Source organism: Curtobacterium uvaldense, from assembly GCF_028307415.1.
In the GTDB taxonomy this organism is placed as follows: Bacteria; Actinomycetota; Actinomycetes; order Actinomycetales; family Microbacteriaceae; genus Curtobacterium.
In genome coordinates this window covers 57,672-115,342 of record NZ_JAQMHU010000009.1, presented here as the reverse complement: position 1 = coordinate 115,342, position 57,671 = coordinate 57,672, and the positions used below count along the sequence as shown (strand labels likewise).

49 protein-coding genes (2 of these 49 cut by a window edge) are annotated in these 57,671 nt (G+C 73.5%); 14 read left to right on the top strand and 35 right to left on the bottom strand.

The features are described 5' to 3' along the window. The 7 genes from mfd to PIJ49_RS07540 all read right to left on the bottom strand — a co-directional run. A protein-coding gene (mfd, locus tag PIJ49_RS07570; protein ID WP_271826229.1) for a transcription-repair coupling factor crosses the window boundary here: on the bottom strand, positions 1–2,119 show its 5' portion. It extends 1,493 nt beyond the left edge of the window; only the first 2,119 of its 3,612 coding nucleotides appear in the window; it begins with the start codon at positions 2,117–2,119; its stop codon lies beyond the left edge, outside the window. 61 nt (positions 2,120–2,180) lie between these two features. Further along, a complete protein-coding gene (locus PIJ49_RS07565; RefSeq protein WP_271826228.1) occupies positions 2,181–4,697 on the bottom strand; it encodes a hypothetical protein in 2,517 nt (838 codons plus the stop codon). A gap of 160 nt (positions 4,698–4,857) precedes the next feature. After that, complete coding sequence (gene pth, locus PIJ49_RS07560) at positions 4,858–5,442, bottom strand: aminoacyl-tRNA hydrolase (RefSeq protein WP_058742290.1); 585 nt, start codon at positions 5,440–5,442, stop codon at positions 4,858–4,860. 32 nt (positions 5,443–5,474) lie between these two features. Beyond that, positions 5,475–6,107 (bottom strand): 50S ribosomal protein L25/general stress protein Ctc, encoded by a 633-nt coding sequence (locus PIJ49_RS07555; RefSeq protein ID WP_066652537.1) that lies wholly within the window; start codon positions 6,105–6,107, stop codon positions 5,475–5,477. 335 nt (positions 6,108–6,442) lie between these two features. Beyond that, positions 6,443–7,405 carry a hypothetical protein gene (locus PIJ49_RS07550; RefSeq protein WP_271826227.1) on the bottom strand — a complete coding sequence of 321 codons (963 nt, stop codon included), beginning with the start codon at positions 7,403–7,405 and terminating at the stop codon, positions 6,443–6,445. A 10-nt stretch (positions 7,406–7,415) separates the two neighbouring features. Further along, positions 7,416–8,072 carry a response regulator transcription factor gene (locus tag PIJ49_RS07545; protein WP_081984677.1) on the bottom strand — a complete coding sequence of 219 codons (657 nt, stop codon included), beginning with the start codon at positions 8,070–8,072 and terminating at the stop codon, positions 7,416–7,418. Beyond that, the gene (locus PIJ49_RS07540; protein ID WP_271826226.1) at positions 8,069–9,271 is read right to left on the bottom strand and encodes a sensor histidine kinase; all 1,203 of its coding nucleotides are present in this window, start codon (positions 9,269–9,271) and stop codon (positions 8,069–8,071) included. The genes PIJ49_RS07545 and PIJ49_RS07540 overlap by 4 nt, the downstream gene beginning before the upstream one ends. Before the next feature lie 116 nt (positions 9,272–9,387). Between PIJ49_RS07540 and PIJ49_RS07535 the strand changes: the two genes are divergently transcribed. Beyond that, positions 9,388–9,999, top strand: coding sequence for a hypothetical protein (locus PIJ49_RS07535; RefSeq protein ID WP_271826225.1), 612 nt, complete (start codon positions 9,388–9,390; stop codon positions 9,997–9,999). 13 nt (positions 10,000–10,012) lie between these two features. Here PIJ49_RS07535 and PIJ49_RS07530 read toward each other — a convergent pair whose 3' ends face one another. From PIJ49_RS07530 to PIJ49_RS07490, 9 genes are all read right to left on the bottom strand, one after another. Continuing rightward, positions 10,013–10,927: a transposase gene (locus PIJ49_RS07530; protein ID WP_271826224.1), complete on the bottom strand. Its 915-nt coding sequence runs from the start codon at positions 10,925–10,927 to the stop codon at positions 10,013–10,015. Between the two features lie 214 nt (positions 10,928–11,141). Then, positions 11,142–12,497, bottom strand: a complete 1,356-nt coding sequence (gene manD, locus PIJ49_RS07525) for a D-mannonate dehydratase ManD (RefSeq protein WP_245171582.1) — start codon at positions 12,495–12,497, stop codon at positions 11,142–11,144. Next, positions 12,494–13,774: a mannitol dehydrogenase family protein gene (locus PIJ49_RS07520; protein ID WP_066652516.1), complete on the bottom strand. Its 1,281-nt coding sequence runs from the start codon at positions 13,772–13,774 to the stop codon at positions 12,494–12,496. The genes manD and PIJ49_RS07520 overlap by 4 nt, the downstream gene beginning before the upstream one ends. After that, a complete protein-coding gene (locus tag PIJ49_RS07515; protein WP_271826223.1) occupies positions 13,771–14,643 on the bottom strand; it encodes a sugar phosphate isomerase/epimerase family protein in 873 nt (290 codons plus the stop codon). The genes PIJ49_RS07520 and PIJ49_RS07515 overlap by 4 nt, the downstream gene beginning before the upstream one ends. Then, the gene (locus PIJ49_RS07510) at positions 14,640–15,824 is read right to left on the bottom strand and encodes a Gfo/Idh/MocA family protein (protein WP_271826222.1); all 1,185 of its coding nucleotides are present in this window, start codon (positions 15,822–15,824) and stop codon (positions 14,640–14,642) included. The genes PIJ49_RS07515 and PIJ49_RS07510 overlap by 4 nt, the downstream gene beginning before the upstream one ends. Next, on the bottom strand, positions 15,821–16,657 hold the full coding sequence (locus tag PIJ49_RS07505) for a sugar phosphate isomerase/epimerase family protein (protein WP_209683783.1): 837 nt from the start codon (positions 16,655–16,657) through the stop codon (positions 15,821–15,823). The genes PIJ49_RS07510 and PIJ49_RS07505 overlap by 4 nt, the downstream gene beginning before the upstream one ends. A gap of 125 nt (positions 16,658–16,782) precedes the next feature. After that, positions 16,783–17,730 (bottom strand): carbohydrate ABC transporter permease, encoded by a 948-nt coding sequence (locus PIJ49_RS07500; protein WP_066652496.1) that lies wholly within the window; start codon positions 17,728–17,730, stop codon positions 16,783–16,785. Beyond that, a complete protein-coding gene (locus PIJ49_RS07495) occupies positions 17,727–18,740 on the bottom strand; it encodes a carbohydrate ABC transporter permease (protein WP_066652494.1) in 1,014 nt (337 codons plus the stop codon). The genes PIJ49_RS07500 and PIJ49_RS07495 overlap by 4 nt, the downstream gene beginning before the upstream one ends. Continuing rightward, the gene (locus tag PIJ49_RS07490) at positions 18,740–20,092 is read right to left on the bottom strand and encodes an ABC transporter substrate-binding protein (RefSeq protein ID WP_209683786.1); all 1,353 of its coding nucleotides are present in this window, start codon (positions 20,090–20,092) and stop codon (positions 18,740–18,742) included. The genes PIJ49_RS07495 and PIJ49_RS07490 overlap by 1 nt, the downstream gene beginning before the upstream one ends. A 143-nt stretch (positions 20,093–20,235) precedes the next feature. Between PIJ49_RS07490 and PIJ49_RS07485 the strand changes: the two genes are divergently transcribed. The 4 genes from PIJ49_RS07485 to PIJ49_RS07470 all read left to right on the top strand — a co-directional run bounded on the left by PIJ49_RS07485 (position 20,236) and on the right by PIJ49_RS07470 (position 27,332). Further along, the gene (locus PIJ49_RS07485) at positions 20,236–21,276 is read left to right on the top strand and encodes a LacI family DNA-binding transcriptional regulator (protein WP_066652489.1); all 1,041 of its coding nucleotides are present in this window, start codon (positions 20,236–20,238) and stop codon (positions 21,274–21,276) included. Positions 21,277–21,423: 147 nt separating this feature from the next. Then, complete coding sequence (gene uxaC, locus PIJ49_RS07480; protein WP_251155411.1) at positions 21,424–22,863, top strand: glucuronate isomerase; 1,440 nt, start codon at positions 21,424–21,426, stop codon at positions 22,861–22,863. A gap of 229 nt (positions 22,864–23,092) precedes the next feature. Beyond that, positions 23,093–26,503: an SdrD B-like domain-containing protein gene (locus tag PIJ49_RS07475; protein ID WP_271826221.1), complete on the top strand. Its 3,411-nt coding sequence runs from the start codon at positions 23,093–23,095 to the stop codon at positions 26,501–26,503. Positions 26,504–26,708: 205 nt separating this feature from the next. Continuing rightward, positions 26,709–27,332, top strand: a complete 624-nt coding sequence (locus PIJ49_RS07470) for a class I SAM-dependent methyltransferase (protein WP_271826220.1) — start codon at positions 26,709–26,711, stop codon at positions 27,330–27,332. On the opposite strand, the gene PIJ49_RS07465 is transcribed toward PIJ49_RS07470, so the two are convergent. Together PIJ49_RS07465 and PIJ49_RS07460 are read right to left on the bottom strand one after the other, a co-directional pair. After that, positions 27,333–28,016 (bottom strand): response regulator transcription factor, encoded by a 684-nt coding sequence (locus PIJ49_RS07465; protein WP_235426495.1) that lies wholly within the window; start codon positions 28,014–28,016, stop codon positions 27,333–27,335. Further along, positions 28,013–29,437, bottom strand: coding sequence for a sensor histidine kinase (locus PIJ49_RS07460; protein WP_271826219.1), 1,425 nt, complete (start codon positions 29,435–29,437; stop codon positions 28,013–28,015). Before PIJ49_RS07460 ends, PIJ49_RS07465 begins: the two co-directional genes overlap by 4 nt. 216 nt (positions 29,438–29,653) lie before the next feature. Here PIJ49_RS07460 and PIJ49_RS07455 point away from each other — a divergent pair, with 216 nt between their 5' ends. Then, positions 29,654–29,899: an SHOCT domain-containing protein gene (locus PIJ49_RS07455; protein WP_209683798.1), complete on the top strand. Its 246-nt coding sequence runs from the start codon at positions 29,654–29,656 to the stop codon at positions 29,897–29,899. Here the strand turns inward: PIJ49_RS07455 and PIJ49_RS07450 are convergent. Next, complete coding sequence (locus PIJ49_RS07450) at positions 29,886–30,425, bottom strand: gluconokinase (protein ID WP_271826218.1); 540 nt, start codon at positions 30,423–30,425, stop codon at positions 29,886–29,888. The genes PIJ49_RS07455 and PIJ49_RS07450 overlap by 14 nt on opposite strands. A gap of 113 nt (positions 30,426–30,538) precedes the next feature. Here PIJ49_RS07450 and gnd point away from each other — a divergent pair, with 113 nt between their 5' ends. Next, on the top strand, positions 30,539–32,011 hold the full coding sequence (gene gnd, locus PIJ49_RS07445; RefSeq protein WP_271826217.1) for an NADP-dependent phosphogluconate dehydrogenase: 1,473 nt from the start codon (positions 30,539–30,541) through the stop codon (positions 32,009–32,011). A 216-nt stretch (positions 32,012–32,227) separates the two neighbouring features. Here gnd and PIJ49_RS07440 read toward each other — a convergent pair whose 3' ends face one another. After that, positions 32,228–32,914, bottom strand: a complete 687-nt coding sequence (locus tag PIJ49_RS07440; protein WP_271826216.1) for a hypothetical protein — start codon at positions 32,912–32,914, stop codon at positions 32,228–32,230. A 144-nt stretch (positions 32,915–33,058) separates the two neighbouring features. Between PIJ49_RS07440 and PIJ49_RS07435 the strand changes: the two genes are divergently transcribed. Continuing rightward, the gene (locus PIJ49_RS07435; protein ID WP_271826215.1) at positions 33,059–34,660 is read left to right on the top strand and encodes a molybdopterin-dependent oxidoreductase; all 1,602 of its coding nucleotides are present in this window, start codon (positions 33,059–33,061) and stop codon (positions 34,658–34,660) included. On the opposite strand, the gene PIJ49_RS07430 is transcribed toward PIJ49_RS07435, so the two are convergent. The 11 genes from PIJ49_RS07430 to PIJ49_RS07380 form a co-directional block, all read right to left on the bottom strand. After that, a complete protein-coding gene (locus PIJ49_RS07430) occupies positions 34,647–35,114 on the bottom strand; it encodes a GNAT family N-acetyltransferase (protein WP_271826214.1) in 468 nt (155 codons plus the stop codon). The two genes, PIJ49_RS07435 and PIJ49_RS07430, sit on opposite strands and share 14 nt — an antisense overlap. 28 nt (positions 35,115–35,142) lie before the next feature. After that, complete coding sequence (locus PIJ49_RS07425) at positions 35,143–35,928, bottom strand: putative protein N(5)-glutamine methyltransferase (protein ID WP_271826213.1); 786 nt, start codon at positions 35,926–35,928, stop codon at positions 35,143–35,145. A gap of 46 nt (positions 35,929–35,974) precedes the next feature. Beyond that, complete coding sequence (locus PIJ49_RS07420) at positions 35,975–36,952, bottom strand: ribose-phosphate diphosphokinase (protein ID WP_066652469.1); 978 nt, start codon at positions 36,950–36,952, stop codon at positions 35,975–35,977. 55 nt (positions 36,953–37,007) lie between these two features. After that, on the bottom strand, positions 37,008–38,435 hold the full coding sequence (gene glmU, locus PIJ49_RS07415) for a bifunctional UDP-N-acetylglucosamine diphosphorylase/glucosamine-1-phosphate N-acetyltransferase GlmU (protein WP_209683812.1): 1,428 nt from the start codon (positions 38,433–38,435) through the stop codon (positions 37,008–37,010). Positions 38,436–38,520: 85 nt separating this feature from the next. Beyond that, on the bottom strand, positions 38,521–39,900 hold the full coding sequence (locus PIJ49_RS07410) for an MFS transporter (protein ID WP_271826212.1): 1,380 nt from the start codon (positions 39,898–39,900) through the stop codon (positions 38,521–38,523). A gap of 167 nt (positions 39,901–40,067) precedes the next feature. Further along, positions 40,068–41,114, bottom strand: coding sequence for an NAD(P)-dependent alcohol dehydrogenase (locus PIJ49_RS07405; RefSeq protein WP_209683818.1), 1,047 nt, complete (start codon positions 41,112–41,114; stop codon positions 40,068–40,070). Next, positions 41,111–42,403, bottom strand: coding sequence for an ROK family transcriptional regulator (locus tag PIJ49_RS07400; RefSeq protein WP_271826211.1), 1,293 nt, complete (start codon positions 42,401–42,403; stop codon positions 41,111–41,113). Before PIJ49_RS07400 ends, PIJ49_RS07405 begins: the two co-directional genes overlap by 4 nt. Before the next feature lie 127 nt (positions 42,404–42,530). After that, the gene (locus tag PIJ49_RS07395) at positions 42,531–43,607 is read right to left on the bottom strand and encodes a sugar phosphate isomerase/epimerase family protein (protein WP_251160537.1); all 1,077 of its coding nucleotides are present in this window, start codon (positions 43,605–43,607) and stop codon (positions 42,531–42,533) included. Positions 43,608–43,689: 82 nt separating this feature from the next. Next, positions 43,690–44,787, bottom strand: a complete 1,098-nt coding sequence (locus PIJ49_RS07390; RefSeq protein ID WP_271826210.1) for a Gfo/Idh/MocA family protein — start codon at positions 44,785–44,787, stop codon at positions 43,690–43,692. Continuing rightward, entirely contained in the window at positions 44,772–45,473 is a 702-nt protein-coding gene (locus PIJ49_RS07385) for a ThuA domain-containing protein (protein WP_209684439.1), read from the bottom strand. The genes PIJ49_RS07390 and PIJ49_RS07385 overlap by 16 nt, the downstream gene beginning before the upstream one ends. An 11-nt stretch (positions 45,474–45,484) precedes the next feature. Then, positions 45,485–46,678 carry a Gfo/Idh/MocA family protein gene (locus PIJ49_RS07380; RefSeq protein ID WP_245171588.1) on the bottom strand — a complete coding sequence of 398 codons (1,194 nt, stop codon included), beginning with the start codon at positions 46,676–46,678 and terminating at the stop codon, positions 45,485–45,487. A gap of 97 nt (positions 46,679–46,775) precedes the next feature. Between PIJ49_RS07380 and xylA the strand changes: the two genes are divergently transcribed. From xylA to PIJ49_RS07360, 4 genes are all read left to right on the top strand, one after another. Next, positions 46,776–47,969 carry a xylose isomerase gene (gene xylA, locus PIJ49_RS07375; RefSeq protein WP_066652452.1) on the top strand — a complete coding sequence of 398 codons (1,194 nt, stop codon included), beginning with the start codon at positions 46,776–46,778 and terminating at the stop codon, positions 47,967–47,969. Beyond that, positions 47,962–49,470, top strand: a complete 1,509-nt coding sequence (locus PIJ49_RS07370; protein ID WP_271826209.1) for a xylulokinase — start codon at positions 47,962–47,964, stop codon at positions 49,468–49,470. The genes xylA and PIJ49_RS07370 overlap by 8 nt, the downstream gene beginning before the upstream one ends. A gap of 118 nt (positions 49,471–49,588) precedes the next feature. Next, a complete protein-coding gene (locus PIJ49_RS07365; RefSeq protein ID WP_271826208.1) occupies positions 49,589–50,578 on the top strand; it encodes an acetylxylan esterase in 990 nt (329 codons plus the stop codon). 136 nt (positions 50,579–50,714) lie between these two features. Further along, a complete protein-coding gene (locus PIJ49_RS07360) occupies positions 50,715–51,722 on the top strand; it encodes a helix-turn-helix domain-containing protein (protein WP_271826207.1) in 1,008 nt (335 codons plus the stop codon). Here PIJ49_RS07360 and PIJ49_RS07355 read toward each other — a convergent pair. Both PIJ49_RS07355 and PIJ49_RS07350 read right to left on the bottom strand, forming a co-directional pair. Further along, complete coding sequence (locus PIJ49_RS07355) at positions 51,680–52,252, bottom strand: TetR/AcrR family transcriptional regulator (RefSeq protein WP_271826206.1); 573 nt, start codon at positions 52,250–52,252, stop codon at positions 51,680–51,682. The two genes, PIJ49_RS07360 and PIJ49_RS07355, sit on opposite strands and share 43 nt — an antisense overlap. Positions 52,253–52,370: 118 nt before the next feature. Then, positions 52,371–52,544, bottom strand: a complete 174-nt coding sequence (locus PIJ49_RS07350) for a hypothetical protein (protein WP_200884131.1) — start codon at positions 52,542–52,544, stop codon at positions 52,371–52,373. Positions 52,545–53,034: 490 nt separating this feature from the next. Here PIJ49_RS07350 and PIJ49_RS07345 point away from each other — a divergent pair, with 490 nt between their 5' ends. Both PIJ49_RS07345 and katG read left to right on the top strand, forming a co-directional pair. Continuing rightward, complete coding sequence (locus PIJ49_RS07345) at positions 53,035–53,499, top strand: DUF2231 domain-containing protein (RefSeq protein ID WP_066652441.1); 465 nt, start codon at positions 53,035–53,037, stop codon at positions 53,497–53,499. Positions 53,500–53,608: 109 nt separating this feature from the next. After that, complete coding sequence (gene katG, locus PIJ49_RS07340) at positions 53,609–56,014, top strand: catalase/peroxidase HPI (protein WP_271826205.1); 2,406 nt, start codon at positions 53,609–53,611, stop codon at positions 56,012–56,014. Between the two features lie 19 nt (positions 56,015–56,033). Here katG and PIJ49_RS07335 read toward each other — a convergent pair whose 3' ends face one another. Next, positions 56,034–57,191, bottom strand: coding sequence for a PP2C family protein-serine/threonine phosphatase (locus PIJ49_RS07335; protein ID WP_271826204.1), 1,158 nt, complete (start codon positions 57,189–57,191; stop codon positions 56,034–56,036). 164 nt (positions 57,192–57,355) lie between these two features. Further along, on the bottom strand, positions 57,356–57,671 hold the 3' end of the coding sequence (locus tag PIJ49_RS07330; RefSeq protein ID WP_271826233.1) for a beta-xylosidase/alpha-l-arabinosidase. 2,078 nt of this gene lie beyond the right edge of the window; 316 of the gene's 2,394 nt are visible here — the last part of the coding sequence; the start codon falls outside the window, past its right edge — the gene reads right to left on this strand; its stop codon occupies positions 57,356–57,358.

Here is a 57,671-nt window from a genome sequence, read left to right as displayed (position 1 = left end):
GCGTCGTCGGGACGAGCACGGCGACCTGCTTGCCGTCCTGCACGGCCTTGAACGCCGCGCGGATCGCGACCTCGGTCTTGCCGTAGCCGACGTCGCCGGAGAGCAGGCGGTCCATCGGGATCGGGCTCTCCATGTCGCGCTTGATCTCGTCGATGGTGGTGAGCTGGTCGGCGGTCTCGGCGAACGGGAAGGCCTCCTCCAGCTCACGCTGCCACGGGGTGTCCGGGCCGAACGCGTGCCCCTTCGAGGCCATGCGCGCCGAGTACAGCTTCACGAGGTCGACGGCGATGTCGCGGACGGCCTTGCGCGCCTTCGACTTCGCTGCGGACCAGTCCGAGCCGCCCATCTTGGACAGGGTGGGGTTCTCGCCGCCGACGTACCGGGAGAGCTGGTCGAGCTGGTCGGTCGGGACGAAGAGCTTGTCGCCCGGGTAGTTCCGCTTCGACGGGGCGTACTCGAGCACGAGGTACTCACGCTGCGTCTTCACGGCGTTGCGACCGCCGGAGCTGACCTCGCGCGAGACGAGCTCGACGAACTTGCCGATGCCGTGGGTGTTGTGCACGACGACGTCGCCCGGCTTCAGCTGCAGCGGGTCGACGACGTTCTTGCGGCGGGCGGCGAGCTTCTTGACGGTGCGGGCGCCCTGCTGGACGCTGCGGCCGTAGAACTCGGCTTCGCTCAGGACGGCGATCCGCGGGTCGGGGGTCGCGAAGCCGGCCTCGACGGTGGCGGTGGTGACGATCGCGACACCCGGCTCGGGCGGCGCGGTGAGGTCCTCGGCACGAGCCGCGACACCCGCGTCCGCGAGCACCTGCACCGCGCGCTCGACGAGCCCCTTGCCCTGCGCCGTCACGACGACGCCCCACCCGTCGTCGACGAGCTGCTTGACGTGCTCGACGGCACCGTCCGCGCTGCCCGCGAAGCTCGGGATCGACTCCGCTCGGACGCGGATGTACTCACCGGCCTCGGCAGCGGCCTCGGCGTCGGTGAGCACGCGCTCGCGGTCACCCTCGTCGAGCCCCGAGTCGAACGGCGTGACCGTCCACCAGGTGCGCTGGCCGCGGGTGTTCTTGAGCTGCTGCACGGACAGGAAGTTGCCCGCGTCGAGGTCGATGGGTGCCTGTGCGCCCGCGACCGCGGCGCTCCACGCGGCCTGCAGGAACTCGGTGTTCGTCTCGGCCAGGCTGTGCGCGCGACCGGCGACCCGCTCGGGCGAGAGGACCGCGATCGTGGCGGTCTCGGGCAGGTAGGTGGTGATCGGCACGAGGTCCTGCACGAGGGCCGGCGCGAGGGACTCCATGCCCTCGACCGGGATCCCCTCGGCGATCTTCGCGAGCATCTGCGACAGGTTCGGGAACTCGTGCAGCATCTCGCGTGCCCGCTGACGCACGTCGTCGCTGAGCAGGAGCTCGCGCGAGGCGGTGAGCTCGACCGAGCCGAGGTCGTCGTCGGTGGTGCGCTGGTCGGCGACCGAGAACGCCTTGATCGCCTCGATCTCGTCGCCGAAGAAGTCGACGCGCACCGGGTGGTCGGCACCGGGCGGGAAGACGTCGAGGATGCCACCGCGCACCGCGAACTCGCCACGGCGGGTGACGAGGTCGACCCGGGCGTAGGCCAGGTCGACGAGCTGCGACGCGATGGCCGCGAGGTCGTTGCCGCGTGAACCCGTCGCGAGTGCGACCGGAGCGAGCGACGTCAGGTTGCCCGCGATGGGCTGCAGTGCGGCGCGGACGCTCGCGACCACGACGATCGTAGGGCGGTCGGCCGGATCGGCGTCCTGCCACGCGGCGAGCTTGCGGAGCGTCGCGATGCGGGTGCCGACCGTCTGGGCGCTCGGGCTGAGGCGCTCGTGCGGCAGGGTCTCCCACGCGGGGAACTCGAGGACCTCGGCGTCGGGGACCGTGCACGTGAAGGCGCCGCGGACCGCCTCGGCCTCGCGCCCGGTGGCGGTGACGACGAAGAGGCACTGGGGACCGTTGCGCTCGGCGAGCAGCGCGCCGAGCAACGGGACCCGCAGGCCGTCGACGACGGAGAAGTCCGCGTCACGCCCGGCAGCGCGGAGGACGCGATCGAACGCGGAGGCGCGCGAGAGCGCAGGGATGATGCCCGAGATCGTCACTCAGACGATGGTACCGGCGGCGTCCGACACCCGGCCCGGCGTGCGCGGGCGGCGAACACGGTCAGCTGCGGCGACGGAGTCGGGACCCGATCAGGACGAGCAGCGCGGCCACGAGCAGCGCGGGCGCGACGGGTGCGGCGCCGGTCCAGGCGAGGGTGGTCGGGCTGCGGTCCGCAGACGTGGAGCCGGCCCGGTCGGGAGGCGCGGCACCGTCCGCCGCGTCGGCACCCGTCACGCCGGTGGTCCCGCCGCGGCCGGGGGCCGCCCCCGGGTCGGCGCTCGGGGTCGGGGCGGTCGGGGTCGGGGCGGTCGGGGTCGGGGCGGTCGGGGTCGGGGCGGTCGGTCCTCCCCCGCCGGTGGAGCCGTCCGGGCCGGGCGACGGGTCGGGGTCGGGTGCGGCCGTCGGTGCGGGGGCGCCGGTCGGACCGGGGGTGGGTCCGGACGAGGCGTCGGGCGCGGGCGACGGTCCGGGCTCCGGGGCGGTGGTCGCCCCCGGCTCGGGCGCCGTGGTGGGTCCGGGCGCGGTGGTCGGCTCGGGCGCGGTGGTCGGCTCCGGCGCGGTCGTCGGTCCGGGCGCCGAGGTCGGCTCCGGCGCGGTCGTCGGTCCGGGCGCCGAGGTCGGCTCCGGCGCGGAGGTCGGTCCGGGCTCCGGCCCCGCGGTCGGCTCGGCCGTCGGGGACGGTGCGGGCGACGGCTCCGCTCCCGTCGAGGGTGTCCCGGTCGGGAGCGGTCCTGCCGTGGCCGGGGCGGAGGGGGTCGGGGGCGCGCTCGCCTCGCCCGTCGGGTCGGGATCCGGCTCGGGTCGGGGGCCCGGGTCGGTCGTCGGCGTCGCACCCGGGGTGCCCGACGGCGACGGGGTCGGCTCCGGGGTGGTCGGTCCGGGCGGCGTCGGGGTGGGGCCCGGCTCGTCGGTCGGCTCCGGGTCCGTCGAGGGACCGGGCTCCGTCGAGGGACCGGGCTGCGGCGTGGCGGTCGGCTCCGCGGTGGGATCGTCGGTCGGGGAGGGCGACGAGGTCGGTGCAGGGGTCACCGTCGGCGTCGCGCTCGGCTCGTCGGAGGGCTCGTCGGTCGGCTCACCCGTGGGGGCGGGGGTGGGCTCGTCGGTCGCCGGCGCCGACGGGTCCGCACCCGGCTCGCTGCTCGGCGTCGGCGTCGGCGCGGGCATCGGCTGGTCGGTCGGATCCGACGTCGGCGCTGCGGTCGGTTCCGACGTCGGCCCGGGGGTGGTCTCCTCCGTCGGGTCGGACGTCGGTGCAGCGGTCGGTTCCGACGTCGGATCGGGGGTGGTCTCCCCCGTCGGGTCGGACGTCGGCGAGGCGGTCGGCTCTGCGGTCGGGTCAGGCGTCGGCGGGTCGGTCGGGTCGGCCGTCGGCGAGACGGTCGGCTCCGCCGTCGGCGGGTCGGTCGGGTCGGCCGTCGGCGAGGGGGTCGAACCGCTGCTCGGGTCACTGCTCGCCGGCGTCGTCGGCTCGCCGGTCGCCGGAGTCGTCGGCTCCGCCGAAGGTCCGGGAGACGGGGCGGTCGTGGGGCCAGCCGTCGGCTCGGGCGTCGGGGTGTCCGACGGCAGGGGCTCCGCCGTCGGTGCGGTCGGGCTCGTGCCCGGGCTCTCCTCGACGCGGCCGGACGACGTCGCGGTGACGATCCGCTGCCGGTTGTAGTCCGCCACGACCAGGCTCCGACCCGGGCCGACGGACACGGCGGTCGGGTTCGCGAGTGCCGATCCGTCGGGCGCCGTCGAGAACGCCGGAGCCCACGCGCCGCCGGCGTACGACCAGACGCGACCGTTCCCGTTGTCCACGACGAAGACGTCCCCGTCGTCGACCGCCACCCCGCGGAGCCGGGTCTGCCCGTCGGCCGGGAACCCGAGCGCGCTGACGACGCCCGACGCGCGGTCGACCTGCCACACCTCGTCGGGTCCGGCGTCCGTGACGGTGAGCGTTCCACCGTCGGCGGAGATCGCGACGCCGCTCGGGTCGGACCACGGACCCGCGACCGCCGTCCACGTCCCGCTGCCGAGCTCGGCCGTCCAGAGCGATCCGCTGCCGGGCACGGCCGCGAAGACCGTCGTCCCCTGCACCGCGAGTTCGGAGACGGCTCGTCCGCTCGGAGGCGGGGCCCACCGGGAGACGACGAGCCCGTCCGGGGAGAGGAGCGTGATCGACCGCCGCCCGGCCTCGGCGACGAGGATGCGGCCGTCGTCGAGGGTGGTCACGGCCGACGGGTTCCACATGTCGCCCGGCGCCGTGCCGAACGGAGCGACCACGCTCCAGGTGCCGTCGAGTCCGCGGCGCAGCAGGCCGTTCCCGGCGAAGTCGGCGACCAGGAGTCGTCCGTCGACGTCGTGGTGCACGTCGTTCGGGGCGGAGAAGCTGCTCGCGACCGGTGGCGCGGACGACTCGGCGCTCGTCGGTGTCCAGGTCTCGGTGGCGGCGACCGCGCCGTCCTGGGTGAGCAGGGAGGCCATGCCGACCGCGATGAGCGCGACCGCGGCCGGGACGACGGCGAGGACCGCACGCACCCCCGTGCCGGAGCGCTGTGCGACGTCTGTCGGTCCTGCCCGGTGTCGTGCTCGCCCCACGTCGCCCCCTCGTCGTCGGGACGGTCGCCCCGACGGCGAACCTACCGACGACCGGGGGACGTGACGGTCCCCCAGTTCGGGGACCCGGCGGGAACCGGACAGCAGCGTGGACGACCCACACCGTGCCTCCCGGCCGGATCCGCGAACTCGACCGGACGCGTCAGGAGGGCGCGTGCACGCGCTGCTGCGCGGCGAGGAGTCCGAGCTCCGCGATCGCCTCGACGGCGTCGGCGCCGTCGGCGAGCAGGTTCGGCAGCGTCTTCTTCTCGGTCGGCGAGAAGTCTCGCAGGACGTAGTCGGCGGGGTCCTGGCGACCCGGGGGACGGCCGATGCCGATCCGCACCCGGGTGAACTCGTTCGTGCCGGTCGCCTTGATGATGTCGCGGAGCCCGTTGTGGCCCCCGTGCCCGCCGCTGCCCTTGAGACGGACGGTGTCGAACGGCAGGTCGAGTTCGTCGTGGACGACGACGAGGTCCGCCGGGGTGGCGCTGTAGAACCCGAGCACGCTCGAGACCGGGCCACCCGAGGTGTTCATGAAGGATCCCGGCTTCGCCAGGACGAGCTTCGGTCCGCCGGGCACCAGGCGCCCCTCGGCGACCTGGTTCGGCGTCTTGTGCTTCTTGAACGTCGCACCCATGCGGGCGGCGAGTTCGTCGAGGACCATCTGGCCGACGTTGTGACGGTTCCCCGCGTAGCCGGGCCCGGGGTTCCCGAGCCCGACCACGACGAGGGTCGTTCCTGTCATCAGCGTCGGCCAGACGTTCCGCGGCGGGTGTGTTACTCGGAGTCGACCGGGGCGGAGCCGCCCTCGGCGCCGGCCTCGGCGCCCGCCTCGGCAGCAGCCTCGTCGGCAGCGTCGTCGTCAGCGGTGCCACGCGGGGTGACGATCTGCACGACGAGCGCCTCGCCGTCGGTCTCGAGCTCGGCGCCGGTCGGCAGCTCGAGCTGCGAGGCCAGCACCTGGGTGCCGTCCTCGAGGCCCTCGACGTCGACGGTCACGTGCTCCGGGATGTCGGTCGCCTCGACGAGGAGCGAGACCGAGGAGAGGTCCTGGACGTGGATCGTGCCGGAGAACGACTCGCCCTCGACGACGACGGGGACGTCGACGGTGACCTTCTCGCCACGGCGCACGACGACGAGGTCGATGTGCTCGATGATCTGGCGCACCGGGTCGCGCTGGACGTCCTTGACGAGGGCGAGCTGGGCCGCGCCCTCGATGTCGAGGTCGACGACCGCGTTGGCGGTACGGACGAGCAGCATCGTCTCGTGGCCCGGGAGGGTGATGTGCTGCGGCTCGGTGCCGTGGCCGTAGACGACCGCGGGGATCTTGTCGGCGGCGCGGAGCTTGCGCGCAGCGCCCTTGCCGAACTTGGTGCGGGTCTCCGCTGCGAGCTTGGTGTAGTCGGCCATGGTGCCTCCTGGTGTCGGGGTCGACGCCGGGGTGCCGGCATCGGGGGGTCTGTGGTGTTGCAACTCGAACGCGTGCACGCGTGAGGAACGCTCCCAGGACTGGGCCGGGTCTCCCTACCGCGTCGATCACGGCCGCGCGCTGCGCGGCCCTCGCCGAAGTCGGTTTGTGAGTCTAGCAGGGGACGTCGGGCGTGTCGCACCGCGGCACCGCCCACCACCGGACGGGAGGCTCGTGGCGGTGCCGCCACGAGCCTCCCGTCCGTCCCTGCGCACGGTCGCGGACCGGTCCCCCCAGGTCCACCTGCCCGCGACCGCGGATCTGTCGCCGGTGCCCGTCAGTCGACGCCCTCCGGTGCCTCCGGCGCCAGTCGCTCGATCGTCCTGGCGACGCGGTCGGCGACCGCGAGCTGGTCCGGCCGGGCGGCTGCCAGCACGGCGGCGTCGGTGGCGGTGACGTGGAGGAGCCGGGACCACTGCGCGTCGTAGAGCGCCTCCCGGTAGCCGGACGACTGCTGGCAGGCCAGGTCGTGCTCGGCGAGGGCGATCTCGGGCTTCGTGACGGGCAGTGCGAGGCCGCTGATGCCGAACGCCTGGCGCATCGGAGCGGTCGGCATCCCGTGCGGGTCCTCTGGGAGCGCGCTCGGGGCGTGCGGTCCCAGGCACGTGCGCCAGCGGGCCGCCGCAGCGACGACCGCCGGTTCTCGTCGTGCCTCGTCCGCGGCGAGGTAGGTGAGGCGCTTCGCGGTCATCGAGGCGCCCTGGGCTTCCCCGTCGTCGTCCGTGCCGAGCGCGCGACGGGAACGTTCGAAGCACCGATCGACGGCGGACCGGTCGGCGCGGTCGAACGCCGCGTTGTGCTCGGGGTCCTCTGCCCACTGCCGCCAGCCGTCACGGTTCGCACCCCGTGCCGACGGCCGGTGGTAGCCGAGGTCCGCCGCCGCCGCCTTGCTCAGCGGTCGTGACCAGTCGAGTGCGGGAGCGTCGTTGCCGCGTTCCGGCGTCTCGTCGGCGATCGACTCTGCCTGCAGGCCCGCGGACGTCGCCCACGGCACCGGGAAGTCGATGCCGACGTCACGCAGGCAGGACTGGTCGAGGAGCGACTCGGCGTACCCGGTCTCGGACCAACCGGGCTGGGCGTAGCCGTCGAGCGGCATCGACCACGTGTCGAGGTCGCGCTCCACCGTCGGGCGGACGGCGTGGTCGGCGGGCTCGGGCAGGCTGTGCAGCACGGCTCCCCCGAGGCCGGCGAGGACGAGGACGAGTGCGCCGGACTTCGCGGAACGCTGGGTGATGCGCATGGTGTTCCCCCTAGGCGCGGACGAGTCCGCGTTCGTGTGCGGTGATGACGACCTGGATCCGGTTCCGGAGTCCGAGCTTCGTGAGCACCGCGCGGACGTGCGTCTTGACCGTGGCCTCGCTGAGGAACACGGTCGCCGCGATCTCCTGGTTGCTGAGCCCCTTCGCGACGAGCAGGAAGACCTCGCGCTCCCGGGCGGTGAGGACGTCGAGCACCTCGTCCGGGCGCGGGGTCTCGACGAGGGTCCCGTCGGCGCGGAGCAGGTCGAGCGCCTCGGCCTCGGTCGGCGCCGGACGCCCCTCGTGGACGTCGCGGATCGTGCCGAGCACCACATCGGGCAGGGCGTCCTTCGTCAGGAACGCCGCCGCTCCCGCACGGAGGGCGGCGAGCACGGCCTCGTCGCGGCGGATCGTCGTCAACACCACGACCCTCGGGCGGTCTCCGCCCTGCGCGGCCAGGCGTGCGGTGGTCTCGATGCCGTTCAGCACCGGCATGCGGAGGTCCAGGAGCAGGACGTCGGGGTCCTCGTCGGCGCAGAGCTCGAGCGCCGCGGCGCCGTCGGCAGCGGTGCCGACGCAGACCATGTCGTCCTGGGCCTCGACGAGCATCCGCATGCCGGAGGCGAAGAGGTGCTGGTCGTCGACCACGGCGACGCGGATCGCGCTCACCGGGCGTCCTCGACGGGCACCCAACCGGTCACGACGAACTCGTCGGCGTCGTCACCCGCACCGGCCCGGAGCCACCCGCCGGCGAGCCGTGCCCGCTCCCGCATGCCCTCGATGCCCGAGCCCGCGCCGTCGAGCTGCACCAGGGGCGCGTCCCCTCGCGAGGTGACCACGATGCCGAGGCCCGGGCCGCGCCAGTCGAGCACGACGCGGGTCGACGCCGTCCGCCCCTGGTGCTTGAGGACGTTCGTCAGGCTCTCCTGCACGATCCGGTGCACCGCTCCCCCGGTCGCCGTGCCGACGGGTCCGGGCACACCGTGCTGCTCGAACGTCGCACGCATGCCGAGGTCGCGCATGTCCTCGACGAGGTCGGGGACGTCCACGAGGCCGTGCACCGCCACCGACCCGGTGCCCTGGATGCGTTCGACGAGTGCACGGACGTCGCCGAGGGCGCTCCGGCTCACGTCGGCGATGTCGCGGAGGGCCGTCGCTGCCGGTGCGCCGGCACCGGCGATCGCCGCGGCGCCCTGGGCCTGCGAGACCACCACAGCGAGCGAGTGTGCGAGCGAGTCGTGCACGTCGCGGGCGATCCTGGCGCGTTCCTGTTCCGCGCGGAGCTCGGCGGTCGTGACCTCGGTCTCCCGCTCGGCCGCGACGACGCGGGTCCTGGCGAGGCCGATCCGCCACGCTGCACCGACGGCGACGCCGGCGGCCCAGGCGATGCCGCTCGCGCCGGCGATCGCCAGCGACAGGAGCACGAGGTCACTCCGCGTCCCCGAGTGCGCCCCGGTCCAGTTGCCCCAGACGTCGGGGTCGGCGACCGTCGGCACCGCCATCGCCCAGGCGGCGGCGATGCTCGCGACGCCGAGCACCGGGACCGCGAGCCACCGGAGCAGCCCCGACCGCCCTGCACCGACGACGCCCACGACGATCGCGATCGCCAGGTACTCCGGCCACGTCGTCGCGCGCGGGCGGTCGAGCAGGTGCAGCGCCTGCAGCAGCGGGACCACCACGACCAGGCCGAGCGCCGTCGCGGGCATCCAGTTCGTCAACCCGATGGCGACGGCGAACGCGGCGACGACGAGCACGTGGCCGGTCAGTTCGGAGCGTCCGGCCTCGGCGACGATCCAGAGCACCAGGTACACGGCACCGACGACCGGAGGCAGCACGTGCCGGACGCGGCGACGCAGGAAGGAGGTCATGTCGGCGAGCGTAGGGCGGGCGTCGACGCGGCTGCGAGCTCGGGCGGCACCTTTCATCCGAGTGGATGAGGTTGTCGTCGAGCCCTGCGGTCAGGACGCGTCGCTAGCGTCGGGGCGTGTCGACGAACGAGTCCCTGCCCGCGCGCGACCCGGCCACCGACGACCGGTGGGCAGCGGCGGCGCGCGCAGCCGAAGCGCTCGCCCGCGCACCGAGGCGGGGACGCGGGCCGTCGATCCAGGCCGCCCTCGCCGCCGCCGCGACGCTGGTGGCCGGCATCGACGTGCCGCTCGCGGTCCTCGGTGGGCTCGACTGGCGCGTCGCCGTCGCGGTCCTCGGGTGGGTCGTGGCGGTCGGGGCGTGGTCGGTCGCTCGACGGCGCGGGCGACTCGAACCGTTCCTCCCTGCCCGGTCTCCGGTCGCACTCCTCGGGGCTGCCGATCGTCGGGACCTCCGCCGACAGCTCCGCGGTGCGGAGGTACCCACGCCGCGATCGGTCGACCTGGTCGACGCGATCACCCGGTGGCAGCGCCGGACGTCGGCGGCGACCCTGCCGAGCCTCGTCGGACTGGGGATCGTCCTGCTCGGCTCCCCGGGGCCGCTCGTCCCCGCCATCGTCCTCGCGACCGCCGTCCTGGTGGTCGTCCTCGCCGTCGCTGAACGTCGTCGGTGGTCGCGCGTGCAGCGGCTCGTCGCGGAGGTGCGTTCCGAGCGATCGGCTGGTGCCTGAGGGTCGTCGCCGGTCAGCGACCGACGTCTCGGCGGTGGTGCTGCGCGGCGCGCAGGAGGTCCCGCGCGCGGTCACTCGCGTCCGCTGCCTCGTCGCGCGCGCGTTCGGCCCGCTCGACCTCGACGACTGCTTCGGCGAGCTGCCGTTCGAGCTCGGCACGACGGTCCTCGGCGGCCTCGAGTTCCTGCTCCGCCGCATCGAGGGCCGCGTCGGCATCGCGGGACTCGGCCCGAGCGGTCGCCTCGGCCTCGCGAGCGGCGCGGCGCTCGGCAGCGGGGTCGGTACGCGGTCCGGGTTCGGCCTGCGGTTCGGCTTCCGGCTCCGGCTCCGGCTCCGGCTCCGGCCGGGAGGCTCGGCTCCCCTTCCGGGATCGCCGCGCGCTGGTGATCGGGATGGGTTCGGCGTCGGTACCGGACCACGCGTCCGGGACCGCGTCGGGATCGGCCAGTGCCCCGTCGAGGTCGACGTCGTCGAACCCGGCGCTCTCGAGCGGTCGGACGAGCAGGCCGGACCGGACGGCGGCGCCCGCGTGTCCGTCGGCCATCGCAGCCTCGATCGTCGCGCGGACCTGGTCGAGGACGGCGGATGTCAGCGGGTGCCCGGCGTCGGACGCCAGGTCGGCCCCCGCCTGCGCCAGCGCGGCGACGACGTCGGACCGCTGGCGGCGGAGCCGTCGGATCTCGTCGGGGTCCGCATCCGCCTGGGCCTGCCGGATCGCGGGCCCGAGCTCGACCGCCTCGTCCAGGGCGCCCTCGTGCGCGAGCAGGTCGACCACCCACGCCGCGGGCGCGGGCTTGCGCAGACCGCCGATGCGCGTCGCGAGCGCTCGGTCGTCCTTCCGCACCGCACGCTGCCGCGTGGTGCGCTCCCGCACGAAGTCGGCGGGCGCGACGAGGAGCAGTTCCCTCGCCTCGTCCGCGAACTCCATGCCCCCAGCATGCCCGTCGACGCACCCGCGCTCTCGTCGGAAGCACGAGCGACCGGGCAGGACACGCCGTACGTCCTCCACCGAGCGGGCCGCGTACGTCACCGTCGTGCGCGACCGTGCCGTACGTCGCCCGCTCGGGGGCGGGGTCGCCCGCTCGGAAGCGGGGGCGGGGGCGGGCGCTCGGGGCGGGGTCGGCCGCCGGTCCGGCGTCGGACTACCAGTCGTGGACGGTGCCGTCGGCCAGGCGGTTGAACGGCAGGTACGCCTGCTCGTACGGGTACTTCCCCGCCTCGTCCACGTCGAGCGTCACGCCGAGGCCCGGCTCGTCGCCCGGGTGCAGGTACCCGTCCGTGAAGGTGAACGTCTGCCGGAACACCTGGTTCGTCCTCGGTCCGTGCTGCATGTACTCCTGGATGCCGAAGTTGTGGATCGCCATCCCGAGGTGCATCTGCGCGGCGAGTCCGACGGGTGAGATGTCCGTCGGCCCGTGGAACCCGGACTTGATCTGGTACATCGCGGCGTAGTCCATCGTCTTGCGCAGCGGGGTGACGCCGCCCATGTGGGTCACGGCACCGCGCACGTAGTCGATGAGCTGGTCGCGGATGATGTCCTTGAAGTCCCAGATCGTGTTGAAGACCTCGCCGATCGCGAGCGGCGTGGTGGTGTGCTGCCGGACGAGCTTGAGCGCCTCCTGGTTCTCGGCGGGGGTGCAGTCCTCGAGCCAGAACAGGTCGTACGGCTCCAGGCTCTTGCCGAGCTTGGCCGCCTGCAGCGGGGTCATCCGGTGGTGGCCGTCGTGCAGGAGCGGCAGCTCGGGCCCGAACTCGTTCCGGACGGCCTCGAACACGGTCGGCACGTGGCGCAGGTAGGCACGGGTGTCCCAGTCCTCCATCGCCGGGAACGCACCCCGCTGTGCCGGCTCGAAGTCGTACCGGACGCCGGCGTTGCCCTCGGTCGTCCGGTTCGACGCGATGCCGTAGATGCTCTCGAGCCCGGGGACGCCCGTCTGCACGCGGATGGACCGGTAGCCCTCCTCCTGGTGCTCGCGGATCGAGTCGAAGAGCTCCGGCAGCTCCTTGCCCGAGGCGTGGCCGTACGCCATGAGTCCGGTGCGCGACGCCCCGCCGAGCAGCTGGTAGAGCGGCATCCCGGCGACCTTGGCCTTGATGTCCCACAGCGCCATGTCGACGGCCGCGATGGCGGCCATCGTGACCGGGCCCCGGCGCCAGTACGACGAGCGGTAGAGGAACTGCCAGGCGTCCTCGATGCGGCTGGCGTCCCGCCCGACGAGCAGCGGGACGACGTGCTCGGACAGGTACGCGGACACGGCGAGCTCACGGCCGTTGAGGGTGGCGTCGCCGAGCCCGGTGACACCGTCGGCGGTGGTGATCCGCAGGGTGACGAAGTTGCGGTCCGGACTCGTGACGATGACCTCCGCCCGGTCGATGAGCTGTCCGCGGTCGGCCGACGCCCAGGTGTCCGGTCGGCCGGCGGTCGGGTCCGTCGCCGCGCCGCCGTCGGCAGCGCCGGGGACGGGCGCAGCGGGGTTCGTGGTGCCGGTGTCGGTCATGCGTGGACTCCTTCGTCGACGGGGCCGCGTGCTGGTGCCGCGGCGGCGCGGATGCGTTCGGCGGCCGCGGTGACGGCGGCCACCACGGGGGTGGTGTCGAGGTCGGGCGCGACGACCCCCAGGACGTCGTGCACGTCCGAGTCTGGCCCGGGTGCTCCGGCGTCGTCCACCAGCTCGGCCTGCGTGGTGCAGTGCACCCACCAGGCGGCGAGCAGGGTCGCGGCTCCCGGGCCGACCCCGGCGTCGGGGTCGCGCTCGAGTCGCCGACGCAGGACGTCGACGACGCGGACGGGCAGCTTCTGCGAGCCGCCGGACGCGATCTGGCGCAGAGTGTGCCGGATGCGCGGGTTCGCGAACCGCTCGACGAGCGCGGCCCGGGCGTCGGCGACCTCGTCGGCCGGCAGCGGGAGTTCGGCGGCGGCTTCGTCCCAGAGCTGCTCGACGGCGGTCCGGCAGCGTGGGTCGTCCATCGCCGACGCCACGGTGTCGTGGCCGAGCAGCAGGCCGAGGTACGCCAGGAGCGAGTGCGCCCCGTTGAGCAGCCAGAGCTTCCGCTGCTCGTACGGGGTGACGTCGGGCACGAGCCGGACGCCGGCGGTCTCCCACTCGGGGCGGTCGATGCCGTCGAACACGTCCTCGAGCACCCACTCGGCGAAGGGTTCCGTGACCACGGGCACACGGTCGCCGTCGAACGCCCCGGGCAGGTCGCCGATCTCGTCGAGGTCGGCGGCGGTGGTGGCCGGCGTGATCCGGTCCACCATCGACGACGGGAAGGCGACGGACGACTCGATCCACGACCGGAGTGCCGGGTCGTCCGTCGCCCCCAGCACCGCCTCGCGGAGCACGGCGCCGTTGTGCGTCAGGTTGTCGAGCGACACCAGGGCGATGCGTCCGCCGTCGGCGGCCCGGCGTGCGGCGAGCCCGTCGACCAACCGGGCCGGCACGTCGGCGTCGGCGCGGTAGCCGGCCTCGGTGACCGTCAGCGTGACGATGGTCGTCCCCGGGGACGCGACCACGTGCCTCCAGGCCGTGCCGTCGCCGCCGGGGTGCGCCGCCACGATCGAGTCGACCACCTCGGCCGTGTCACCGTCGGCCGCTCGCGTCACCAGCGTGTACCGGCAGTCCTGCCCGGCGAGCGCATCGGCTGCCCCGGGCGAGCGCCCGGTGAAGGCGGTGATCCCCCACGGATCACCGCTGGCGTGCTGCGTGTACCAGGCGAGGTGGGCGCGCGCGAACGCGCCGATGCCGAGGTGCGCGATGCCGGGGCGCCGACTCATGCGGTCACCGGGACCAGGGAGCGCAGGTACGCCAGGTTGTCGGCGGTGCGCTCGGCGAGCGGCAGGTCGGTCGAGAAGTCCTCGATGGTGACCCACCCGTCGTACCCGTGCCGTCGCAGGGCGTCGAGGTACTCGGACACCGACGCCTGGCCGTCGCGCAGCGGTGCCCACTCGTTCCGCCAGATCCGGCTGCCGTCGGCCCGGGTCTCGCCGGTGTCGACCCACCGTGCGTTCTTCACGTGCGCGTGGGCGAGGTACGGCCCGAGGAGCTCGAAGGCGGCGAGGTGGTCCTCCTGCCCCTCGATCACGAGGTTCCCCAGGTCGTGGATGACGCCGACGTGCTCGGGGTCGAGCCCGTCGACGAGCCGGAGCGCCGCCGACGCGGACGGGGTGATCGTCATGTGGTGCAGCTCGACGAGTGCCTTGACACCGAGCTCGGCAGCGCGTGCCGCCGTCCACTCGAGGTCGGCGCGCGTGCGGTCGAAGAGCTCCCCGTAGGTGGCGCCGGTCCGCTCGCGCTCCCGCTGGTACCAGGGCATGGTGACGCGCACCTGGCGGGCGCCGAGTTCGCTCGTCACCCGGAGCATCGTCTCGACGCCCTCGTGGTCGGACACCGGCTGGTAGCCGCCGATGCCCGAGTACTGCAGGCCGGCGGCGTCGGTGGTGCGGGCGATCTCTCCGACCCGGTCCGCGATGCCGGTGAACTGCCAGGTCGACCGGTTGCCGGCCCAGAAGCCGGACGAGCCGTCCTCGGTGCGGTCGTCGACGATCCGCCACTCGATGCCGTCCCAGCCCTGCTCGGCGAGGGTGTCGGCTGCCTGCGACGGGGTCCAGTCGGGCGTGGACGCGGTGAACACGGAGAACTTCACCGGACTGCTCCTTCCCGGGGAGCGACGACCGGATCGACGTCGTCGTACTTCCCCTCGATGACGTCGTCGATCCGGACGGGCTGCCCGAGCGTCGCGCTGACGTACAGGCCGCGGACGGTCGCGAGCGACACGAGGGCGTCGTCGACGGTCACGCCGGGCTCGCGCCCCTCGCGGATCGCGGCGACGATGTCCGTGTACTGGCGGGCGTGCCCCGCGGCGAAGTGGTCGGGCTCCGGCGGGCCGCCGACGACGTGCTCCGGCGGGACGACGTCGTGCTTCTGGTCGACGGCGTCGGCGACCGCGGTGGCGTTCGCCGTGGTCGACGCGGACTCGAGCGTCGCCGCGTCCGGTGCGACGTGGAAGTACGCGAGCCGGTCGTCGTCGACGATCGCCGAACCGTGCGTGCCGTACACCGCGTAGCGCGCGGAGAGTCCCGGGTAGGCGGCGGTCGTGCAGTGGATGACGCCGAGCGCGCCGCCGCGGAACCGGACGGTCGCGACCGCGGTGTCCTCGACCTCGATGCGGTCGTGCGCGAGGAGCCCGACCTGCGCCGAGATCTCCTCGGGACGACCGAGTGCCCAGACGAGCAGGTCGACGGTGTGCACGCCCTGGTTCATCACCGCGCCGCCGCCGTCGAGCGCCCACGTGCCGCGCCAGTCGCCCGAGTCGTAGTAGCCCTGCGAGCGGTACCAGGCGACGCTCGCGACGCCGGAGGTCACGGTGCCGAAGTCGCCACCGTGCGCGGCTCCCGCGACCGCGACCGAGGCCGGGTCGAAGCGGTGCTGGCTGATCACGCTCGTCGTCACCCCACGGGAGCGGGCGTCCGCGGCGAGCGCCGCGATCTGGCGCGCCCGGGGCATCGTGGTGTCGAGCGGCTTCTCGATGACGACGTGCTTGCCCGCGGCGAGCGCCGCCTCGGCCAGCTGGACGTGCATGCCGGACGGGGAGCAGATCGCGACGACGTCGATGTCGGTCTGCGCGATGGCCTCCTCGACGGTCGCGGTGGTGACGGGCCGGTCGGCGCCCGTCGCCTCGATCTCGTCCGCCGCGCCGGTGGCGGCCGCGGGGACGGCGTCGACGAGGGCGACGACCTGCAGGTCCGGGTGCTGCACGGCGACGCGGGCGTGGTGGCGTCCGATGACGCCGGCGCCGACGACCGCCAGCTTCAGGGGGGTGCTCATCGCAGGGTGACTCCGATCTGGTCGGTGAGGGAACGGAAGGCCCGTCCGGCACGGCCGAAGGCCGCGGGGCCGGAGAACCCGCCGAGGGAGGTGACGTCGCTGAGGTGCGGTTCGAGGGAGGCGTACCCGGAGTAGCCGGCGTCGCGGAGGGCGGTCAGGGTCTCGAGCAGTTCGCCGTCGCCCTCCCCCGCCGGGACGACGGACGCGTCGGCGGCCAGGGCGTCCTTCACCTGCAGGTAGTCGACGTACGGCGCGAGCTGCGCCCAGCCGTCGGTGAACGGCCGGACGCCGCACTGCACGTAGTTCGCGTTGTCCCAGGCGAGCCGCAGCGCGCTCGACCCGACGCTCTCGACGATGTCGAGCACGCGCTCGGGGACGTCGCCGTAGATGTCCTTCTCGTTCTCGTGCAGCAGGGTGACGCCCTCGCGCTCGGCGAGGTCGGCGAGCGCACGCATCCGGACCATGACGTCGTCGCGCACCTCGTCCGCCGTGCGCCCGTCGAAGTAGAACGAGAAGATCCGGATGTTCGTCGTGCCGAGCGCGTGCGCGGCCGCGATCGCGCGGCCCAGCCGCTCGACCTCGTGCTCGACGGGCCGGTCGACGACCACCTTGCCGATCGGCGAGGCGATCGCGGACACGGTCTGCCCGCGCTCCTCGAACAGGCGGTGGAGGCCGGCGAGCTGGTCGTCGTCGAGGTCGACGACGTTGGTGCCCCAGGCGCTGCGCACCTCGATCGCACTCGCGCCGAGCGCCTGCAGCACCGCGACCTGGACGGCCGGGTCGGCATCGATCTCGTCGCCGAAGCCGGAGAGCTCCCACGTTGGCTGGGTCATCGTGTTCCTTCCTTGTCGGACGGGAGGCGCGTGGCGGGCCGGCACCGCGCCTCCCGTCCGTCGTGTGGTTGCGTTCGCTCCTTGACGGAGCCGGCGGCCTCGATGGGTCCTGCCCGCCGACCAGGTCACTTGACGGAGCCGGCGGTGAGCCCGCCGACCAGGTAGCGCTGGAAGATGAGGTAGAGCGCGACGACCGGCACGGCGCAGACGATCGACGCGGCCATCATCTGGCCGTAGATCGGGACGGCGCCGCCCTCCTGGGCGGTGCCGAGCACCTGCAGCACCACGGCGACCGTGCGGGTGTTCGGGGTCGTCATGATCGTGCTGAAGAGCACGTCGTTCCAGCCGAGCAGGAAGGCGAAGATCGCCGAGACCACGATGCCGGGCCACGAGAGGGGCAGCACGACGCTCCGCAGGATGCGGGTGCTCGAGGCGCCGTCGATGCGGGCCGCCTCCTCGAGCTCCTTCGGCAGACCGCGCAGGTACGTCACCATCACCCACGTCGAGAACGGCAGGGCGAACGTCAGGTAGGTGACGAAGAGGCCCCAGCGGGTGCCGATCACCTGCACGCCGGTGGCGCTCGCGATGTTGGCGAAGACCACGAAGACGGGCAGGAGCAGCAGGGTGCCGGGGATCGACTGCAGGGCGAGCAGCCCGCGGAGGATCGTCAGCCGGCCGAGGAACCGGAACCGGACGAGCACGTAGGCGGTGGACACGGCGAGCGCCGCACTCGCGACCGCCACCGCACCGGCGGTGAGCAGGGAGTTCACCAGGCCCTGCCCGAGCGCCACGGTGTCCCAGATCGCCACGTAGTTCGACAGCGTGAACTCGGACGGGAAGTACTCGCCGCGGGCGACCGCGACGTCCGAGTTCACCGAGCCGAACAGGATGTACAGCACCGGCACGGCGATGAACGCGACGAGGACCGCGATCACGGTGACCAGCAGCCACCGCGGCAGCAGCCGGGTGACGTCGGTGTCGTACGGACGCTTCGGGCGCTTCGCGCCACCGGCGGTGATGCTCTCGGTGAGCGTCGCGGTCGGACGGGTGCGGGTCTGGCTGAAGGCGCTCATGCGCGGGCTCCCTCGAGGTCGGCGGCGGCCGGGGCGGCGAGCAGGGCGCGGTCCGCGCGACGCTGCTTCCGGGTGGGGCCCGCGTCGTCTCCGGTGTCGAGCTTGACGGCCCGGAGGTAGACGAACAGCGGGATCGCGACGATCACCAGCGAGCAGATCGCCATCGCCGCGGACAGGCCGAAGCGGAACGACTGGAAGCTCGCGATGTACGTCAGGACGGGCATCACCTCGACGCTCGAGGGCAGGGGGTTGCCGAAGAGCACGAAGGGCAGCGTGAAGTTGTTGATGTTGTGCAGGATCGAGATGATGATCGCCAGGCTCAGCGGTCCGCGCAGGTACGGGAAGACGATGTAGCGGAGCTTCGCCCACCACGTCACGCCGTCGAGGGCGGCGGCCTCGTGCACCTCGTTGTCGACCGCCTGCAGTCCGGCGAGCGAGAGCAGGTAGACGAACGGCCAGCTCGTCCACACCATGACGCCGGCGAGCGCCCAGTAGGACGCGGAGCCGTTCAGCCAGAGGACGTCGGTGCCGAGGACGGTGTTCACCACGCCCTGCGGCTGGAGCATCGTGCGGAAGAACGTCCCGACGACGAAGGCCGGCAGCACGTACGGCACGAGGTAGATCGACCGGACCAGGCCGCGCCCGGGGAACCGGTTCTGCGTGGAGACCGCCGCGGCGACACCGATCGGGACGGTGACCGCGGTGACGAGCACCGACAGGGACACCGAGATCCAGATCGAGTGCAGGAGCGGCGAGTCGGTGAAGGCCTCGGCGAAGTTGGCGAACCCGACGAAGGGGGCGCTGAACCACTGGCGCAGCGTGTACTGGTCGAGGTCGAGCATCGCGATGTACAGGCCGACGAGCAGCGGTACGACGATGACGGCGAGCATGAGGACGCCGCCGGGCAGGAGCATCCAGAGCGGACGCTCGCGCTGGTACAGCGGGGTCGTCCCGTGCGGGCGGACCTCCCGCGGGGTCTCCTGGCGGGGTCGGGTCTGCGTGGTGGTCATCACAGCCCTCCGTTCTTCTGGCGGTCGAGCGTTGCCTGGGCGTCCCGCTGCGCCGCTGCGAGGCGCTTCCGGAGCTGGTCGTCGCTGACCTCGCCGCGCTTCAGCGACGGGATCGACTGCACGACGACGTCGACCAGCGAGAGCTGCACGTCCGACCAGGCGCCGGTGAAGGCGGTGGGCTTCGACAGTTCGCCGGCGCGGACGATGGGGGCGAGGTCGGGGTTCTGCTGCGCGATGCGGTCCGCCGCGACGGTGTTCGTCGGCAGTTGCCCGAACAGCTCGAAGTAGCGTTCCTGCGCCTCGGGCGAGGACACCTGCCGCACGAAGTCGAACGACAGGTCCTGCTTCGAGCCGTAGTCGGCGACGACGAGGTTGTCCCCGGACAGGATGCTCGCCGCCTCGATGCCGTCGGCGGGGCGCTCGGTCGCGCCCGGTGGCACGGTCGGCAGCAGGGCGTACTCGTACTTGCCGTCGACGGCCGAGCCCTGCAGCGAGTTCAGGGAGGTCGTCGTGGTCATCGGGAAGAACGCGGCCTTGCCGTCGGCGAACTGTGCGAGGGCCTGCGGGTTGTTCCAGCCGATCGCCGCGGGGTCGACCACGCCGTCCTCCGTCACCCAGTCGAAGTAGGTGCGGTAGGCCTGCTCGACGGCGGGGGCGTCGATCTCGGCCTTCCCACCGTCGATGATCGTGTTGCCGGCGTTCTGTGCCATCCCCCACACGAACTTCCACGGGTCGAAGCCGTCCGCGTAGGCGATCGCCATGCCGTAGGTACCGTCGCCGGTGGTCTTCCGGGCGTCCTCGGTGAGCTCGTCCCAGGTCGTCGGCAGGTCCGTGATCCCGGCCCGCTCGAGGAGCTCCGTGTTGACGGCCATCACGAACGGTCGGCTGGCGAAGGGGATCCCGATCTGCTCCGCCGTGCTCGGACCGGAGATGCCGAGGGACGCCGGTGCGAACTGGTCCTTGCCGCCGACCGCGTCCCACTGCTCCGGCCCCATCTCGACGAAGGCACCGGTGGCGTAGGCGGTCGGGGTGAAGGTCGTCCCGATCGCGTAGACGTCCGGGCCCTGGCCCGAGATGACGCTGGTCTGGATCGCGGTGAGCTCCTCCTGCGGGGTCGAGTAGGTCTCCCACTGGATGTCGGCACCCGTGGTGCGCTCGAACTCGGCGGCGGTCTCCCGCTGCCACTGCGCGCGTTCCTTCGGGTAGGTGGTGTCCGCGCCCATCATCACGCGGAGGGTGTCCGGGTCGTCGCCGCTGCCGTCGACGATCGCGCAGCCCTGCAGCGAGAGGGCGGCGACGGCGACGACGGCGGCACCGACCAGGATGCGGGTCCTGCGTCTTCCTGTGCTCATGCGGGGGTGTCCTCCTCGACATCTCCCCCGGGCGACGGTGCCCGGGACGGCGGCTGCGCTGCCGACGTGCCACCACTGTCCCGGCCGTGGCAACAACCGGCAACCGGTTGCCACTTGTTGCCACGCCGGCCTAGTTTCGCCTCGTGAGCAGCGCAGACACGGACACCTCGCGGCGGGTGACCATCCGGGACATCGCCGACGCGACCGGGGTCGCCCCGTCCACGGTCTCCCGCGCGCTCTCGCTGCCGGACCGGGTCAACCGCGACACCCAGCAGCGGATCCAGCAGGTCGCCCGCGAGCTCGGCTACGTCGCGAACTCGCAGGCCCGGGCGCTCACCTCGGGACGGACCCGGGCGGTCGCCGTCCTGGTGTCCGACATCACCAACCCCTTCTACTTCGACGTGATCCGCGGCACGCAGCACCAGCTCTCCGCCGCCGGGTGGACGCAGCTGCTCGTCGACACCGAGGAGTCCGCCGAGGCCGAGGTCGCGGCGCTGCGTGCCGTCGCCGGCAAGGCCGACGGCGCCGTGCTCACGGCGTCCCGCCTGTCCGACGCGCAGATCGCCCGGTTCGCCGAGCGCACCCCGCTCGTCGTCGTGAACCGTCGCCCGGCCGGGGTGCCGTCGGTCCTCATCGACACCCCCGGAGGCGTCGAGCAGGCCGTGCAGCACCTGGTGTCCCTCGGGCACCGGGACGTGCTCTACGTGGCCGGCCCGGACAGCTCCTGGTCGAACGAACGCCGCTGGCGGGCGCTCGTCCGCGTGGCGGGGCGCCTGGGCGTCCGGGTCGCCCGCGTCGGCCCGCACGCGCCGTTCGTCGACTCCGGAGCGGCCGCCGCCGACGCCGCCGTGCACGCCGGGGCCACCGCGTGCATCGCCTTCAACGACCTCATCGCGATCGGGATGCTGACGCGGTTCCGGGAGCGGGGCGTCCGCGTGCCCGAGGACGTGAGCGTGGTCGGCTGCGACGACATCTTCGGTGCCGACTTCTGCAACCCGCCCCTGACGACCATGACGTCGCCGATCGAGCGCGCCGGTCGGGTGGCGATCCGGATGCTGCTCGGTCGACTCGATGCGCTGCCGGCCGACGAGCCGCCGGGTGAGCACCCGTCGGGCGCCGTCGCGCTGCCGACCCACCTGACCGTCCGGGGGTCCACGGGCCCGGCACCCGTGCGGCCCCGCTGATCCCCGCACCGCCGCACGATCCCGCTCGCCCGCCCGCCCATCCGCCGCTCGCTCGACTTCGCCGCCCCTGTCCGCCCGCTCGCCCGCTCGCCAGACCTCGCCCCCCCTGCTCGCCCGACCTCGCCCGCCTGCCCGAAGGAGCCGATGATGCCCTCCACCAGCACCACCACGCCGCTCGCACCGCACCCCGACCGGCTGTTCCCGGCGGACCCGGGGACGCGCTCGGTCGCCCGCACCGTCTACGAGGCGGTCCGCGACGCCCCGATCATCTCCCCGCACGGGCACGTCGACGCGGCGCTCATCGCGGACGACCAGCCGTTCCCGGACCCCGCTGCGCTGCTGGTCACGCCCGACCACTACGTCCTGCGCCTGCTGCACGCGAACGGGGTCGGGTTGCAGGAACTGGGTCGCCGCGACCTGACGGGCACGCACCCGGACCCCGACGGCCGGGAGGTCTGGCGCCGGCTCGCCGAGCACTGGGACGACTTCGCCGGCACGCCGGTCCGCTACTGGTTCGAGACCGAGCTGCACGACGTCTTCGGTCTGACCGAGCAGCCGTCGGCCGCGAACGCGGACGCGCAGTACGACCGCATCGCAGCCGCGCTCGCGACGCCGGCGCTCCGACCCCGCGCGCTGTTCGACTCCTTCGGGATCGAGGTGCTCGCGACCACCGACGGCCCCGCGGACGACCTCGCAGCGCACGCACGGCTCGCCGCCGACCCCTCCTTCACCGGTCGGGTGCTCCCCACCTTCCGCGCGGATGCCGTGTTCGACCCGTCACGCCCGGACTGGAGGCACGTGGTCGCGTCGATCGGCGAGGCGTCCGGCATCGACACGGGCACCCACGACGGGCTGCTGGCGGCCCTCCGGGACCGGCGCCGGTACTTCATCGAGCACGGCGCGACCGCCACCGACACCGGCGTGCTCGACGCGGGATCCGCGCCGCTGTCCGCGACCGAGCGCTCGCGCATCCACGCGGCGGCGATGCAGGGCCCGTCGGGCGTCACCGCGGCCGAGGCGGTCGCCTACCGCCACGACATGCTCTACCGGTGGGCGGAGATGAGCGTCGACGACGGCCTCGTCATGCAGCTGCATCCGGGCGTGCTCCGGAACCACCACATGCCGACCCTCGAGCGGTTCGGCCCGGACACGGGCCACGACCTGCCGGCCGTCGGCGCGTTCACGGAGCCGCTCCGGCCGCTGCTCGAGGCCTTCGGGACCGCACCCGGCTTCCACCTCGTGCTGTTCACCGTGGACGAGACCGTCTTCTCGCGCGAGATCGGCCCCCTGGCCGGCTTCTACCCCGCCGTGTACGCGGGCGCCCCGTGGTGGTTCATCGACACCCCGGCGGCGATCGGCCGCTACCGGGCGGCGGTGACGGACTCCGCCGGGTTCACGAAGACCTCCGGGTTCATCGACGACACCCGGGCGTACTGCTCGATCCCGGCACGGCACGACATGGCACGACGGGCCGATGCGGCGTACCTGGCGTCGCTCGTGGTGTCGCACCAGCTCTCCGAGGAGGACGCGGTGCGGACGGCACGGAGGATCGTGTCGGACATCCCGCGGGCGACGTTCAAGCTCTGAGCGGGATGCCGCACATGTGACATGCGGAGTGTTCGGTCCTGCGGCGTCGGCGGGGTCAGGGTGAGGCGTCCGTCGTCCATCCGATCTCCGACCGAGGAGCGCCATGTCTCGTCGTCCGTCGTCCGAACGTCCTCCCTCGCCCGCCCCTGCCCGCTCCGGCCGACCCGGCCGACCCGGCGGACCCGACGGGCCGCCCTCGCTCGGCCGCGCGGTCGGCGCCCTGGGGGCAGTGGCCCTCGCGGTCCCCTCCGTCCTGCTCGGACCGGCCGGTGCTGCCGCTGCCGCGACCGCGCCGGCAGCGGTGGTCGGCCTGGCCGTCGAGGTCGCCGCCGACGGCCGCGGGCCCTTCACGCCGGACGACGGCCCGGGCGGGGACCGGGGTCCCGCGAACGGCATCGTCCGGACCCGCGACGCCGTCACGTACCGGGTCACGGTGAACGCCGGCGACGGGACCGCGCACCACGAGCGCTTCGTCCTCGAAGCTCCGGCGGGCACGGGTTGGGCGGGGGTCCCGCTCGCGTGCACGGGTGCCGGGTCGGCGGTCGAGGGCCAGCGGCTCACCTGCGACCTCGGCGACGTCCCCTCGGGGCACGCCGTCGCCGTGCCGGCCGTGCTCGACGTCTCCGGGGACCTGCGGAACGGTGACCGCATCGCCGTGACGGGCACCGCGACCGCGGACGACGCCGAGCCCACCGCACCGGTCACGTCGGCGACGACCGTCGTGTCCGCCGCGCCGCGGTACAACCTCAGCAAGGCCGTGGTGGGCTCGACCCTGCGGACGGACGTGCCGGGGCCGGACGGCACCCCCGGCGTGCAACTGCGCTACCCGATCGCCGTCGACTGGCAGTCCCCCGTCCCCGGGCAGGGCCTGCTCGGCTTCGAGCGGAGCACGGGCGACATGCACTTCACCGACGACCTGTCCCACCTGCTCGGCGACCGACCGTCGGGTGCGGTGCTCTGGAACGGCGGTCGACCCGCCTGCGGCCGCAACGGCGAGGACGGCGTGCAGTTCGGCGGTCTGCCGGGCGGCCGCGGCGGGGGCGACCGAGCCGTGGCCGACTCCGGCACCGTCACCTGCACGCAGGCAGCGCCCGGCGGCGAGGTCGACGTGACGATCCACGGCGCCGTGACGGACGCCGCGCGCATGCCGGGGCGCAACATCGGCGGCGGCCCGATCAGCGGCGGCGTGAAGCCGTACGTCGTGAGCGGGTGGATCTCGCTGTGGATGCCCACCCCGTCGGTGCCGACGTCCGTCGAGTCGGTGAACACCTTCACGCCGCTGCAGACGACCTCGGTCAGCGGGACCCCGAACTTCCCCGGCGGCGCGGAGCCGACGGCCGACAACAGTGCTCGGCGGAACCTCGTCGAGCTCGGACCGGGCAGCGCAGGCAAGCGGCTCTGGCGCCTCGGGAGCGACGGCAGCGGCGTGACCGCCGGATCGGCGAAGGACGGAGACCCGTGGGCCACGGGCGGCACCCGACTCCGCAGTGACGTCACGATGGCGAACACCGGTCTCGCACCCTTCCGCGGCGCAGCGCTCTGCGACACCTTCGACCGCCGGACGCAGCGCCTGACGACGGTGGCAGGGCGGGCTCCTGCGTGGTCGAGCGGCCTCGAGCACGCGCACGTGCAGTACGCCGCGTACGACATGGCGTCACCGGCGGCAGGCCAGGTCCGCACCTGCGACGACGGCGACGGCCCCTGGTTCGACGACCCGGCGGAGGTCCCCGGCGGCATCGCGGCGGTCGGGGCGGTCCGCGTCACCGGCGACCTGGCCGGCGGCGCGAGCGGCGGTCTGTACTCCACGGTGACGACGCAGCGCGCGCCCGACGGGACCCGCGTGTACGACTTCGGGCACGCTCGCTTCGGGGACCACCGGCCCGAGTGGGTGCACGACCACCAGGACCCCGAGCTCGGTGCCGGCGGGCTGGCCGACAGCGTGGTGCTCACCGAGGACCTGGTCCGCGTCGACAAGGTGGTCGTCGACCCCGGGCACGACGCGGCCGACACTCCGGACCGGACGAGCGCGGTCACACCGGGCAACACCGTCGACTACGCGCTCCGGCCGACCCTGACGAACGGCTTCGCCGACGGACGCCCCACCGACGTGACCGTCCGTGACGTCCTGCCCGCGCACACCTCGTACGTCGAGGACAGTGCGTCGAGGACCCCCGAGGTCGACACGGTGCCGGGTGCCGACGGCCAGGAGCACCAGCGGCTGACCTGGACGCTGCACGACGTGGAGCCGAACGCGCGCATCGCGCCGATCACCTACACGGCGCGGATCGACCGCTCGGCGCCGGCCGGTCCGATCAGCAACACGGTGACCGTGGCGTCACCGGCCGACCGGTCCGACGAGCGCTGGCGCACCGCCGAGCGCGGCCTGGAGGTCGTCACCACCGGCGGGGTCGGGGTCGAGAAGCGCACGCCTACCCCCGTCGTCGTGACCGGCGACGATCCGGAGTGGGACCTCGACGTCACGAACACCGACGACGCCGCGATCGGCGGCCTCGACCTGATCGACGTGCTCCCGCACCACGGAGACGCACGAGGCTCGGACTTCCACGGCACCGTCGGACTCGCGGCGCCGGTCCCCACCGACCCCGACGCCGGTGAGGTCGTCCGGTACACCGACGCCGAGGCCGCCGACGTCTCCCCCGACGGTGCCGACCCGAGCAACCAGCCCGGCGGTACGACCCGCTGGTGCACCGAGGACGAGTTCGGTGCGAGCGGCTGCCCGGACGCACTCGACCGGGTGACCGCCGTCCGGATCGAACGGCAGACGCCGGTCCCCGCCGGCGAGACCGTCACGCACCGGCTCGTGCTCGCGACGAGCGGCGCGCACGACGGCGACCGCTACGTGAACCGGTTCGGCCTGCGGACGTCCGACCTGGCGCTCCCGGTGCAGTCGAACCCGTCGACGGTCCGGGTCGTCGCCGGCATGATCGGTGACCGGGTGTGGGACGACCGGAACGACGACGGCCTGCAGGACGACGACGAGCCCGGCGTCCGGGGCGTCCCCGTCACCCTCACCGGGACCGACGACCACGGCGACGCGGTCGAGCAGCGGACGACCACCGACGACGACGGCGGGTACCGCTTCGACGGGCTGCGGCCGGGCGACTACCGCGTGCACTTCACGGCGCCCGACGGCATGCACTTCACCGAGGAGCACGTCGGCGACGACCAGGCGGTCGACTCCGACGCCGGACCGGACGGTGAGACCGCGGCGGTCATGATCGACCGGGTCACGAGCGCGGAGGGTGCGCTCGAGGGGGTGCGCCGCGACACGACCGTCGATGCCGGCCTGGTCGAGGCCGGACCCGGCGACGGTGGGGACGGCGGTGGTGGGGACGACGGCGGGGACCCGGGAGCAGGCGACGGGACCGGTGGTCCGGGGAACCCCGGTGACGGTGACGGCGGCCGTCCTGGTGGCGCCGGCACCGGTACCGAGGCGGGCGGTGACGCGCCGATCGGCAGCGGTCACGAGCGGACCGGCGCGGCGCAGGCCCTGTCCGCCGGCCGACTCGCCTACACGGGGACGACCGTCGGTGCTGCGGTGGCGCTGGCGCTCGCGCTCCTCGTGCCCGGGCTGACCGTGCTCATCAGCCGACGACGGTCCCGTCGGTCGTCTGACTGACCCGGCATCCGGCGCTCCGCACGGCGGGGTCGGGTCACCTCCGGGTGGCTCGACCCCGCTGTCGTGCGCCCACCGCTCACCGTCGGGCAGCAGCGGCCCCGGTCGTGCGCCCGTCGGTACGTCGGCGGTCGGCGGTCGGCGGTCGGCGGTCGGCGGTCGGGGGGTCGGCGGTCGGCGGTAGCGTCGCCCCGTGGACCCTGCCTCGATGAGCGCCCCGAGCGCAGCAGCTCGAGCGGACGCCCGTGTCGTGGCGGCCTACGACGACCGGGCGGACGAGTACGCCGAGGTCCTCGGCTCCATTGACGCCGTCCACCCCGAGGACCGGACGCTCGTCGAGGACTGGGCGGACACGACGCACGGACTCCTGCTCGACGTGGGATGCGGACCCGGCCACTGGACCGCGCACCTGCACCGTCGTGGCCACGCCGTCATCGGGATCGAGCCCGTACCGCGGTTCGTCGAGCTCGCGCGCGCTGCCGCTCCCGAGGTCGACTTCCGGACCGGGACGATCGAGGCGACAGGTCTGTCCGACGGCGGTGTCGGCGGTGTGCTCTCCTGGTACTCGCTCGTGCACCACCGTCCGGACCGGGTGCCGGTCGCGCTCGCGGAGTGCCGCCGGATCCTGGCACCCGGGGGCGGGCTGCTCGTCGGGTTCTTCGAGGGTCCGACGCTCGAGCCGTTCGACCACGCGGTGACGACCGCCCACCGATGGCCCGTCGAGCGGATGGTCGCTGCGATCGAGGACGCGGGTCTCACGGTCGACGCCGTGCACCGACGCTCCGACGACGGAGCGCGCCCGCACGCGGCCGTCGTCGCTCACCGGGCCTGATCACGGCTGCCATCCCGGAGTGACCAGCCCGGTCTCGTAGGCGAAGACGACCAACTGCGCGCGGTCGCGGGCACCGAGCTTGATCATGGCGCGCGAGACGTGCGTCTTCGTGGTCATCGGACTGACGAAGAGCCGCTCGGCGATCTCCGTGTTGGTCAGGCCGAGGGCGACGAGTTGCATGACCTGGCGCTCGCGGTCGGTGAGGACGTCGAGGGACGGGGCCAGCGCGGACGGCTTCGCGTGCGTCGCGTACGCGGCGACGAGCGAACGCGTCGGACCCGGCGACAGCAGCGACTCCCCGGCGTGCACGGTGCGGACGGCGCGGAGCAGTTCGGCGGGCTCGGTGTCCTTCACCAGGAAGCCGGCCGCACCGCCACGGATCGCCTCGAACACGTAGGAGTCCTCCTCGAAGGTGGTGAGGATCACCACGTGCACGCCGTCGAGGTCCGGATCCGCCGAGATGCGCTGGGTCGCGACGAGCCCGTCCGTGCCCGGCATCCGGATGTCCATCAGCACGACGTCCGGACGCTCACGCCGGACCGCCGCGACGGCCGAGTCACCGTCGCCGGCCTCGCCGACCACGGTCATCCCCGGTTCGGCGTCGACCAGGGCGCGGAGCCCGGCGCGGATGAGCACCTGGTCGTCCACGAGCACGACCCGGATGGCCTCGTCGGTGGTCGTCACGATCGCTCCTCGTCCTCGTCCTCGTCCTCGTGCTCGTGCTCGTGCTCGGCCGCGTCCGACGACCGCGCGGCGACGGTCGAGGGCAGTCGTGCGACGACGCGCCACCCGCCGTCCGGCGTGGGTCCGGCCGACAGGGTGCCACCGACGGCGGAGGCCCGCTCGCGCATCCCGATGATGCCGTTGCCGGACGGTCCGAGCAGCGGCGTGACCCGGGCGTCGGCCGGGTCACGGTCCGGGGCCGGGGAGTCCTCGACCGACAGGTCCACGATCTCCGGTCCGAACCGCACCGCGATGCGGGCGCGGTGCTCGGGAGCGTGCTTCATCACGTTCGTCACCGACTCCTGCACGATCCGGAAGGCCGCGCGGTCCGTGGTCCGGTCCACCGGTGCAGGGTCACCGTCGACCGTCGCGCTGATGTCGACCCCGGCCGCGCGTGCCCGCTCGACCAGGTCCGCCAGGCGGTCGAGCCCCGGGACGGGGGTGCGGTCCGCGGCGCCGGGGAGCGGCTCGCTCCCGGCGGACCCGCGGTCGGCCGTTCCGCCGGTCGGTCCGTCCGTCCTGTCAACGTCCCGGTCCCCGGACCCGTCGACCGACCGGAGGACCCCGAGGATCGTCCGCAGCTCGACCAGTGCCTCGCGGCTCGTCTCACGGATGTCGGCCAACGAGGTGCGGGTCTGCTCGGGGAGCGCGGACCCCAGGTGGAGCGCGACACCCGCCTGCAGGTTGATGAGCGACATGCTGTGGGCGACGGAGTCGTGGAGCTCACGGGCGATGCGGACGCGCTCGTCACGGGCGCGTTCCTGCTCTGCGGCAGCGCGCCGACGCCGTCGGTCCGCGACGCGGTCGAGACGGACGCGGACGAGCTCCGCCACGGACAGGGTCACCGCTGCCCAGGCGACGGCGAGGACGACCGCGTCGAGGTTCCGCGCGGGTGCACGGCCGAGGAACTCGTCGGCGGTCGGCAGCGCCGTGACGGCCAGTCCGAGCGCGACACCCACCGCGGTGCGGCCCCCGTGCAGCCACGCGTTCACCGCCGCCATCGTCAGCGCGGCCACGAACGGCCCCCGCGGACTGACCAGCAGGGCGTAGCCGATCGTCGTCACGAGCGTCACGGCGAGGACGCCCGTCGGCCACCGCCAGCGCCACGGCAGGACGAGCACCCCGACGACGAGCAGCACGATCGCGAGTGGACCCGGCTGCGCTGCGTCGACGATCGAGGAGCCGAGGACGTGGGTCGCCCAGGGCGGGCCACCGCGAGGGCCGACGGTGTCGGTCGGCCCGGTCGGGAAACGCGCCGCCAGCAGGGTCCCCACGATCTGCACGAGTGCGACCGGCAGTACCCGACCGAACTGGGCGAAGCGACGGACGCCGTCTCGCTGGTCGTCGGTCGCCTCGGCGGCGGCAGTGGGGGTGCGGTGCATGCGTCCGAGCCTAGGGTCGCCTCGGCGGCACGGCATCGGGTCGTGGCAGGAGCTGTGGACTACCCCCGCGGGAGTAGTCGGCGGTGCAGGAGGACCGGTCGTACGGCTGCGGGAGCAGGCGGGAGTCGGCCTCCGTGGCGGACGCGGGACGAGCCTCCGGACCGGATGCTGGGAACGTCGCCCGACCGGGCGACACGATCCGCCCAGGAGGCAACCGTGCACACCGCTCTCACCACCTTCGCCGCCGTCGGCCCCCTCGGGCACGGCGGGCCGCCCTTCTTCCTGTTCCCGGCGTTCTTCCTGCTGGTGCTCCTGGCCACCGCCGTCGTGTTCGGCGTCCTGCGTCGCGGCGGCTGGCGGGCGCGGTCCGATGCCCGGGCCGTCCTCGCCGACCGGTTCGCCCGGGGTGACATCGACGCGGACGAGTACCGCTCGCGGCTCGCGGAGCTCAGCCGGAAGTGACCGCCAGCGCCGACGTGATCGTCGCCACGGTGTCGTCGACCGACCCCTCGATGGACACCGCGACGACGGTCTCGTCGGGCTGGGGCCGCTCGAGGGTCGCGAACTGCGAGTCGAGCAGCGACGACGGCATGTACTCGTGGTGACGGTGCGCCTGGCGCTCGGCGATGAGGTCGTGCGACCCGTCGAGGAAGGCGATCACCAGGTCGGGTGCCGCGCTGCGCAGCCGGTCGCGGTAGACGCGCTTCAGCGCGGAGTTCGCCATGACGCACCGGTGCCCCGACGCCTGCACCTCGGCGATCCGTGCCGCGCAGGCGTCCAGCCACGGCCATCGGTCCTCGTCGGTCAGCGGCGTACCCTGCCGCATCTTCTCCTTGTTGGCGGCCGGGTGGAGGTCGTCGGCGTCGACGAACGTGCTCGGCTGGCCCTGCTCGGCGAGCGCGTCGGCCAGCGCCTGACCGATCGTGGACTTGCCCGAGCCGGAGACACCCATCACGAGCACGGGCGGGAGGACGTCGTGGTCGGTCATCCCTCCACAGTACGGGTCGTCCGCTTCCCGTCCCCAGTTGACCGGATCCCCGTGCCGACCCCAGGTGTCGGTCGTACCGTGGGCCGCGACACGTCAGGACGAAGGAGACTCAGGTGGCGGACAACGAACAGCACGACGACGGCGGCACGGCGAACATCGGTGTCGTCGGTCTGGCGGTGATGGGGTCGAACCTGGCCCGCAACCTCGCCTCGCGCGAGGGCAACACGGTCGCGGTGTACAACCGCACCTACGCGCGCACCCAGGAGTTGCTGGACGAGCACGGCGACATGGGGTTCATCGCGTCCGAGGACATCGACGGCTTCGTCGCGTCGCTGTCGAAGCCGCGCACCGCGATCATCATGGTGCAGGCGGGCAAGGGCACCGACGCCGTCATCGAGCAGCTCGCCGACCGTTTCGAGGAAGGCGACATCATCGTCGACGGCGGCAACGCCAACTTCCACGACACCATCCGCCGCGAGCACGACCTGCGTGAGCAGGGCCTGAACTTCGTCGGCACCGGCATCTCGGGTGGCGAGGAGGGCGCGCTGAAGGGCCCGTCGATCATGCCCGGCGGCTCGGACGAGGCGTGGGAGACCCTCGGCCCGATCCTGAAGTCGATCGCCGCGGTGGCCGAGGGCGAGCCGTGCGTGACGCACATCGGTACCGACGGCGCCGGTCACTTCGTCAAGATGGTCCACAACGGCATCGAGTACGCGGACATGCAGTTGATCGCCGAGTCCTACGACCTGCTCCGTCGTGCCGGCGGACACTCGGTCGACGAACTCGTCCAGATCTACGAGAAGTGGAACGAGGGCGACCTCGAGTCCTACCTGATCGAGATCACCGGCGAGGTCCTCAAGCAGCAGGACGCCGACTCCGGGGAGCCGCTCGTCGACGTCATCCGTGACGAGGCCGGGTCCAAGGGCACGGGTGTGTGGACGGTGCAGAACGCGGTCGGGCTCGGCATCCCCGTCTCCGGCATCGGTGAGGCGGTCTTCGCCCGCGCGGTGTCCTCGAAGCCGTCGCAGCGCGCAGCCGTCCAGCGCTCCGTGACGAACCGACCGGACGTGGTCGACGTCCCCGACACGTTCGAGGACGACGTCCGGGCCGCGCTGTACGCGTCGAAGGTGGTCGCGTACGCGCAGGGCTTCGACCTCATCATCGCCGGGGCGAAGGAGTACGACTGGGACATCGACCTCGGCGCGGTCGCGAAGATCTGGCGCGGTGGCTGCATCATCCGAGCGCAGTTCCTCAACCGCATCGTCGAGGCGTACGACAAGAACCCCGCGCTCGAGAGCCTGCTGGTCGACCCGTACTTCGCGGACGCCGTCGCCGAGGGCGAAGCGGCCTGGCGTCGCATCGTCGGCATCGCCGCTGCGTCCGGCATCCCCGCCCCGGGGTTCTCGTCCGCGCTGGCGTACTTCGACTCGCTCGCGTCCGATCGACTGCCGGCGGCGCTCATCCAGGGGCAGCGTGACTTCTTCGGAGCGCACACCTACCAGCGCGTCGACAAGGACGGCACGTTCCACACGCTGTGGTCCGAGGACGGCCGGCGCGAGGTCGAGCAGGAACCCTCCACGCACTGACCCGGTCGGGCAGCAGGCCCCGTCGGACGGCGGGGCCTGCTGCCGCAGAGTCGACGGGGCGTGTTCCCGCCGGGTCGGCGGGGCCTGCTGCCGCAGAGTCGGCGGGGCGTGCTCCCGCCGGGTCAGCGGGGCGTGCTGCCGCCCGGCCGGAGGAGGCAGCTGCCGCGGCCGGTCGGTCGATCCGTTCGGCCCCGGGGCCGGACACGGGCGACGCGGTCAGGCCACGATCCGCTCCCGCGCGAGGTCGGCGACGAGTCGCTCGAGCCGAGGTCCCCGTCCGAGCAGCCGTCGGGACCCGGGCGACGAGCGGACGAAGAACGTCGCGACGGCAGCGGAGTCGTCCGGTCGGACGTAGTGCATCGCCACGGCGCTCGCGTCGCGCTCCCCCGGGACGTCCTCGACCCCGACGTGCACCATCCGGCTCCAGCGGATCACGAGCAGCCGCGTCGCCCGGCGCTCCTCGAGTTCCCAGAGCGACGCCTCGGTGGCTCCGAACGCCCAGGTCACGCGCTCGCCCAGGGTGACCTCGGGGCGGGCCCGCAGCACGTCCTGGCGCAGTTCCGGTGTCGGCGCCGCGGGGACCAGCCAGACCGTCGGGTCGATGCGACGGATGGCCAGTGCGAGCGCTTTGTCCGCGCGTCGCCGACGGATCGCGCGGGCGCGGACGACGGCGACGACGAGCCCGACCACGCCGACGGAGATCGCGACGAGCTCGGCGATGCCGAGGAACGCCAGGTCGGTCTGCGGCGCTGCCGCCACGACCACGATGCGGCTGACGACGAGCGCGGTCCAGACACCGACGAGGGTCCACCGCAGGACCGCGAACCGGCGGCCAGCGCTCCCCGGCGTCCGCGGCCGGTGCGCGCGGCGGCCGCTGGGCACGCGGTCTGGTCGGTCCAACACGCTCCCGATCCTCGCACGGCCGCGGTCGGCGGCGCTGTCCCGGAGCGGCGCACGACCGACGAACCCGGCGCGGAGCGGGACCGAGGCGTCCACCGCCGTGCTGTTGTCAGCCCATCCGCGGTGGCGCCGACCTACGCTGCACGGGTGAGCACGTCAGCGGCACCGACCACCGAGCAGGCACCGACCCCGACCCCGGTCCGTCGCCCGGCCCTGCTCGCCGCGGTCTGCGGCGTGATCGCGATCGCCGCGTTCCTGGCGGTCGCCGAGCTCGGAGCACTGCTGCTCGGCGGGGCGGGCAGTCCGCTGGTGGCCGTCGGCTCCGCCGTGATCGACCTCGCTCCCCCGGCGGCGAAGGACCTGATGGTCGGCCTGTTCGGCACCGGGGACAAGGTCGCCCTCTTCGTGCTCATGGCCGTGGTCACGGCCGCGGTCAGCGCTGGCGCCGGTGTGCTCGAACGTGCCCGCCCGCCGTTCGGCGCGCTCGTCCTCGCGGCCGGTGCGGTCCTCGCGCTGATCGCCGTCACCACCCGATCGGGCAGCGGGACGTGGGACGGAGCGCCCACGGTCCTCGGCGTCGCAGCCGCGATCGTCGTGCTCCGCGTGCTCCTGCGCCACCTCCGCCGGTGGGAGGCAGCGACCGCCGCGCCGTCGGCCTCGCCCCGCCCCGCGGCGACCGAGCGGCGCACCTTCCTCGTGTGGAGCGCGACGACGGCCGTGGCGGCGATCGTCGTGGGAGGAGCGTCGCGAGCCGGCACCGCGGCGGTGCAGGCCGCCGCAGCGGCACGGCGGGCGGTCCGGCTGCCGCGTGCGGCGACGACCGCGCCCGCCGTTCCCGGGGGCGCGTCCCTCGACGTCGACGGGATCACGCCCTACGTCACCCCGAACGCCGACTTCTACCGGATCGACACCGCGCTGCGGGTCCCGTCCGTCGACCCCGCAGACTGGTCGCTCCGCATCCACGGCGCCGTCGACCGCGAGGTCGAGCTGACGTGGGACGAGCTGCTGGCGCTCCCGCTGCAGGAGCACATGGCCACGCTCAGCTGCGTGTCGAACGAGGTCGGCGGCGACCTGATCGGCAACGCGCTGTGGCTGGGCTACCCGATCCGTGAGCTGCTCGCTCGTGCGGGTGTCCAGGACGGTGCCGACATGGTGCTGTCCCGCAGCATCGACGGGTTCTCCGCGGGAACGCCGCTGGACGTGCTGCAGGACGAGGGCACGGCTGCGCTGCTCGCGATCGGGATGAACGGCGAACCGCTGCCGGCCGAGCACGGGTTCCCGGTGCGGATGGTGGTCCCCGGGCTGTTCGGGTACGTCTCCGCGACGAAGTGGGTGACGGAGCTCGAGGTCACCCGCTTCGCCGACGCCCAGGGCTACTGGACACCCCGCGGGTGGTCGGAGCGCGGGCCGGTGAAGCTCGAGTCGCGGATCGACACCCCTCGCGGCGGTGCCTCGGTGACCGCCGGGCAGCAGGTCGCGGTCGCCGGCGTCGCGTGGCAGCCGCACACCGGCGTGAAGGCCGTGCAGGTCCGCATCGACGACGGCGCGTGGCAGGACGCCACGCTCGCCGACTCCGTCTCGGCCGACACCTGGCGACAGTGGGTGTACCGCTGGACGCCCGACGCCGGCTCGCACACGATCCGGGTCCGGGCGGTCAGCGCCGACGGTCAGGTGCAGACGAGCGTCGAGCGGCCGCCGGCGCCGAACGGCGCGACCGGGTGGCACACGGTGCAGGTCAGCGCCGGCTGACCCCGCTGCCGCTGCCGTCGCTGCCGCTGCCGTCGCCGTCGCTGCCGGGCGCAGCGACGACCGTCACGAGGTCCATGCCCGGTCCGTCCTCGTGCCGGCGTCCGAAGCCACGCTGCTCGTAGAAGGCAGCTCGGCCCCGAGCCGCGAAGAGCTGCACGTCGTCGACCCCACGACGGCGCGACTCGTCGACGAGCCGCGCGAGCACCTCGCCGCCGACGCCCCGGCCGCGCGCGTCCTCCGCCACGATCATCTCGGTCACGAAGGCGTGCAGGGCGCCGTCGCTGATCAGCCGTCCGATGCCGACCAGACGCCCCGTCTCGTCGCGTGCGCTGCACACCAGCCAGCTGCCGGCCAGCGCCCGACGGAACCGTTCGAGGTCCCACGCACCCCACCCGGTCTCGTCGTACAGGGCCCGGAACTCCGCTGCGGTCGGCGGTGCGAACGAGTACTCCACACCGCGACGGTACCGCGGCGGACGAGTGTCAGGCGGGCAGCTCCGCGACGATGCAGGTGCCCTCGACCTGCTCGTCGGACTCGACCGTCACGGTGAACCCGACGCCCTCGAACAGCGCCGCGGACTGCGGCGCCTGCGTCGACGAGACCTCGATGACGACCGCGCCGCCCGGGCGCAGCCACTCCCCCGCTCCCGCGGCCACGCGCCGGTGCACGTCGAGCCCGTCCGGTCCACCGTCCAGCGCGATGCGCCGCTCGTGCTCCCGCGCCTCGGCCGGCATGGTGGCCAGCGCGTCCGACGGCACGTACGGTGCGTTCACCGCGATGACGTCGACGACACCGCGGAAGCGCTCGGGCAGCGGCGCGAACAGGTCGCCCAGGACGACGATCCCCCGGTCGCCGATGTTCTCCGCCGCGACGTCGACGGCGTCCGCGTCGATGTCCGCCGCGACGAGGTCGAGTGCGCCGACCCGTCCGAGCAACGCCACCGAGATCGCCCCGACACCGCAGCACAGGTCGACGACCCGGTCGTAGCGGTGCAGGCGTCGCGCGGCCTGCTCGACGACGACGGCGGTGCGGGTCCGCGGCACGAAGACCCCCGGGACGACCCGGACACGGTGCCCGTCGAACGCGGCCCAGCCGAGCACGACCTCGAGCGGCTCACCGCCGAGTCGCCGCTGCACGAGCCCGCGCAGCTTCACCGGATCGCCGTCGCCGGCCTCGAGCAGCAGGTCGGCCTCGTCCTCGGCGAACACGCTGCCCGTCGCCCGCAGACGGGCAGCCAGGGCAGCGCGTGCCGGGTGGACGGGAGGCACGGCTCAGCCCGCCGGCCGGGTCACGCCCGACACGCGTCCGGTCCGCCTACGCGGCACCGTCGAACATGGAGGTCACGGACCCGTCGTCGAAGACCTCGTGGATCGCGCGGGCGATGAGCGGCGCGATCGGCAGGACCTCGAGGCGGTCCCAGCGCTTGTCCTCGGGCAGGGGCAGCGTGTCGGTGACGACGACGCGGTCGATGAACTCGCTCTGCAGCAGCTCGGTGGCCGGGTCGGAGAACACGGCGTGGGTCGCCGCGACGACCACGCCGGTCGCGCCGGCGTTCTTCAGCGCCTCGGCGGCCTTCGCGATGGTGCGGCCGGTGTCGATGAGGTCGTCGACGAGCAGGCACACGCGGCCCGAGACGTCACCGACGATCTCGTGCACGGACACCTGGTTCGGCACGAGCGGGTCGCGCCGCTTGTGGATGATCGCCAGCGGAGCACCGAGCTTCTCGGACCAGATGTCGGCGACGCGCACACGGCCCATGTCGGGCGACACCACGGTCAGGGTCTTCGGGTCGAGGATCTGCTGGAAGCGCTCGAGCAGGACGGGCATGGCGAACAGGTGGTCCACGGGGCCGTCGAAGAAGCCCTGGATCTGTGCGGCGTGCAGGTCGACGCTCATGATGCGGTGGGCACCGGCGGCCTTGAACAGGTCGGCGACGAGCCGGGCCGAGATCGGCTCGCGCCCGCGGCCCTTCTTGTCCTGGCGCGCGTAGGGGTAGAAGGGCGCGACGACGGTGATGCGCTTCGCCGAGGCACGCTTCAGGGCGTCGACCATGATGAGCTGCTCCATGAGCCACTCGTTGATGGGCGCGGTGTGCGACTGGATGACGAACGCGTCGCAACCGCGGACCGACTCGTCGAAGCGGGCGTAGAGCTCACCGTTCGCGAAGGTCCGGGCATCGGTCGGCACCAGGTCGACTCCGAGCTCGTCGGCGATCTGCGCCGAGAGTTCCGGGTGCGCCCGGCCCGACACGAGGACGAGTCGTTTCTGGCCCGTGGTCTTGATTCCGGACAAGTGCGGTGCTCACTCCCTGACCCGCTCGGGGTCGTCTCGATCGACCCGACCGCCGTCAGATCTGTTCGCCGTGCGCGCGCCGAGCCGCCTCGGCCGCCGGCGAACCGGGTCGGTGTTCCTCGACCCATCCGTCGGTGTTGCGCTGCGGGGCGTAGCTGATCGCCAGCGACCCGGCCGGTACGTCCTTGCGGACGGTCGTACCCGCGCCGGTGTACGCCCCGTCACCAATCCTAACCGGGGCGACGAACACGTTGTGCGAGCCCGTGCGGACGTTCGACCCGACCTCGGTGCGGTGCTTGTGCACGCCGTCGTAGTTCGCGGTGATCGTGTTGGCCCCGATGTTCGAGTCCTCGCCGACCTCGGCGTCACCGATGTACGACAGGTGCGGGACCTTGCTGCCGCGGCCGATCACCGCGTTCTTCGTCTCGACGAACGTGCCGATCTTGCCGTGCTCGCCCAGGACCGTCCCCGGTCGCAGGTAGGCGAAGGGACCGACCGTGGCGCCGTCGCCGATGACCGCCAGCGTCGCGTCGACACGGTTCACGACCGCGCCGGCTCCGACCTCGGTGTCGCGGAGCGTGGTGTCCGGTCCGACCACCGCGCCGGCGGCGATCGCCGTCGCCCCGACGAGCTGCGTGCCGGGGAGGATCTCGGCGTCGGCCTCGACGGTGACGTCGACGTCGATCCACGTGGTCGCCGGGTCCTGCACGGTGACACCGGCGAGCTGGTGCCGACGGACGATGCGGGCGTTGAGCTCACGCGCCGCGTCGGCGAGCTGCGCGCGGTCGTTGATGCCGGCGACGAGCCACGGGTCGGTCAGCGTGACGACGTCGATCGCTCCCCCGCGCGCGGCGACGAGCGACGGGACGTCGGTGACGTACTTCTCACCCTGCGCGTTGGCCGTGGTGAGCGAGGGCAGCACCGCACGCAGGTGGGTCACGTCGAACGCGTAGATGCCGGCGTTCGCCTCGGTGATGGCCCGTTCGGCCTCGGTGGCGTCCTTGTGCTCGACGACGCGCACGAACGCCCCGGCGGCGTCGCGGACGACCCGGCCGAGCCCCGTCGGGTCCGGGGCGATCGCACTGACCAGGGTCACGGCGTTGCCGGCGTGCGCGTCCACGAGGCGTCGGAGCGACGCCGTGTCGAGCAGCGGGACGTCCCCGGAGAGCACCACGACCGAGCCGTCGAAGTCCGCCGGGAGCGCCTGCACCGCGACCTCGACGGCGCGTCCGGTGCCGGGGACCTCGTCCTGGTCGACCACGATCGCCCCGGGGGCACGCTCGGCGACCTCGGCCGCGACGCGCTCGCGCTCGTGCCGCACGACGACGGCGACGTGCTCCGGCTCGATCGAGGACGCCGTGCGCAGCACGTGCGCCAGCAGGGGCAGGCCGGCGAGGCGGTGCAGCACCTTCGGGGTGGACGACTTCATGCGCGTGCCCTGCCCGGCGGCGAGGACGACGACGGCGATCCGCTGGTCGGTCATGCACCCATCCTGGCGCATGTGCTCCGACCGGGTGCTCGACCCGCACCGGCAGCGCCGGCCCGGAGCGGGGCGAGCGGACCGTGCGCTACGCCCGCGCGGGCTCCCGCTGCACGAACGCCATGAGCACGAGGCCCGCGACGAGGACCACGACCACGCCGATGATCCCGTACCGCGTCGAGCCGCCGACCGTCACCGCGATGCCGAACAGCGCCGGCGCGAGGAACGAGGCCGCACGCCCGGTCGTCGCGTAGAGGCCGAAGAGCTCGCCCTCGCGTCCCGGGGTGGCGAGGCGTGCCAGGTACGCCCTGGACGACGACTGCACCGGCCCGACGAAGATCGCCAGCGTGAGCCCGAGCACCCAGAACCCGGCCGTCGCGCTCCCGATCAGGAACACCCCGATGCCGGTGAGCGCGAGCCCGACGAGCGCGACCGTGATGACCGCCCGCGAACCGAAGCGGTCGTCGAGCCGCCCGGAGGCGAAGGTCGCGACACCCGCCACCACGTTCGCCGCGATCGCGAAGAGGATCACCTGCGACGGGCTGAAGCCGAACACCTGTGCGGCGACGATGCCGCCGAAGGTGAAGACCGCACCGACGCCGTCGCGGAACACGGCGCTCGCGAGCAGGAAGACCAGGACGTTGCGGCGTTCCCGCCACAGCCGGGCGACGTGCCGTCCGAGGTCGCGGTAGGCGCTGAGCAGACCGCCCGTGCGCGAACGGTCCGGCGCCGCCTCGGGCACGGTCAGGAAGAGCGGGACCGAGCTGACCGCGAGCCACACCGCGGCGATCCCGATCGCGACCCGGACGTCCCACGACCCGGACGCGACGGTCGACGGCAGCTGCAGGAGGCCGGCGACGCCTTCGGTGCCGAAGTCCTGGATGCAGAGCAGGAGCAGGACGACGAGCAGCACGATCCCGCCGAAGTACCCGGCGGCCCAGCCGATCGCCGAGACGCGTCCGGTCTGCGGGCCCGACGCCACCTGGCCGAGCATCGCGTTGTAGCCGACGGTGGCGACCTCGTACGCGATGGTCCCGATGCCGAGGAGCGCTGCGCCGAGCACCAGGTACGGCTGCTGCGGCGCGACGAACACCATCGCCCCGATCGACAGCGCCACCCCGATCGTCCCGATGAGCACGGACCGGCGGCGGTGCCCGGACGAGTCCGCCAGCCGCCCCACCGCGGGTGCGACGAGCGCCACGACGATCCCCGCCAGGGTCAGGGCCGTCGACACCGTCGCGGCGTTGTGCGCCAGCTCCCGCTCGACCGTCTGCGCAGCGGCCGTCGACGAGTCCTCGGCAGCGACGAGCCGCGGGTCGACGAACGCCCGGCTCGCCAGGTAGGTGCTGAAGACGAAGGTGGTGACGACGGCGGTGAACGCTGAGGACCCCCAGTCCCAGAGCGCCCAGGACACGAGTGCCCGCCGGTCGGTGCGTCGCGGCACTGCCGCCGCCGGTGTCGCGGTCATGGCCGAACCGTAGCGCGTCGCGGTGTCGCGGCGGGGCCGACCCGGCCACGGCTCGCCGTGGTGACCGGACGACGGACGGGAGGACGGCACCCGCCGGCACCGCGCCTCCCGTCCGACGACCGCTCACCGGACGGCGCGACCCGCGTCGCGCACGTCGGCTCGCGTCCTCACGCGCCCGCGGGCACGCCGTTCGGGTAGACGACGGACTTGAGCGAGGCCGGGTCGGTGTCGCTCTCGAGGGCCTCGCGGACCGCGTCGAGTCCGAAGCGCCCGGTGACGAGCGCGTCGAGGTCGACCTGGCCCGACGCGACCAGACCGATCGCGACCGGCCAGGTGTTCGTGTAGCGGAAGATGCCGGTGACCGTCACCTCGAGGTTCTGGATGTGCTCGACGGGCAGCACCATCTCGGAGTTGCCGAGGCCGACGAGCACCGCCGCGCCGGCCGGTCCGACGGCCTTGATGCCGTCCGAGACGGCACGGGGCGCACCGCTGGCGTCGATGAACGCGTCGACGGGGACGATGTCCGAGGTGACGTCGACGGCGACGGGGTCGACGACCTCGGTGGCGCCGAAGGACAGCGCACGCTCGCGCCGCTCGGGGACGAGGTCGCTGACGACCACGCGGGTCGCGCCGAACGCCCGGGCGACCTGGGCGCAGATGACCCCGATCGGACCGGCACCGGCGATCAGGACGCTCGAGCCGGGCACGATGCCGGCCTTGCGCGCCGCGGCGATGCCGACGGACAGCGGCTCGAGCAGTGCGCCGGCCTCGAAGGACACCGTGTCGGGCAGGGCGTGCGCGAACTCGGCCTCGATCGTCACGTACTCCGCGAAGGCACCGTCGACCGGCGGTGTCGCGTAGAAGCGCATGTGCGGGCAGAGGTTGTAGCGGCCGGCCAGGCACTGCGCGCAGCGGTGGCAGGGGCGCTGGGGCTCGACGGCGACGCGCTCGCCGACGCGGGCGGGGTCGACGCCCTCGCCGACCGCGGCGATCGTGCCGGAGAGCTCGTGGCCGAGGACGAGGGGCTCCTCGACGACGAAGTCGCCGATGCGGCCGTGGCGGTAGTAGTGGACGTCGGAGCCGCAGACGCCGACGGCGGCCACGCGGACGAGCACGTCGCCGGGGGCGACCTCGGGGACGGGGCGGTCCTCGATCGTCAGGTCCTCGGTGCCGAGCAGGACGCTCGCGCGCTGGGTGTCGGAGGTGGTACTCATGCGGATCTCGCTTCCTCGACCGCGTCGTCGCGGTCGGCTGTGGTGTGGTCGGTGTCGGTCGCGCGGGTCCCGGTCGCGCCGGTCGTGGTCGCGCCGCTCGGGCCGGTCGTGGTCGCGCCGCTGGTTGTCGGGAGGGCCCCGTCGCGCAGCAGGTCGGCGAAGCCGAGCTCGGCGGCGCCCCGGACGAGGACGTCACGGCCGAGCTCCGCCGGCACGATGCGCAGCCGGTCGGTCATCGCGGCCATCGTCTGCGCCCGGACGTCGTCCTCGACGCGGTCCCCCACGTGCCCGAGCAGCACGCCGAGGAACCCCCCGAGCACGACGACCTGCGGGTCGACGGTGTGGATGGCGTTCCGGATCGCCGTCGCGAGCGCGGTCACCTGGCGGTCCACGACCCGTTCGACCGCGTCGTGTCGCTCGGCCAGGGCGGCGGCGAGGGCGTCCAGGTCGTCGGGCGCGGTCCGGGTCACCGCGGTGAGGGCCCCGCGTGAAGCCTCGGTCTCCAGGCACCCGATCGCCCCGCAGTGGCAGCGGATGCCGTTCGCCGCGACGAAGGTGTGCCCGAGCTCGCCCGCGTACCCGTCCGCGCCGCTGAACGGGCGGCCGGCGCTGACGATCCCACCGCCGATGCCGCTGGCGCCGCCGTTGAGGTACACGAGGTCGTCGACGCCGCGCGCGCTGCCGTAGAGCCGTTCGGCCCACGCACCGACGTTCGCGTCGTTCGCCGCGCGGACGGGCAGCCCGAGACGCTCGGCGAGGGGCCCGGCGAAGGGCTCGTCCCGCCAACCGAGGTGCGGGGCGTCGCGGACGACCCCGTCCTCGACCCGGACGATGCCCGGGACAGCGACGCCCACGCCGACGAGCCGCAGTGCCGGATCGGCGCGTGCGGTCAGCGTGGCGAGGACACGGGCCACGGCGTCGATCGCTGCGGCGGCACCGGGCACGCTCGACTGCGGTTCGACGAGGCGGTCGCGCACGGTGCCGTCGAGCGCGACGAGCGCCACCGCGACGGCGTCGATCTCCACGGTCACCGCGGCGGCCACGACGTCGCGCGATGCCCGGACGACGGCGCTCGGCCGACCGACCCCGGCGGGACGGTCCGCCCCGGCTCCCGGGAGCTCCTCGTGCACGAACCCCTGCTCGACGAGCTCCCCGACGAGCGCCAGGACCGTCGACCGGTTGAGTCCCGTCCGACGGGTGAGCTCGGCACGGGTGACCGGCCCGCCCTCGTGCACGATGCGGAGGACGCGCGCGACGTTCCCGGGCGTGGTCGTGGCCGACCTGGCCATGGGTCCTCCTCGTGGTGGTGTGGTGTGGGGGGCCGAGTCTCGGCTCGGCGGACACCTTCGCGGGTTCGGCACCGCGGAACTGTCCGCGGTGCCGAGTCTCGCGGGTCCGTCCGTACCCGCGCGCGGCTCAGCGCGAGCGGGAGAACGCGGCGTCGAACGCGGCGTCCGGTGGGGCGATCGTCCCCAGGCGACGCACGAACGCGAGCGCCTCGGGGCCGCCGACGAGTCGGTCCATGCCGGCGTCCTCCCACTCGACGCTCGTCGGGCCGTCGTACCCGATGTGGTTCAGCACGCGGAACACCCGCTCCCACGGCACGTCCCCGTGCCCGGCGGAGACGAAGTCCCACCCACGACGGGGGTCGCCCCACGGCAGGTGCGATCCGAGTCGACCGTTGCGGCCGTCGAGCTGCTTCACCGACTCCTTGCAGTGCACGTGGTACACCCGGTCGGCGAAGTCGAGCAGGAACGCGGCGGGGTCGAGGTCCTGCCACACGAAGTGCGACGGGTCGAAGTTGAACCCGAACGACGGGCGGTCCCGGAACACCTCGAGCGCCCGCTTCGCGGTCCAGTAGTCGTAGGCGATCTCGGACGGGTGCACCTCGAGCGCGAAGCGGACGCCGACCTCCTCGAACACGTCGAGGATCGGCGACCAGCGGTCGTGGAAGTCCTGGTACCCGGCCTCGATCATCGCCGGGGGCACGGGCGGGAACCCGGCGACGGTCTTCCAGATCGACGACCCCGAGAAGCCGGTCACGGTCGACACCCCGAGCGCAGCGGCCGCACGGGCCGTCCACTGCAGCTCCTCCGCCGCCCGCCGGCGGACGCCCTCGGGGTCGCCGTCGCCCCACACGTGCGGCGCGAGGATGTCCTCGTGCCGCTGGTCGATCGGGTCGTCGCAGACGGCCTGGCCGGTCAGGTGGTTCGCGATCGTCCAGACCTGCAGTCCGTTGCGCTCCAGGACCGCCTTCCGGTCGGCCACGTACGCCGGGTCCGTCGCGGCGCGTCGGACGTCCAGGTGGTCGCCCCAGCAGGCGATCTCCAGCCCGTCGTAGCCCCATTCGCCCGCCAGGCGCGCGACCTCCTCGAAGGGCAGGTCCGCCCACTGCCCGGTGAACAGGGTCACCGGCCTGGTCGAGCGGCCGCCGCCGTCCGGCCTGGAGGCGCCGCTCGCCCCGGTCTCGCCGGTTCCGTCCGTCGTCGTCATCGTCGTCGTCCTTCCTCGCCTGTCGTGTCGTGTCGTGTCGCGTCGTGCTGCTGCTGCTGCTGCTGCTGCTGCCGAGTCTGGCTCACCAGGACCCGGGGGTGGCACCGGCCGGCACGGTGTCGGGGCGGTCGACGCGCGACCGGACCTCGACCACGGTGTGCTCGCGGGCCGCGGTGGAGACCGCCTCCATCACCTCGAGCACGTGGAACGCGAGGTCGCCGGACGCGCGGTGCGGGCGATCCGTCGCGATCGCGTGCGCCATGTCGGCCAGGCCGTAGCCGCGTCCGGCGTCGGCGTACCCGGCGCTCGTCGGCAGGTCCCGCCACTCGCGGGTGGCGGCGTCGGCGATCGACACGGTGTCGGAGAACCGGTTCGGGTCGGGGACGCCGAGGGTGCCCGCGGTGCCGAACACCTCGAACAGCGGCGCCCTGGTGGCCCAGACCTCGAACGACACCGTGACGGTCGAGACGACGCCGTCCGCGTGCTCGAGGACGGCGACGACGTGCGTGTCGATGTCGACCCGGAGCGAGGTGCCGGCCGCGGGGCCGGTCGCGATGGTGCGCTCGCGGTCCGACCGGGTCGAGGCTCCGCTGACCCGGACGACCGGGCCGAAGAACGACACGAGGCTCGTCAGGTAGTACGGCCCCATGTCGAGCAGCGGGCCGCCGCCGGGCTGGTAGTAGAACGCCGGCGCCGGGTGCCAGAGCTCGTGCCCGGGCGCCGACCACGACACGGTGGCGCCGACCGGGGTGCCGATCGCGCCGCTGTCGAGCGCCTGCCGCGCCGTCTGGATCCCGGTGCCGAGCACGGTGTCCGGCGCGCTGCCCACCCGCAGGCCCGAGCGACGAGCGAGGTCGAGCACGGGGCGCGCCTCGGCCGTCGACATCGCCAGCGGCTTCTCGCCGTACACGTGCTTGCCGGCCTCGAGCGCCCGCGTGGCGATCTCGGCGTGGGCCGCCGGGATCGTCAGGTTGAGCACGACGTCGACGTCGTCCGCGGCGATCAGCTCGTCGACCGAGGAACCGCGGACGCCCTGCGTCTCGCCCACCGACCGTGCCCGGGCCACGTCGATGTCCGCGACGGCGGTGAGCTCGAGCCCGGGCAGTGCCGGGAAGTGCTCGAAGTACTGCCGGCTGATGACGCCGACCCCGACGACACCGACCTTCATCGGGCTGCCCACAGGAGTCCCCTCTCGATGATCGTGCGGAGCGGCTGCGACTCGACGACCTCGAGCCGGTGCCCGGGTGCCGAGACGAACACGCGTCCCTGCCCCCACTGCCGGGTCCAGATCGCCGGCGCGGTGACCGGACGGTTCCAGGCGTCGAAGTCCCGGGCCTCCTGCGTCGTCGTCGCCAGCACGTCGTTGTACTCGTCGGAGAGCACCCAGTACTGCTCGGTCACGAGGTCGAAGTCCTCGATGCCCTGCGTGATCGGGTGCTCGTGCCCGGCCTCGGTGATGTGCACCGTGTACGGGATGTAGTTGTCGGACTGCTCGCCGGTGCGCTCGGACGGGTGCTTGCCCGCGTGGTGCGCGAACTGCCCGCCGACCATGTGCAGGTAGTCGGCGGTGTTCCGGAAGGCGTCCGCGATCCCGCCGTGCCACCCGGCGAGCCCGGCGCCGCCGAGCACCGCCTGCTGCAGTCCCGCGAACTCGTCGTCGGCGATGGTCGACATCGTGACGACCTGCACGATCAGGTCGACGTCCGCCATCACGGACTCGTCGGCGTACACGGCCGTCGAGTCCGACACGTGGACGTCGAAGCCGTTGTCGCGCAGGAAGGGGACGAACAGGTCGGTGGTCTCGACGGGCATGTGCCCGTCCCACCCGCCACGGACGACCAGCGCTCGCTTCGTCGTGTCGTTCATCGTGTCGGCCATCAGATCGCCGTCCAGGCGCTGCCGTCGGACGCGCTGCGCTCGACCGCGTCGAGGACGCGCTGCACGTGCAGGCCGTCGGCGAACGACGGCGAGGGGTCGGTGCCCGCGACGATCGCCCGCACGAGGTCGGCGACCTGGTGGCTGAAGGTGTGCTCGTAGCCGATGAGGTGCCCGGTCGGCCACCACGCGGCCATGTACTCGTGCTCCGGCTCGGTGACGAGGATGCGACGGAAGCCCTGCTCCCCCGCGGGCGCCGACGACTCGTACAGGCGCAGCTCGTTCATGGACTCGAGGTCGAACTGGATCGCGCCCTCGGACCCGCTGACCTCGAGCGTCAGGCCGTTCTTCCGCCCGGTCGCGTAGCGCGTGGCCTCGAAGGTGCCGATCGCACCCTCGGCAGCGCCGCCGGTGAGCCGACCGAGGAAGAACGCGGCGTCGTCGACGGTGACCTGTCCGCGCTCGCTCGACGCGGTGCCGGAGAGCCCGACCCCCTCGGCCATCAGCGGACGTTCGTGCACGAAGGTCTCGAGCGTGCCGGACACGGTCGACAGGTGTGCGCCCGTGACGTGCTCGACGAGGTCGATCGCGTGCGCTCCGATGTCGCCGAGCGAGCCCGAGCCGGCGAGCGCCTTGTCGAGGCGCCACGTCATCGGGCCGTCCTCGTCGGACAACCAGTCCTGCAGGTAGAGCGCGCGGACCTGGCGGACCGTGCCGATCCTCCCGTCCGCCACCAGCTGTCGGGCGAACGCGATCGCAGGGACGCGGCGGTAGCTGAAGCCGACCATCGCGCGGACGCCGCGCTCGGCGGCGGCCTCCGCGGCGGCGGTCATCGCCTCGGCCTCCTCGACCGTGTTGGCGAGGGGCTTCTCGCAGAGGACGTGCTTGCCGGCCTCGAGCGCGGCGATCGCGATCTCGACGTGCGAGGAACCGGGCGAGACGATGTCGACGAGGTCGATGTCGGGGTCCGCCACCACCTGCCGCCAGTCCGTCGACGCGGCCTGCCAGCCGTACTGCACGCGCGCTGCCTCGGTGCGCTCGGCGTCGCGGCCGACCACCACGGCCATCTCGGGCTCGACGCCGAGGTCGAAGAACCGCGGTGCGGTCCGCCACGCCTGGGAGTGCGCCGCTCCCATGAAGCCGTGCCCGACCATGGCGACGCGCAGTCGTCCCGGTCCGTGTCCGTCCTGTGCCATCCACTCGCTCCTTTGCGATCCGGTGTTGCCAGGATCCACCCTACCGCTTATGTTGGGCGCGGCAACATTTTGTTTCGACGACGAACGGTGATCCACCATGGCAACGACGCCCACCCGCGACGACAAGTTCTCCTTCGGTCTCTGGACCATCGGCTACAACGGCTCCGACCCGTTCGGCGGCCCGACCCGTCCCGCGCTGGACGTGGTCGAGGCGGTCGAGAAGCTCGACGAGCTCGGTGCCTACGGCCTGACCTTCCACGACGACGACCTGTTCGCGTTCGGCTCGACCGACGCCGAGCGCCAGGCACAGATCGACCGTCTCAAGGGCGCGCTCGACTCCACCGGCATCATCGTGCCGATGGTCACGACGAACCTGTTCTCGGCACCCGTCTTCAAGGACGGCGGCTTCACCTCGAACGACCGGAACGTCCGTCGCTTCGCCCTCCGCAAGGTGCTCCGCAACCTCGACCTGGCCGCCGAGCTCGGCGCGAAGACGTTCGTCATGTGGGGTGGCCGCGAGGGCTCGGAGTACGACTCCGCCAAGGACGTGCAGGCCGCCCTCGAGCGCTACCGCGAGGCCGTGAACCTGCTCGCGCAGTACGTCACCGACAAGGGCTACGACATCCGCTTCGCCATCGAGCCGAAGCCGAACGAGCCCCGTGGCGACATCCTCCTGCCGACCCTCGGTCACGCGATCGCCTTCACCGAGACGCTCGAGCGTCCGGAGCTCTTCGGCATCAACCCCGAGGTCGGCCACGAGCAGATGGCGGGCCTGAACTTCACGGCCGGCATCGCCCAGGCGCTCTACCAGGGCAAGCTCTTCCACATCGACCTCAACGGTCAGCGCGGCATCAAGTACGACCAGGACCTGGTGTTCGGCCACGGCGACCTGCAGAACGCCTTCTCGCTCGTCGACCTGCTCGAGCACGGTGCCCCGCAGGGCGGCCAGGCGTACGACGGCCCCCGCCACTTCGACTACAAGCCGAGCCGCACCGAGGACATCACCGGCGTCTGGGACTCGGCGCAGGCGAACATGCGCATGTACCTGCTCCTCAAGGAGCGCGCCCAGGCGTTCCGCGCCGACCCCGAGGTGCAGGAGGCCCTGTCCGCCGCGAAGGTCGACGAGCTCTCGACGCCGACGCTGAACAGCGGTGAGTCGTACGACGACTTCCTCGCCGACCGCTCGGCCTACGAGGACTTCGACGCCGACGCGTACTTCGGCGGCAAGGGCTTCGGCTTCGTGCGCCTGCAGCAGCTCGCGATCGAGCACCTCATGGGCGCTCGTGGCTGACGTCGTCGAGCGTCGGCTGGTCGCAGGGGTCGACTCGTCGACCCAGTCCTGCAAGGTCACGATCCGTGACGCGGCGACCGGTGCGGTCGTCCGGGAGGGGCGCGCGTCCCACCCGGACGGCACCTCCGTCGACCCCCGCCACTGGTGGGACGCGCTCGGCACCGCGATCGCGGACGCCGGCGGGTTCGACGACGTCGCCGCCGTCGCGATCGCCGGGCAGCAGCACGGCATGGTCGCGCTCGACGCCGACGGTCGCGTGGTCCGCGACGCACTCCTGTGGAACGACGTCCGCAGCGCCGACGCGGCCGCGCAGATGGTCGAGGAGCTCGGCCGGGAGGCATGGGTCGCCCGGACGGGTCTGGTCCCGGTGGCGTCGTTCACCGGCACCAAGCTGCGGTGGCTCCGCGACGCGGAGCCCGACAACGCGGCGCGCGTCGCCGCCGTCGCGCTCCCCCACGACTGGCTGTCGTGGCGACTGCGCGGGTACGGCCCCGCCGACGAGAGCCCGCTCGGGCCGGACCTCGACGCGCTGGCGACCGACGGTTCGGACGCCAGCGGCACCGGCTACTGGGACCCGGTGCGCCGGGAGTACGACGCGGAGCTGTTCGAGCAGGCGCTCGGGCGTCCCTCGCGGGTCGCTGCCGGACCGCACGACGGCGACGCGCACGCCGACGGCGACGGCCCGGTCGTGGTCCCGCGGGTCGTGGCGCCCGACGAGGCGATGGGCACCCTGGCGTCCGACGTCGAGCTGCCGGGCGGCGCCGTCGCCCGCGCGGGTCTCGTCGTCGGCCCGGGGCTCGGCGACAACGCCGGGGCAGCGCTCGGCCTCGGGCTCGGCCCGGGTGACGTCGCGGTGTCCCTCGGGACCAGCGGGACCGTCTTCGGCGTCACCGACACCGAGGTGACGGACCCGAGCGGGACCGTGGCGGGCTTCGCCGACGGGACCGGGTCGCGCCTCCCGATCGTCACCACGCTCAACGCGGCCCGCGTGCTCGAGGTGATCGGCGGACTCCTCTCCGTCGACCACGGCGAGCTCGGCGAGCTGGCGCTGCAGGCGCCGGCAGGGGCGGACGGGCTCGTGCTCGTGCCGTACTTCGTCGGCGAGCGCACCCCGAACCGACCGGACGCCACCGCCTCGCTCGTGGGCATGACGCCCGCGACGACCGACCGGGCGCACCTCGCCCGCGCCGCCGTCGAGGGCATGCTCTGCGCCCTGGCCGACGGCCTCGCCGCGGTCGAGGCCACCGGCGTGCAGGTGTCGCGGCTGCTGCTGATCGGCGGCGCCGCACGGAACGAGGCCGTCCGGGCCGTCGCCGCGCAGGTGTTCGGCCGCGACGTGTCGATCCCGGAACCGGGCGAGTACGTCGCCTCGGGTGCCGCTCGACAGGCCGCGTGGGTGCTGACCGGGAGCCTGCCGTCGTGGGAGGTCGCCGCGACCGTGGTGCCCGCGGACCCGCACCCCGAGGTGCTCGAGCAGTACCGCGCCGCTGCACGCCAGTAGGACGAACCGCTCGGAGGAAGACGAATCGCTCGTAGGGTGCAGGAAGAACCGGCACCCTACGAGCGGTTCGACATCCCGCACGCGGAACAGCCCACGTCACCTCTGCCGGAAGGACCCCATGCCGCTCACCGACCTGCCCCTCGACCAGCTGCGCGCCTACCGGCCGACCGTGCGGCGGCCCGACGACCTCGACGCCTTCTGGACGGCCACCGTCGCCGAGGCGCGGGCGGCCGGCGCCGGGACCGAGCCCGTGCTCGTCCCCGCCACCACGCCGGTCACGGCGCTCGACGTGCAGGACCTGACGTTCCCGGGCTTCGGCGGCGACCCCGTCCGCGCCTGGGTCTCGCGGCCGGCGGGCTCGACGGGCGACCTGCCCGCCGTGGTCGAGTTCATCGGCTACGGCGGTGGTCGCGGGCTGCCCGGCGAGCGGGTCGCGTGGGCGCTCGCCGGGTACGTGCACGTCGTGATGGACACCCGCGGGCAGGGCAGCGGCTGGGGAACCGGCGGCGACACCCCCGACCCGCACGGGTCCGGCCCGAACGGTGGCGGGTGGATGGCGAGCGGCATCGCCTCGCCCGCCGAGCACTACTACCGGCGGGTCTACACGGACGCCGTCCGACTCGTCGACGCCGTGCGGACACTGCCGGGCGTCGACCGGGACCGCATCGCACTGACCGGCGGCAGCCAGGGCGGGGGCATCGCGATCGCGGCGGCCGCCCTGGTCGAGGCACACACCGCGCCGCTCGTCGCCGTGCTGCCCGACGTCGCGTTCCTGTCCGACTGGGAGCACGGCACCGACGTCGCGACCGGCGGTCCCTACCTCGAGCTCGCCCAGTACCTCGCCGTGCACCGGGACGCGGTCGACACCGTCTGGGACACCGCGGCGTACTTCGACGGCGTGAACCTGGCCGCAGGCATCACGGCCCCGGCGCTGTTCTCGGTCGCCCTCATGGACGACGTGGTCCCGCCGCGCACGACCTTCGCTGCGTACAACGCGCTCGCGTCGGCCGACAAGCACATCGAGGTCTACCCCTACAACGGCCACGAGGGCGGCGGCCACCGGCACTGGGAGCGGCAGGCCGCGTTCCTGGCGCAGCGCCTCGGCTGACCCGCAGCTAAAGTTAACAACGTCGGACCGGCGACGATAAATTTAACGCCGGAACGCCGGAACGCCGGAACGCCGGAACGCCGCGACGCGCACTGCACCACTGGTCCTCGGCGAGGAGGCGCAGACTGGTCCGCGCATGCGAACCGATCTCCGGACCCCCACCGCCACCGAACAGCACGGCGCAGCGGTCGACGACGCCGTGGAGCTGTTCGAGGGCGTCTACAGCAGTCACGACATCAACATCGGACAGGCGGTCTCCGAGGGGTTCTCGTACCGGTACCGCGCGGTCGGCGACGACCAGGTGACCACCGCGACGTCAGCGGTCGCGGCGCACCGCTGGGGCACGATCAACCCGGGGGGCCAGTACACCCTGGCGTGGGCGACCGGGCCGGGCATGGTCCTCGACACCGACCGCCGTGACCGGATCACCATGCGGCCGAACGTCCCCGTGATGTACCCGGCAGGACGCCCGTTCACCTTCGACGCCGCCCCCGCGGTCCAGCACGTGATCCGCTTCGACGGCGCCTTCCTCGAGTCCGTCTCGGCTGCGGTCCGCGGTGACCTCCCCGGTCCGCTGGACCTGCGCGCGGAGGCCGACCCGGACGCGCTCCCCGCACTGCGGCGGACCATCGCGGGCGCCGCCACGACCCTGTGGGACCCGGGCGCCGACCCCGTCGTCCGCTCGGTGCAGCACCGTCGCGTCGCCGAGGCGGTCATCGGGGCGTTCGACGTGACCGCTGCGTCCGGCGTCACGGCCGCAGGACGGGGATCGGTGCGGGTCGCGCAGGAGTGGATCGCCGCGAACGCGCACCGCCCGCTCACCACTGCCGACGTCTGTCGCGCCACCGGGCTCAGCGCCCGCGGGCTGCAGGCGGCGTTCCACCGCGTCGGAGCCGCGAGCCCGATGCAGTTCCTGCGCGACGTGCGACTGCACCGGGTCCGTGCCGCGCTCGAGGCCGGGGACCCGACCACCACCACGGTCTCCGAGGTGGCGCAGGCGTGGGGGTTCGCACACCTCGGCCGGTTCGCGGGGACCTACGCCGGCGCCTTCGGCGAGCGCCCCTCGGACACGTTGCACCGCAGGGCCCGACGGGACACCGGTCAGTCGCCGAGCAGCGCTCCGACGGCGTCCACGACGACCTGACGGCGGCGCTGCGGCACGACCGCGGCGACCGGAGCGGACGCCTCGGGCCGGAGCGTCGACCAGACCTCCGCGAGCTGGACGACCAGCCCGTAGAGCACCGCGGGGCGGAAGCGCCGCGGGAGCACACCGGCGCGCTGTGCCCGCTCGACCTCGGCGACGGCGTCGGCGTACTGCTCGGCGAGCGCCTCGATCGGTGTCTCCGGCCGCTCGAGCCGGTGCCAGGTGGCGAGACGCTGCACCCAGGGACGCTCGACCAGGACGTCGTGCAGGCGTCCGGCCCACGCCGCCAGGTCGGCCGTGTCGAGCGGCGCGGCCTCGTGCACGGCCGTCAGCTCGCTCGTCAGCAGCGCGTCGAACAGGCCGTCCTTGCCCCCGAAGTAGTGGAACACCTGCGCCTTGTTGCTCCCGGCGTCGGCGGCGAGGCGCTCGATCCGCGCCCCGCCCAGCCCGTGCGCAGCGAACTCGTCGCGGGCGGCGGCGAGCAGGGCCGCACGCATCGCGTCGGCAGCGGGGGGTGTGAAGCGGGCCATGCCCGACACGGTACCGATCCGCGGCCCGGTCCCGCAGGCGACGCGGCGACCGGAGACGCAACGGGAGGCCCGTGGCGGCGTCGCCACGGGCCTCCCGTACGTCTCGTGCTCGGGTCGGCTACTCCGCCGTCTCGTCGTCCTCTTCGGGGTTGAAGTGCGAGTCGTCACCGGCGAAGCCGGCGGCGACGCCCTCGGGGTGCGCGGGGATCGTGCCGTCCTCGCCGAGGCCGTCGGCCTTCTCGGTGCCCTCGGGGTCGTTGGTGGTGTCGCGGGGGTCGTGTGCGTCCGACATGGCGTGCTCCTTCACGGTGTGAGGAGTGCCACGGTACCCACGCTCCCCCGGGGTTCCCGGAGCGAGGTCGGGTCCCGGACCTCCCGGTGCGGGCCGCGGCCGTGTAGCCTCACGAGCACCGACACCGGGAGGGGCGGCATGGGGCACTCGGACGACGACCGACCGTGGGGTGACGACGCGTTCGAGCATCCGCGGAGGCGCGGGTGGTTCGCGACCGCGGTGAGCATCGTGACCCGCTCCCTCACGGCCGTGGGCGCTGCGAGGAACGGCGGCCAGTCGCCGCGACAGCTGCCGCTCGCCCCACCGCCGGGTCGGTACGACCACCGCCCCTGACGGGGTCGTCCCGGTGTGGCGCTCCGGCCGCTCCGTGTGAGGTCTCGAGTGATCGCGGAGTGCGTCGACCGGCCTGCCGGGCGAGCGCGGTACCGGTCGGTCCGCTCGGCTGATCGCAGGTCGTCGGAACCACCGACGCGCGATCCGGAAGGCCACGATGGACTGGCAGTTCGACGGCATCCCCCTGCACCCGCTCCTCGTGCACCTGACCACGGTCTCGGTGCCCGTCGCGGCCCTCACCGCGATCGTGACGGCGGCCTGGCCGGCAGCCCGACGGTGGCTCGCGGTCGGCGCGCCGGCCATCGCCCTGGTGGCGCTGGTCTCGGTGCCGCTCGCGACATCGTCCGGCGAGTGGCTCGAGCACCGCGAGCGTGAGACCGCGCTGCTCGAGCGGCACACCGAGCTCGCCGACGGACTGCTGCCGTGGTCGATCGCGGTGTTCGTGCTGCTGACGCTGTGGTGGGGCTGGCACCGCTTCGCCGCCCCGCGGGTCGCGGACGCCGGGCTCGCACGAGCGGTGGGGATCGTCGGCCCCGTGCTGCTCGTCGCCGCCGGCATCGGCTCGCTCGTCGAGGTCGTCGTGATCGGTCACGCCGGCGCCGTGTCCGTCTGGAAGGGCTGACCGGACCCGCCGGCGGGATGCGCACTGCTCCCGCCGTCCTCACAGCCTCGGGGCGGAGCGTGACGGGCGTCCCCCGCGTTCCGCGGACAGTCATCGAACAGGAGCAGCGTTGAGCAACGACAGCACGACCGGCACGCACGGCACCGACGACAGCGGGCAGCACGACACTGCGACCCCGCAGGGCGCGTCCTTCCACGGCTCCCACGGCCGGGACACCGACGGCACCGACACCTGCAGCTTCCACATGGCCGGGTCCCTGCCCGCCGGCGGTGACCACCTGGGCGGGACGTTCGGTCAGGCACCGTCGTCGCTCGAGGGCTGGTACCCGCAGCGGCTCCGTGTCGAGCTGCTGCACCGCAACGGCGTCTACGCCGACCCGCTCGGTGCGGACTTCGACTACGCGGCGGCCTTCGCGACGATCGACCTCGACGAGCTCAAGCGCGACATCACGCAGCTGCTCACGACCTCGGTCGACTGGTGGCCCGCGGACTACGGCAACTACGGACCGCAGATGATCCGGATGGCCTGGCACGCCGCGGGGACCTACCGGATCGCGGACGGTCGCGGCGGAGCGGGCACCGCGATGCAGCGCTTCGCCCCGATCAGCAGCTGGTGGGACAACGGGAACACCGACAAGTCGCGACGTCTGCTCCAGCCGATCAAGCACAAGTACGGCAACGCGCTCTCGTGGGCCGACCTGATGGTCCTCACGGGGAACTGCTCGCTCGAGCTCATGGGTCTGCCGACGTACGGCTTCGGCGGCGGTCGACTCGACGCGTGGGAGCCGGACGAGGGCACCTGGTGGGGCCCGGAGGTCCGGGACCCGCACCACGTCGAGAGCCAGGACGACATGGTCCAGCGCGACGAGCGGTGGCACGGCGAGAACGGCGACGCGGACTACGACCTGCAGAGCCCGCTCGCTGCCTCGCACCAGGCGCTGATCTACGTGAACCCCGAGGGACCGTACGCGAACGGCGACCCGATGGGCTCGGCGCGGGACATCCGCATCACCTTCAGCCGGATGGCCATGAACGACGAGGAGACGGTCGCCCTGATCGCCGGCGGCCACGCGTTCGGCAAGAGCCACGGCCAGGTCCCCGCAGCCGAGATCGGTCCGCCGCCGGAGATCGCGCCGATCGAGGCGATGGGGCTCGGGTGGCACAACCCGAAGGGTGCCGGCAACGGCAAGGACACGATGACGAACGGCATCGAGGGCAGCTGGACCCAGGACCCGACCCGCTGGGACAACAGCTACCTGGAGAACCTGTTCGGCCACGAGTGGGAGCAGACCAAGAGCCCGGCGGGCGCCCTGCAGTGGACCCCGGCGGACCCCGAGGCCCCGCGCACCCCGGACGCCCACGTGCCCGGCGAGACACACGCGCTCATGATGATGACCTCGGACATCGCGCTCAAGGTCGACCCGGCCTACCGCGAGGTGTGCGAGCGCTTCCTCGCCGACTTCGACCTGTTCACCACGGCCTTCTCGAAGGCCTGGTACAAGCTGACGCACCGCGACATGGGGCCGAAGCACCGCTACCTCGGTCCGGAGACGACGATCTCGGACGACCTGCTGTGGCAGGACCCGCTGCCCGACCCGGTCGGCGAGCCCCTGAGCGACGCGGACGTCGAGACGCTCCGAGCGGCGATCCGGTCGACCGGCACCTCGGTCTCCGACCTGGTCGTCACCGCGTACTCCGCCGCGTCGACCTACCGGGACAGTGACAAGCGCGGCGGTGCCAACGGCGGGCGGATCGCGCTCGCCCCGCAGAAGGACTGGCCGATCAACCGGCGGACGGTCCCGGTCGTCGAGACCCTCCGCAGCGTCAAGGCCGCCTTCGAGCAGGACGGGAAGCACGTCTCGCTCGCCGACCTGGTCGTGCTCGCGGGCTGCGTCGGGGTGGAGGACGCCGCACGCGCCGCGGGTGTCGAGGTCACCGTGCCGTTCACGCCCGGCCGTGTGGACGCGTCCCAGGAGCAGACCGACGTCGAGATGTTCGAGTGGCTCCGGCCGATCGCCGACGGGTTCCGGAACCACGTGTCCGAGCGCTTCGCAGACTTCGCCCCCGGCGTCGCTCCGGAGGCGGTGTTCCTGGACCGTGCGAACCTCATGACGCTCACGGCACCGGAGTGGACGGTGCTGACCGGCGGGCTGCGGGTGCTCGGCGCGAACTGGGACGGCTCGTCGACGGGCGTCCTGACCGACCGCGTCGGCGCGCTGACGACGGACTTCTTCGTCAACCTCACCGACACCGACCTGGTGTGGACGAGGACGGACGAGCACGAGTCGACCTTCACCGGGACCATGCAGGCCACCGGCGAGGAGCGGTGGACGGCCTCGCGGAACGACCTGGTGTTCGGGTCGAACGCGCAGCTCCGTTCGATCGTCGACGTCTACGCCGGCAGCGACGGGCAGGAGCGGTTCGTGCGGGACTTCGTCGCCGCCTGGGACAAGGTGATGATGCTCGACCGCTACGACGTCAAGGGGCACCGCCGGTACGGCCCGATGGCTGCCTGAGCCGGAGGCCGCTGCGCGGTCAGACCCGGCCGAGGACGACGACCGTCACGTCGTCCTCGGCCCGCTCGGCCGCACGCAGCCGCACCGTCTCGAGGAAGGCGTCGACGCTCGACGCGGCGCGCAGGGTCCGCGCGAGGTCCAGCAGGGTGTCGATCGTCCCGTCACCCAGGTCGAGTGCTCCGTCGCTCACCACGACGAGGGCGTCCCCGGGCTCCAGGACCGTGGTCGACGCCCTGCGCAGCGCGCCCTCGGCGTGCAACCCCAGCGGCAGCCCGTGGGACCGGAGCACCCGCGGCGTCCCCGCCGCCGGCACGTGCACCGCCAGCCCGTGGCCCGCGTCCACCACGTCGACCACGCCGCTGGCCGGGTCGAGCCGGGCGTGGAACAGTGTGGCGAAGGCGCTCGCACGTCCGAGGTCCTCGGCGAGGGCGGGTTCGACGGCGGCGACGGCGGCCACGGGCGCGACGGTGCGGTGCTGCCGGAGGGCAGCCCGGATCCCGGCCGCGAGCAGCGCGGCCGGCTGCTCCTTGCCCATGACGTCGGCGAGCGTCAGCACGAGGTCGCCGTCGACGACCGACCAGTCGTGCAGGTCGCCGCTGAGGTCGCCGTAGGGCACCGTGGTGCCGGCGATCCGGTAGCCGTCGGGCGCGACGGCGCTCGGCGCGAGTGCGCCTGCGACCTCGAGCAGGCGGTCGTGGTGCAGCCCCTGGGCGAGCGCGCGCTCGGCCCAGTGTCCGAGGTCGATGAGCGCAGCGGTGTCCTGCGGTGAGAAGGCGCGCGGTCGCGTGTCCATCAGGCAGAGCGTCCCGACGGGCTCCCCACCCGCGATCGTGAGCGGGACGCCCGCGTAGAACCGGATGCCGCGCCGTGTCACGCCCGGCAGGTCGGCGGTCCGGGGGTCGGCCGTGGTGTCCGGCACGACGGTCGGCTCCGTGTGCTGCACCGTCAGCTGGCAGAAGGACCACCCGACCGGTCCGGAGACGATCTCGTCGGGCACGTTCGGGGTGAGGGTGTGCAGCAGGTCGTCGTCGAGCACGTTGACGTACGACAGCGGCACGTCGAAGACCTCGCGCGCGACCCGGACGATGCGCTCGAAGCGCTCCGACGGTGGTGCGTCGACGACGTCGAGTGCCGCCACGAGCGCGCTGCGCACGCGTGCCTGGTCGTCGGTGCTCACGGGTGTCGTCCTCCTCCTGGTCCACCGGGGCCGCGGTGCGTGGTGGCGCACCGTGACGCGGTCCCCGTGGAAGACTCGTTCCACGCTACCGGCCGGACGTCGGAACGCACGCGGACGCCGCCGCAGAGGCCCTGATCCGGACACTCCACGGCGGCGTCGGCAGCTCAGACGGTCGTCCAGGTCACGGTGCGCCGGTCGGCCAGCGTGACCTCGTGCACGGCGCCGGTCAGGCGCACGACCGCACGGTCCGTCGCCGACCGGGGGAACTCGTGCCGGACCGGACCGTCCCCGGACGCGACGATCCCGCCCGTCTCCACCGGGCCTCCCGGCCGCGACGCCGCCGCGTCGGACGCGACCCACACCTCGACGTCCCCCGGCTCGACCACCTTCCGCATCGCGCGGTCGGTGAAGGCGAACCGCTGCACCGGCACGTCGAACCGCACCGTGACGCACTCCCCCGCCGCGACCGCGACCCGGGCG

Bases quoted from the DNA above. Each gene is read 5' to 3' on its own strand.
- pth (WP_058742290.1), bottom strand. From the start codon at position 5,442: ATGACAGGAACGACCCTCGTCGTGGTCGGGCTCGGGAACCCCGGGCCC.
- PIJ49_RS07555 (WP_066652537.1), bottom strand. From the start codon at position 6,107: ATGGCCGACTACACCAAGCTCGCAGCGGAGACCCGCACCAAGTTCGGC.
- PIJ49_RS07550 (WP_271826227.1), bottom strand. From the start codon at position 7,405: ATGCGCATCACCCAGCGTTCCGCGAAGTCCGGCGCACTCGTCCTCGTC.
- PIJ49_RS07540 (WP_271826226.1), bottom strand. From the start codon at position 9,271: ATGACCTCCTTCCTGCGTCGCCGCGTCCGGCACGTGCTGCCTCCGGTC.
- PIJ49_RS07530 (WP_271826224.1), bottom strand. From the start codon at position 10,927: ATGGAGTTCGCGGACGAGGCGAGGGAACTGCTCCTCGTCGCGCCCGCC.
- manD (WP_245171582.1), bottom strand. From the start codon at position 12,497: ATGACCGACACCGGCACCACGAACCCCGCTGCGCCCGTCCCCGGCGCT.
- PIJ49_RS07520 (WP_066652516.1), bottom strand. From the start codon at position 13,774: ATGAGTCGGCGCCCCGGCATCGCGCACCTCGGCATCGGCGCGTTCGCG.
- PIJ49_RS07510 (WP_271826222.1), bottom strand. From the start codon at position 15,824: ATGAGCACCCCCCTGAAGCTGGCGGTCGTCGGCGCCGGCGTCATCGGA.
- PIJ49_RS07505 (WP_209683783.1), bottom strand. From the start codon at position 16,657: ATGACCCAGCCAACGTGGGAGCTCTCCGGCTTCGGCGACGAGATCGAT.
- PIJ49_RS07500 (WP_066652496.1), bottom strand. From the start codon at position 17,730: ATGAGCGCCTTCAGCCAGACCCGCACCCGTCCGACCGCGACGCTCACC.
- PIJ49_RS07495 (WP_066652494.1), bottom strand. From the start codon at position 18,740: ATGACCACCACGCAGACCCGACCCCGCCAGGAGACCCCGCGGGAGGTC.
- PIJ49_RS07490 (WP_209683786.1), bottom strand. From the start codon at position 20,092: ATGAGCACAGGAAGACGCAGGACCCGCATCCTGGTCGGTGCCGCCGTC.
- uxaC (WP_251155411.1), top strand. From the start codon at position 21,424: ATGCCCTCCACCAGCACCACCACGCCGCTCGCACCGCACCCCGACCGG.
- PIJ49_RS07470 (WP_271826220.1), top strand. From the start codon at position 26,709: ATGAGCGCCCCGAGCGCAGCAGCTCGAGCGGACGCCCGTGTCGTGGCG.
- PIJ49_RS07460 (WP_271826219.1), bottom strand. From the start codon at position 29,437: ATGCACCGCACCCCCACTGCCGCCGCCGAGGCGACCGACGACCAGCGA.
- PIJ49_RS07450 (WP_271826218.1), bottom strand. From the start codon at position 30,425: ATGACCGACCACGACGTCCTCCCGCCCGTGCTCGTGATGGGTGTCTCC.
- glmU (WP_209683812.1), bottom strand. From the start codon at position 38,435: ATGACCGACCAGCGGATCGCCGTCGTCGTCCTCGCCGCCGGGCAGGGC.
- PIJ49_RS07410 (WP_271826212.1), bottom strand. From the start codon at position 39,900: ATGACCGCGACACCGGCGGCGGCAGTGCCGCGACGCACCGACCGGCGG.
- PIJ49_RS07405 (WP_209683818.1), bottom strand. From the start codon at position 41,114: ATGAGTACCACCTCCGACACCCAGCGCGCGAGCGTCCTGCTCGGCACC.
- PIJ49_RS07400 (WP_271826211.1), bottom strand. From the start codon at position 42,403: ATGGCCAGGTCGGCCACGACCACGCCCGGGAACGTCGCGCGCGTCCTC.
- PIJ49_RS07395 (WP_251160537.1), bottom strand. From the start codon at position 43,607: ATGACGACGACGGACGGAACCGGCGAGACCGGGGCGAGCGGCGCCTCC.
- PIJ49_RS07385 (WP_209684439.1), bottom strand. From the start codon at position 45,473: ATGAACGACACGACGAAGCGAGCGCTGGTCGTCCGTGGCGGGTGGGAC.
- PIJ49_RS07380 (WP_245171588.1), bottom strand. From the start codon at position 46,678: ATGGCACAGGACGGACACGGACCGGGACGACTGCGCGTCGCCATGGTC.
- xylA (WP_066652452.1), top strand. From the start codon at position 46,776: ATGGCAACGACGCCCACCCGCGACGACAAGTTCTCCTTCGGTCTCTGG.
- PIJ49_RS07365 (WP_271826208.1), top strand. From the start codon at position 49,589: ATGCCGCTCACCGACCTGCCCCTCGACCAGCTGCGCGCCTACCGGCCG.
- PIJ49_RS07360 (WP_271826207.1), top strand. From the start codon at position 50,715: ATGCGAACCGATCTCCGGACCCCCACCGCCACCGAACAGCACGGCGCA.
- PIJ49_RS07355 (WP_271826206.1), bottom strand. From the start codon at position 52,252: ATGGCCCGCTTCACACCCCCCGCTGCCGACGCGATGCGTGCGGCCCTG.
- PIJ49_RS07350 (WP_200884131.1), bottom strand. From the start codon at position 52,544: ATGTCGGACGCACACGACCCCCGCGACACCACCAACGACCCCGAGGGC.
- PIJ49_RS07345 (WP_066652441.1), top strand. From the start codon at position 53,035: ATGGACTGGCAGTTCGACGGCATCCCCCTGCACCCGCTCCTCGTGCAC.